Annotated in this window: 49 protein-coding genes and 1 pseudogene; 13 read left to right on the top strand and 37 right to left on the bottom strand. The window is 66.9% G+C overall.

Annotated features, from left to right (window positions below):
- Positions 1-141: 141 nt before the first annotated feature.
- Both pheT and pheS read right to left on the bottom strand, forming a co-directional pair.
- Positions 142-2,685, bottom strand: coding sequence for a phenylalanine--tRNA ligase subunit beta (gene pheT, locus ASG79_RS10855; protein WP_056390878.1), 2,544 nt, complete (start codon positions 2,683-2,685; stop codon positions 142-144).
- 2 nt (positions 2,686-2,687) lie between these two features.
- Positions 2,688-3,749, bottom strand: coding sequence for a phenylalanine--tRNA ligase subunit alpha (gene pheS / locus ASG79_RS10860; protein WP_018771566.1), 1,062 nt, complete (start codon positions 3,747-3,749; stop codon positions 2,688-2,690).
- A 201-nt stretch (positions 3,750-3,950) separates the two neighbouring features.
- On the opposite strand from pheS, the gene ASG79_RS10865 reads away from it, so the two are divergent.
- The 3 genes from ASG79_RS10865 to ASG79_RS10875 all read left to right on the top strand — a co-directional run bounded on the left by ASG79_RS10865 (position 3,951) and on the right by ASG79_RS10875 (position 6,260).
- Positions 3,951-4,403 carry a hypothetical protein gene (locus ASG79_RS10865; RefSeq protein ID WP_056390882.1) on the top strand — a complete coding sequence of 151 codons (453 nt, stop codon included), beginning with the start codon at positions 3,951-3,953 and terminating at the stop codon, positions 4,401-4,403.
- Positions 4,403-5,059 carry an SIMPL domain-containing protein gene (locus tag ASG79_RS10870; protein WP_056390886.1) on the top strand — a complete coding sequence of 219 codons (657 nt, stop codon included), beginning with the start codon at positions 4,403-4,405 and terminating at the stop codon, positions 5,057-5,059. The genes ASG79_RS10865 and ASG79_RS10870 overlap by 1 nt, the downstream gene beginning before the upstream one ends.
- A gap of 94 nt (positions 5,060-5,153) precedes the next feature.
- Complete coding sequence (locus ASG79_RS10875; RefSeq protein ID WP_018771569.1) at positions 5,154-6,260, top strand: Rv2578c family radical SAM protein; 1,107 nt, start codon at positions 5,154-5,156, stop codon at positions 6,258-6,260.
- Here the strand turns inward: ASG79_RS10875 and ASG79_RS10880 are convergent.
- The gene (locus ASG79_RS10880; protein ID WP_056390889.1) at positions 6,257-6,703 is read right to left on the bottom strand and encodes a (deoxy)nucleoside triphosphate pyrophosphohydrolase; all 447 of its coding nucleotides are present in this window, start codon (positions 6,701-6,703) and stop codon (positions 6,257-6,259) included. The two genes, ASG79_RS10875 and ASG79_RS10880, sit on opposite strands and share 4 nt — an antisense overlap.
- Positions 6,704-6,877: 174 nt before the next feature.
- Here ASG79_RS10880 and ASG79_RS10885 point away from each other — a divergent pair, with 174 nt between their 5' ends.
- Positions 6,878-8,086 (top strand): MFS transporter, encoded by a 1,209-nt coding sequence (locus tag ASG79_RS10885; protein WP_056390891.1) that lies wholly within the window; start codon positions 6,878-6,880, stop codon positions 8,084-8,086.
- 148 nt (positions 8,087-8,234) lie between these two features.
- Positions 8,235-8,510, top strand: a complete 276-nt coding sequence (locus ASG79_RS10890; protein WP_018771572.1) for a GlsB/YeaQ/YmgE family stress response membrane protein — start codon at positions 8,235-8,237, stop codon at positions 8,508-8,510.
- Positions 8,511-8,612: 102 nt separating this feature from the next.
- On the opposite strand, the gene ASG79_RS10895 is transcribed toward ASG79_RS10890, so the two are convergent.
- From ASG79_RS10895 to infC, 4 genes are all read right to left on the bottom strand, one after another.
- On the bottom strand, positions 8,613-9,539 hold the full coding sequence (locus tag ASG79_RS10895; RefSeq protein WP_018771573.1) for a TrmH family RNA methyltransferase: 927 nt from the start codon (positions 9,537-9,539) through the stop codon (positions 8,613-8,615).
- Between the two features lie 72 nt (positions 9,540-9,611).
- Complete coding sequence (gene rplT, locus ASG79_RS10900; protein WP_018771574.1) at positions 9,612-10,001, bottom strand: 50S ribosomal protein L20; 390 nt, start codon at positions 9,999-10,001, stop codon at positions 9,612-9,614.
- A 118-nt stretch (positions 10,002-10,119) separates the two neighbouring features.
- Positions 10,120-10,314 (bottom strand): 50S ribosomal protein L35, encoded by a 195-nt coding sequence (gene rpmI, locus ASG79_RS10905; protein ID WP_018771575.1) that lies wholly within the window; start codon positions 10,312-10,314, stop codon positions 10,120-10,122.
- 117 nt (positions 10,315-10,431) lie between these two features.
- Positions 10,432-11,439 (bottom strand): translation initiation factor IF-3, encoded by a 1,008-nt coding sequence (gene infC, locus ASG79_RS10910; RefSeq protein ID WP_056390893.1) that lies wholly within the window; start codon positions 11,437-11,439, stop codon positions 10,432-10,434.
- Between the two features lie 401 nt (positions 11,440-11,840).
- Here infC and ASG79_RS10915 point away from each other — a divergent pair, with 401 nt between their 5' ends.
- Positions 11,841-12,227 carry a DUF1844 domain-containing protein gene (locus tag ASG79_RS10915; protein WP_018771577.1) on the top strand — a complete coding sequence of 129 codons (387 nt, stop codon included), beginning with the start codon at positions 11,841-11,843 and terminating at the stop codon, positions 12,225-12,227.
- A 135-nt stretch (positions 12,228-12,362) separates the two neighbouring features.
- Here ASG79_RS10915 and ASG79_RS10920 read toward each other — a convergent pair whose 3' ends face one another.
- The 8 genes from ASG79_RS10920 to ASG79_RS10950 form a co-directional block, all read right to left on the bottom strand.
- Positions 12,363-13,658 (bottom strand): MFS transporter, encoded by a 1,296-nt coding sequence (locus tag ASG79_RS10920; protein WP_056390940.1) that lies wholly within the window; start codon positions 13,656-13,658, stop codon positions 12,363-12,365.
- 57 nt (positions 13,659-13,715) lie between these two features.
- Complete coding sequence (locus ASG79_RS10925; RefSeq protein ID WP_056390896.1) at positions 13,716-14,597, bottom strand: SseB family protein; 882 nt, start codon at positions 14,595-14,597, stop codon at positions 13,716-13,718.
- 19 nt (positions 14,598-14,616) lie between these two features.
- Positions 14,617-15,363 carry a bifunctional 1-(5-phosphoribosyl)-5-((5-phosphoribosylamino)methylideneamino)imidazole-4-carboxamide isomerase/phosphoribosylanthranilate isomerase PriA gene (gene priA / locus ASG79_RS10930; protein WP_018771580.1) on the bottom strand — a complete coding sequence of 249 codons (747 nt, stop codon included), beginning with the start codon at positions 15,361-15,363 and terminating at the stop codon, positions 14,617-14,619.
- A 96-nt stretch (positions 15,364-15,459) separates the two neighbouring features.
- On the bottom strand, positions 15,460-15,618 hold the full coding sequence (locus ASG79_RS23840; protein ID WP_166673152.1) for a hypothetical protein: 159 nt from the start codon (positions 15,616-15,618) through the stop codon (positions 15,460-15,462).
- Positions 15,619-16,380, bottom strand: a complete 762-nt coding sequence (gene hisH / locus ASG79_RS10935; protein ID WP_018771582.1) for an imidazole glycerol phosphate synthase subunit HisH — start codon at positions 16,378-16,380, stop codon at positions 15,619-15,621.
- A complete protein-coding gene (hisB, locus tag ASG79_RS10940) occupies positions 16,377-17,003 on the bottom strand; it encodes an imidazoleglycerol-phosphate dehydratase HisB (protein ID WP_018771583.1) in 627 nt (208 codons plus the stop codon). The genes hisH and hisB overlap by 4 nt, the downstream gene beginning before the upstream one ends.
- Positions 17,004-17,064: 61 nt before the next feature.
- Complete coding sequence (locus tag ASG79_RS10945) at positions 17,065-18,183, bottom strand: histidinol-phosphate transaminase (protein WP_026266116.1); 1,119 nt, start codon at positions 18,181-18,183, stop codon at positions 17,065-17,067.
- 108 nt (positions 18,184-18,291) lie between these two features.
- Positions 18,292-18,693 (bottom strand): LysM peptidoglycan-binding domain-containing protein, encoded by a 402-nt coding sequence (locus ASG79_RS10950; RefSeq protein ID WP_081620253.1) that lies wholly within the window; start codon positions 18,691-18,693, stop codon positions 18,292-18,294.
- A gap of 353 nt (positions 18,694-19,046) precedes the next feature.
- Here ASG79_RS10950 and lexA point away from each other — a divergent pair, with 353 nt between their 5' ends.
- Complete coding sequence (gene lexA / locus ASG79_RS10955) at positions 19,047-19,781, top strand: transcriptional repressor LexA (RefSeq protein ID WP_018771586.1); 735 nt, start codon at positions 19,047-19,049, stop codon at positions 19,779-19,781.
- A 78-nt stretch (positions 19,782-19,859) separates the two neighbouring features.
- Here the strand turns inward: lexA and ASG79_RS10960 are convergent, their stop codons facing one another.
- Positions 19,860-21,920 carry an ATP-dependent DNA helicase gene (locus tag ASG79_RS10960; protein WP_018771587.1) on the bottom strand — a complete coding sequence of 687 codons (2,061 nt, stop codon included), beginning with the start codon at positions 21,918-21,920 and terminating at the stop codon, positions 19,860-19,862.
- Positions 21,913-23,493 (bottom strand): GTPase HflX, encoded by a 1,581-nt coding sequence (gene hflX, locus ASG79_RS10965; protein WP_056390899.1) that lies wholly within the window; start codon positions 23,491-23,493, stop codon positions 21,913-21,915. Before hflX ends, ASG79_RS10960 begins: the two co-directional genes overlap by 8 nt.
- A gap of 437 nt (positions 23,494-23,930) precedes the next feature.
- Between hflX and ASG79_RS10970 the strand changes: the two genes are divergently transcribed.
- Positions 23,931-24,554, top strand: coding sequence for a class I SAM-dependent methyltransferase (locus tag ASG79_RS10970; RefSeq protein ID WP_056390903.1), 624 nt, complete (start codon positions 23,931-23,933; stop codon positions 24,552-24,554).
- Here ASG79_RS10970 and dapF read toward each other — a convergent pair.
- The 6 genes from dapF to ASG79_RS11000 form a co-directional block, all read right to left on the bottom strand.
- Positions 24,526-25,470 carry a diaminopimelate epimerase gene (gene dapF / locus ASG79_RS10975; RefSeq protein ID WP_056390943.1) on the bottom strand — a complete coding sequence of 315 codons (945 nt, stop codon included), beginning with the start codon at positions 25,468-25,470 and terminating at the stop codon, positions 24,526-24,528. The two genes, ASG79_RS10970 and dapF, sit on opposite strands and share 29 nt — an antisense overlap.
- Positions 25,471-25,514: 44 nt before the next feature.
- Positions 25,515-26,426, bottom strand: a complete 912-nt coding sequence (gene miaA, locus ASG79_RS10980) for a tRNA (adenosine(37)-N6)-dimethylallyltransferase MiaA (protein ID WP_056390906.1) — start codon at positions 26,424-26,426, stop codon at positions 25,515-25,517.
- Positions 26,427-26,428: 2 nt separating this feature from the next.
- On the bottom strand, positions 26,429-28,006 hold the full coding sequence (miaB, locus tag ASG79_RS10985; RefSeq protein ID WP_377204750.1) for a tRNA (N6-isopentenyl adenosine(37)-C2)-methylthiotransferase MiaB: 1,578 nt from the start codon (positions 28,004-28,006) through the stop codon (positions 26,429-26,431).
- A gap of 3 nt (positions 28,007-28,009) precedes the next feature.
- Entirely contained in the window at positions 28,010-28,510 is a 501-nt protein-coding gene (locus ASG79_RS10990) for a regulatory protein RecX (protein ID WP_196804798.1), read from the bottom strand.
- 120 nt (positions 28,511-28,630) lie between these two features.
- Positions 28,631-29,686: a recombinase RecA gene (gene recA / locus ASG79_RS10995; RefSeq protein WP_026266121.1), complete on the bottom strand. Its 1,056-nt coding sequence runs from the start codon at positions 29,684-29,686 to the stop codon at positions 28,631-28,633.
- A 249-nt stretch (positions 29,687-29,935) separates the two neighbouring features.
- Positions 29,936-30,160, bottom strand: coding sequence for a DUF3046 domain-containing protein (locus ASG79_RS11000; protein ID WP_018771595.1), 225 nt, complete (start codon positions 30,158-30,160; stop codon positions 29,936-29,938).
- 41 nt (positions 30,161-30,201) lie between these two features.
- Here ASG79_RS11000 and ASG79_RS11005 point away from each other — a divergent pair, with 41 nt between their 5' ends.
- Positions 30,202-30,732, top strand: a complete 531-nt coding sequence (locus ASG79_RS11005) for a MarR family winged helix-turn-helix transcriptional regulator (protein WP_056390913.1) — start codon at positions 30,202-30,204, stop codon at positions 30,730-30,732.
- A 126-nt stretch (positions 30,733-30,858) separates the two neighbouring features.
- Here the strand turns inward: ASG79_RS11005 and ASG79_RS11010 are convergent, their stop codons facing one another.
- The 7 genes from ASG79_RS11010 to ASG79_RS11040 form a co-directional block, all read right to left on the bottom strand.
- Positions 30,859-31,311 carry a helix-turn-helix domain-containing protein gene (locus ASG79_RS11010; RefSeq protein WP_018771597.1) on the bottom strand — a complete coding sequence of 151 codons (453 nt, stop codon included), beginning with the start codon at positions 31,309-31,311 and terminating at the stop codon, positions 30,859-30,861.
- A 168-nt stretch (positions 31,312-31,479) separates the two neighbouring features.
- Positions 31,480-31,959 carry a CinA family protein gene (locus ASG79_RS11015; RefSeq protein ID WP_056390915.1) on the bottom strand — a complete coding sequence of 160 codons (480 nt, stop codon included), beginning with the start codon at positions 31,957-31,959 and terminating at the stop codon, positions 31,480-31,482.
- Positions 31,956-32,654: a CDP-diacylglycerol--glycerol-3-phosphate 3-phosphatidyltransferase gene (gene pgsA, locus ASG79_RS11020; protein ID WP_056390918.1), complete on the bottom strand. Its 699-nt coding sequence runs from the start codon at positions 32,652-32,654 to the stop codon at positions 31,956-31,958. The genes ASG79_RS11015 and pgsA overlap by 4 nt, the downstream gene beginning before the upstream one ends.
- A gap of 17 nt (positions 32,655-32,671) precedes the next feature.
- Entirely contained in the window at positions 32,672-35,560 is a 2,889-nt protein-coding gene (locus ASG79_RS11025; RefSeq protein ID WP_056390921.1) for an FtsK/SpoIIIE family DNA translocase, read from the bottom strand.
- Positions 35,561-35,742: 182 nt separating this feature from the next.
- Positions 35,743-37,434 carry a ribonuclease J gene (locus tag ASG79_RS11030; RefSeq protein WP_018771601.1) on the bottom strand — a complete coding sequence of 564 codons (1,692 nt, stop codon included), beginning with the start codon at positions 37,432-37,434 and terminating at the stop codon, positions 35,743-35,745.
- Between the two features lie 40 nt (positions 37,435-37,474).
- Complete coding sequence (gene dapA / locus ASG79_RS11035; protein WP_056390923.1) at positions 37,475-38,383, bottom strand: 4-hydroxy-tetrahydrodipicolinate synthase; 909 nt, start codon at positions 38,381-38,383, stop codon at positions 37,475-37,477.
- Between the two features lie 58 nt (positions 38,384-38,441).
- Positions 38,442-38,843: a hypothetical protein gene (locus ASG79_RS11040; protein ID WP_377204893.1), complete on the bottom strand. Its 402-nt coding sequence runs from the start codon at positions 38,841-38,843 to the stop codon at positions 38,442-38,444.
- Positions 38,844-38,944: 101 nt separating this feature from the next.
- On the opposite strand from ASG79_RS11040, the gene ASG79_RS11045 reads away from it, so the two are divergent.
- Entirely contained in the window at positions 38,945-40,180 is a 1,236-nt protein-coding gene (locus ASG79_RS11045) for a heparan-alpha-glucosaminide N-acetyltransferase domain-containing protein (RefSeq protein WP_056390926.1), read from the top strand.
- Positions 40,181-40,199: 19 nt separating this feature from the next.
- Here ASG79_RS11045 and ASG79_RS11050 read toward each other — a convergent pair whose 3' ends face one another.
- From ASG79_RS11050 to ASG79_RS11080, 7 genes are all read right to left on the bottom strand, one after another.
- Positions 40,200-40,673, bottom strand: coding sequence for a hypothetical protein (locus ASG79_RS11050; protein ID WP_056390929.1), 474 nt, complete (start codon positions 40,671-40,673; stop codon positions 40,200-40,202).
- A gap of 3 nt (positions 40,674-40,676) precedes the next feature.
- Entirely contained in the window at positions 40,677-41,447 is a 771-nt protein-coding gene (gene dapB, locus ASG79_RS11055) for a 4-hydroxy-tetrahydrodipicolinate reductase (RefSeq protein ID WP_056390933.1), read from the bottom strand.
- A gap of 129 nt (positions 41,448-41,576) precedes the next feature.
- A complete protein-coding gene (locus ASG79_RS11060; protein WP_018771607.1) occupies positions 41,577-42,068 on the bottom strand; it encodes a molybdenum cofactor biosynthesis protein MoaE in 492 nt (163 codons plus the stop codon).
- Positions 42,058-42,588 carry a MogA/MoaB family molybdenum cofactor biosynthesis protein gene (locus tag ASG79_RS11065; protein ID WP_018771608.1) on the bottom strand — a complete coding sequence of 177 codons (531 nt, stop codon included), beginning with the start codon at positions 42,586-42,588 and terminating at the stop codon, positions 42,058-42,060. Before ASG79_RS11065 ends, ASG79_RS11060 begins: the two co-directional genes overlap by 11 nt.
- Positions 42,585-43,076 carry a cyclic pyranopterin monophosphate synthase MoaC gene (moaC, locus tag ASG79_RS11070; protein ID WP_026266123.1) on the bottom strand — a complete coding sequence of 164 codons (492 nt, stop codon included), beginning with the start codon at positions 43,074-43,076 and terminating at the stop codon, positions 42,585-42,587. Before moaC ends, ASG79_RS11065 begins: the two co-directional genes overlap by 4 nt.
- Positions 43,064-44,371, bottom strand: a complete 1,308-nt coding sequence (glp, locus tag ASG79_RS11075) for a gephyrin-like molybdotransferase Glp (RefSeq protein WP_235509788.1) — start codon at positions 44,369-44,371, stop codon at positions 43,064-43,066. Before glp ends, moaC begins: the two co-directional genes overlap by 13 nt.
- Positions 44,372-44,424: 53 nt before the next feature.
- Entirely contained in the window at positions 44,425-46,008 is a 1,584-nt protein-coding gene (locus ASG79_RS11080; protein ID WP_186447792.1) for a molybdopterin-dependent oxidoreductase, read from the bottom strand.
- A 265-nt stretch (positions 46,009-46,273) separates the two neighbouring features.
- On the opposite strand from ASG79_RS11080, the gene moaA reads away from it, so the two are divergent.
- From moaA to ASG79_RS24100, 3 genes and pseudogenes are all read left to right on the top strand, one after another.
- Complete coding sequence (gene moaA / locus ASG79_RS11085) at positions 46,274-47,401, top strand: GTP 3',8-cyclase MoaA (RefSeq protein ID WP_026266125.1); 1,128 nt, start codon at positions 46,274-46,276, stop codon at positions 47,399-47,401.
- Positions 47,402-47,406: 5 nt separating this feature from the next.
- Positions 47,407-47,673, top strand: coding sequence for a MoaD/ThiS family protein (locus ASG79_RS11090; protein ID WP_056390936.1), 267 nt, complete (start codon positions 47,407-47,409; stop codon positions 47,671-47,673).
- A 58-nt stretch (positions 47,674-47,731) separates the two neighbouring features.
- Positions 47,732-48,318: pseudogene (locus tag ASG79_RS24100) on the top strand (HNH endonuclease); the annotation flags it as partial.

Here is a 48,318-nt window from a genome sequence, read left to right on the forward strand (position 1 = left end):
CACGCTGAACCTCAGACAACGAACTACGTGCATGCATAAAACTGCTCCCCGGAAGTCGGAACTGAATTTCTCAGTCCAACTTCCGGGGAGCAGTTCAATTCAAGGGTGCGGGGACTTCCGTGGTTCAGGAGTTTGTCCTGCTTAGCGCTGGACGGCTCCGAACCGTTCCGCGGCCAGGGCAACTGCCTGCTCACGCGCGGCCGAGGCTTCGTCAGCGGTGAGGGTGCGGTCAGCGGCGCGGAAGCGGAGGCCGAAGGCCAGCGACTTCTTGCCCTCCTCGATGCCCTTGCCTGCGTAGACATCGAACAGCGCGACGTCCTCCAGCAGCTCACCGGCGCCTTCACGCAGCGCACCAAGGACCTCGTCCGCGGGCACGTCGGCGGGAACAACGAGTGCAACGTCCTGCGTCGCCACCGGGAACGTGGAGATGTGGCGGGCCACGATCACATCCGGTGCCGCCTCAAACAGGGCGTCGGCATTGAGTTCAAGTGCCACCGAACGGGCCGGCATGTCCGAGGCCGCCAGCAGCTTGGGGTGCAGTTCGCCCGCGTACCCCACGGTCTCTCCCGTCCGCAGTGCGAGCCGGGCGGTGCGGCCGGGATGGAACGCCTGGTGGCTGCCCTGCGTGACCACAAGGTCGACGCCGAGGACGTCGCCCGCAAGGCGGGCAACATCCAGCGCGTCGGCCCAGTCCCACGTCCGCGGAGTATGGCCGGCAGCAGCCGGGGAATCGTGGCCGGTGAGGATGGCGGCCACATGGAACGGCTGGTCCGGGACGCCGTCGTACAGTGCGTCGAGCACCTCGTCGGCGGGCTTGGCGCCCAGCGGCGGGATGGAGGCAGTGCCCACGGTCCCGGCGGGAAGGAACACCAGGCCCGATTCGAACAGGGCGAGGTCGCGGAAGCCGCGCGAGTGGTTGCGCTTGGCCACCTCGATCAGCCCCGGCAGGATGGACGTGCGCAGGTAGCCCTGTTCCTCGCTGATGGGGTTGGCCAGCTTGACCGCGCTCCGCTGGGCACCCTGCTCGGCGACGCCAAAGGTGTCGTTGGCGGCCTTGGACACGAACGGGTAGGACAGCACCTCGGTCAGGCCGGCGTCGGCCAGCGACTGGATCAGGCGCCGGCGCTGCTGCTGGATCCGGGTGAGTCCGCGCCCCGGAGGGGCCACCGGCAGGGTGGCCGGGATCTTGTCGTAGCCCACCAGCCGTGCGATTTCCTCGGTCAGGTCTTCCTTGGTCTCCAGGTCGCTGCGCCACGTGGGCGGCGTAACGCTCCAGCCGCCGTCGTTCTTCTCCACGACGGCGCCCAGGTCCTCCAGGGAGGTGACGATCTGCTCTTCGGTGAAGTCAATGCCGATGCGGGCGGCGGCGAAGCCGGCGGGCAGCCCGATGGTGATGGTTTCCGGAGCCGTGCCCACGTCGGTTCCGGGTTCGTCGGCGGTGCCGCCGGCCAGTTCCACCAGGAGGTCCACCACGCGCTGGGCGGCGACGCCCGCCACCTGCCAGTCAACCCCGCGCTCGAAGCGCTTGGACGCCTCGGAGGGCAGCTTGTGCCGGCGACGCGACCGCCCAATGGACACCTCGTCGAAGTGCGCTGCTTCGACGAGGACGTTCGACGTCGAGTCACTCACCTCAGTGGCGGCGCCGCCCATGACGCCCGCAATGCCGATGGCGCCCGAATTGTCGGTGATCAGCAGGTCCTCGGCGTCAAGGGTGCGCTCCTTGCCGTCCAGCGTGGTGATCTTCTCGCCTGCGGAGGCACGCCGCACCACGATGTCGCCGGACAGCTTGTCCAGGTCGTAGCAGTGCGTGGGCTGGCCCAGCTCGAGCATGACGTAATTGGAGATGTCCACCGGCAGGGAGATGGAGCGGATGCCTGCCAGCCGGAGCCGGGACACCATCCACGGCGGGGTGGGGCGGGTAGCGTCAACGCCGCGCACGGTGCGTGCCACGAAGCGGTCGCAGCCGGGCTTGCCGTAAATGGGGGCGTCGTCGTTGAGTTTGACGCCGTAACCCCCGGACAGCTCTGCCGGGGCGTCGACCTTCGCGGCAGGGTCCGTGAAGGCGGTGCCGGTGGCGTGGGCGTACTCGCGGGCAACCCCGCGGATGGAGAAGGCGTACCCGCGGTCCGGGGTGACGTTGATTTCCGCGGCCTGGTCATAGAGGCCCAGCAGTTCCATGGCGTCGGTGCCCACTTCCGGGTCCAGCCCGATGCGGGACAGCACCAGGATGCCGTCGTGGTCCTCGCCGATGCCCAGTTCGCGGACTGAGGCGATCATGCCGGCGGACAGGTGGCCGTAGGTCTTGCGGGCCGAAATGTGGAAGTCACCGGGCAGCACGGCACCCGGAAGCGTGACCACCACTTTGTCGCCCTCAACGAAGTTGTGGGCGCCGCAGATGATGCCCTGGACGCCGGAGGGGTCAATGCCGTCCCCCGTGAGGGTCTGCTCCTGCCCCTCGGGGACAACGCGGACCTGGCACCAGTTGATGGTCTTGCCGTTGGTCTGGGGTTCCTTAACCAGGCTCAGGACCTGGCCCACCACGACAGGGCCCCTCAGCGTGTCCGTGGGGCGGTGGACCGCTTCTTCCTCGAAGCCCACCTTGACCAGTTCGGCCATGACGTCTTCGGCCGTTGCATCGGCCGGTACGGCCGCGAATTCACGCAGCCAGGAAAGTGGGATACGCACTGTTAGATCTCCATCCCGAAGTGCTCGCTGAACCGTACATCGCCTTCGATCATGTCGCGCATGTCCCCCACCTCGTTACGGAACATGAGGGTGCGCTCGATGCCCATGCCGAAGGCAAAACCTGAATAGACGTCCGGGTCGATGCCGGCGGCGCGCAGGACGTTGGGGTTGACCATGCCGCAGCCGCCCCACTCGATCCACGCCGGGCCCCCCTTGGCCCCGGGATGGAAGATGTCCAGTTCGGCGGACGGCTCCGTGAACGGGAAGTAGTTGGGGCGCAGCCGGATCTGGGCTTCGTCGCCGAACATCTGCCGGGCGAAGTGCTCAAGGGTGCCGCGCAGGTCCGCCATGCTGAGGTTCCTGTCGATGGCCAGGCCCTCGAACTGGTGGAACACCGGGGTGTGGGTGGCGTCCAGTTCATCCGTGCGGAACACTTTGCCCGGGCACAGCACGTAGATGGGAACCTCGCGTTCCAGCATGGACCGGACCTGCACCGGGGAGGTGTGGGTCCGCATCAGCAGGTGGGCTTCAGGCGGTTCCACGAAGAAGGTGTCCTGCATTTCGCGGGCAGGGTGGTCCGGCTTGAAGTTCAGGGCGTCGAAGTTGAACCACTCGGATTCCACCTCGGGGCCTTCGGCGATTTCCCAGCCCATGCCCACGAAGATGTCCGCCACGCGGTCCTGCAGCGTGGAGAGCGGGTGGCGGGCACCTGCACGACGGCGGCGCGGAGCGGCGGTGACGTCCACAGTTTCCTCGACCAGGATCCTGGCGTCGTTCTCGGCTTCCAGTACCGCCGTGCGGTCGGCGAGCGCCTTGTTGACCCGGCCGCGGGAGGCACCCATCAGCTTCCCGGCGAGCGCCTTCTGGTCCTTGGGCAGGCGGCCAATCTCACGGTTGGCTAGGCTCAGCGGGGACTTCTCGCCGCTGTGGGCAAGGCGCACCGCCTTCAGCTCGTCAAGGGTGGCCGCACCGGCGATGGCGGTGATGGCCTGATCTACAGCGGCGTTGATGGCGGCCTCATCCGTGGGGTTCGGGATGGCGGCGCCCGGCAAAGTTTCAGTCATCTACTGTTCTTAGCTACGAGTCGTGGCTGCCAGCGGCCGGGGCAGCCGTTGGCGGTTTTCCACCCGGCGCGTCCGTCGCTGGCAGGTCATGGATGAATGCGCTGAACGTCAGTGTCATTCAATGACCAGGTCAGGGCTCGCCGGCAGGACCGGCGGCCACTGCCCTCCAGTCTAGTTGAACCCTCCGGCTACCATGGCCTCATGACTTTGCGGCAGCGCGCGGGTACTTTTCACGGCCCGACGACGGCCCAACGGCTCAGGCGGGCAGCGAACCTCCTGAACGGGAGCACCCTGGCCGGGCTCGCCGTCGCGCTCGCCGCCCGGACGCAGATCAGCCGGGGCCCCCGCGGCCTGATCATTGCCGCAGGCTACCGCTGGCGGTTGCCGTTCGCGCACGCCTACACCATCGGGAACGTCGTGCTGTGCCGGAGCACGGCCGGTGGGCTGCTGTCCCGGCCCGCACTCCTGGGACACGAGGAAGGGCACTGCACCCAGTACGCGTGGTGCCTCGGGTTGCCCTTCATCCCCCTGTACCTGGCAGCAGCCGGCTGGTCGGTGCTGCGCACCGGAAATCCGGCAACGGGCAACATCTTTGAGCGCCGGGCCGGGCTGGCGGCCGGCGGCTACCCGCCCGCTGCGTCGAGGCGCGCGTGATGGGCCCGGAGGCCCCCGCGCACGGGGATGCGCGAACAGTCACCGCCACGGGCACGGGATGGGCGGAGGCACCCCCTGACCTGATGCTGGTTTCGGTGGGCGTCGAGTGCCGTGCCGGATCGGTGGAGGAGGCGTATGCGGCGGCCGCGGAAGGCCTGGCCATGACGGGCTCGGTCCTCCGCGGCCACGGTGTTGCACCGGCCGATATCCGCTCGGCGGGGATGAGCGTCCGTGCCGACCTCGCCTGGCGGGACGGCGAGGGCCAGAAGTTCGTGGGGTACGTGGCGGCCAGCAGCGTCACGGTCCGGCTCAGGGACATCGCCACCGCGTCCGCCACCATTTCCGCGGCCGTCGACGCGGCCGGGGATTCCGCCCGGCTGAACAACCTGCAATTGGTCCTTTCGGACGACACCGCCGTCCGGGCTGAGGCCCGGGAAGCCGCCTGGCACGACGCACTCCGCACTGCCGGACAGTACGCAGCGTTGGCCTCCGCCCGCCTGGGACCGGTGTTGTCCGTGACGGACCAGCGCCCGGCGCCGGGTCCGGTTCCACTTGCGGGCATGCAGCGGGTCTCTGCTCCGGAGGGCATGACGGTGGAACCGGGCGCAAACCGGGTGGAGGCAACCGTGACCGCCACGTGGGCCCTGGAGCAGTAGGCCGCCCCTTCCACCGGCCGGTACCTCTGGGCGACCGGCTGGTATCAGCGCGCGGCGCCTTGACTTCCATTCGAACATGTTTTCGAATGGAGCCATGAGATGGGAAGCGCAGGCACTGGTACCCGATACGCCTGACACCGCGGGTGCCGCTGCTCCGGCGCTGCTTCCGCTGGCAGGACTGGTGCGTTCCGTCACCACGCCCGAGTTCGCCGGTATCACGTTCCACGAGGTCACCGCCAAATCGGTGCTCAACAGGGTCCCGGCAGGGTCAAAGATGCCTTTCGAATGGACCGTCAATCCCTACCGCGGCTGCAGCCATGCCTGTGTCTACTGCTTCGCCCGCAAGTCCCACACCTACCTGGATTTCGACGCCGGGATGGACTTTGACAGCCAGGTGGTGGTGAAGGTGAATGCCGCGGAGGTCCTCCGCAAGGAACTGAACAAGGCATCCTGGACACGCCAGCAGGTGGCGCTGGGTACCAATACAGACCCCTACCAGCGGGCCGAGGGCCGGTACCGGCTCATGCCCGGCATCATTGCCGCCTTGGCGGAATCCGGCACTCCCCTGTCCATCCTCACCAAGGGAACGCTGTTGGCACGGGACATCCCGTTGCTCAAAAGGGCTGCCACGCAGGTGCCCGTGGGGCTGGGCATTTCCCTGGCCATGACGGACGAGGCCCTCTCGGAGGCCATCGAACCCGGTACCCCAGGACCCAGGGCCCGGCTGAAACTCGTCTCCCGCTTACGTGAGGCCGGACTGCCATGCGGCGTCATGGCCATGCCCATCCTGCCGTGGTTATCGGACAGCGACGAAGCACTTGATTCCCTCTTCGCTTCCCTGGCCACTGCCGGGGCCACCGGCGTTACGGCCGGCGCCCTCTACCTGAAACCTGGCACCCGGGAGTGGTTCATGCAGTGGATTGCCAAACACCACCCCGAATTGGCCGGCCGCTACCGGCGCCTGTACGGGACGGGTTCCTACGCCTCCAAGGAGTACCGCACCTGGCTGGCCGGCAGGGTCCGCTATTTCAAGGCACGCCATGGGTTTTCGCATTCGTCCGGCTTCAGCCACCGGGACCTGGACGATCCCCGTGCCGAGGAAGCGCAGTACCCGGCAGGAAGCATTCCGGCCGGCACGAATGCCGGGCCCCCGGGCGTCCCTTCTTCGTCCCGGCCTTCGCAGCAGGACGCGCTTTTCTAGCGGCTCCGGCCCAGCGACGATCCCACGGATTCCAGCAGCGCATGGACAATCGGATAGTCGGCGGGGATCCACGGCAAGGTGAGGACAGCTTCCCGGTCCCGCAGGTCCACCCAGCGCAGTTCGTCATGGTCTTCAAGGGGCAATGGTTCGCCGTGGGTCACCTCAGCGAACCACACCCTCATACTGGCCCGGTCATTGAGGGGCCAGCCAGCCGGTGTTTCCGCATGAAGTTCCAGTCCCAGGCGCACGCCGATTCCCAGTTCCTCAGCCAGCTCCCTCACCAGCGCCGTTTCGGGTTCCTCCCCGGGCTCCACCTTGCCGCCGGGGAACTCCCACAGCCCCGCCAGGTGCTCCGGCGCGCTTCGCCGTGCCACCAACAGGGCCGCCGGATTCGCCAGCCGGTCCACCACAGCTCCGCCCACAACCTGAATCAGTCCAGTCACCGGGTCATTCTATGGGCCACAATGGAGTGTCCGGGAACAGCATTCCCGCCTTAGGAACAGTTCCTGCCGGGAATACGTCCTGCCCAGCCGGGGTTTGCCACACTGTCCGGACCGTCCTGCCCCACTGCCGTGGCATCCGTCCCTTGCGAGTCCCACGTTTCAAGAAGCAGGAATATGAGCAGCGTTCTTTCCCCGTCCACGGCAACCCGCAGCACGACCCCCAACATCGGCATGGCGATTTTCGCCCTGGCCATGGGCGGCGTAGGCATCGGCGTCACCGAGTTCACCATGATGGGCCTGCTCAAGGAAGTGGAGCAGGGCCTGGCAATTACCACTCCGCAGGCCGGCAACCTGATCTCCGCCTATGCGCTGGGGGTAGTGGTAGGCGCTCCGCTGCTGGCCGCCGTCGGCGCCAGGCTCCCCCGCAAGAAACTGGCGCTGGGGCTGCTGCTGTTCTTTACCGTGGCCAACCTGGCGTCATTCGTTGCCCCCGACTATGGCTGGATGCTGGTGTCCCGCTTTGCCGCCGGCCTGCCGCACGGAGCGTTCTTCGGCGTTGCAGCCGTCATCGCGGCTTCCCTCGTTCCGCCCACACGGCGCGGTTGGGCCATCTCCATGGTCATGGCCGGGCTCAGCGTCTCCAACGTCGTGGGAGTACCGTTCGCCACCTGGCTGGGACAGACCTTCGGCTGGCGCCTGCTGTTTGTCCTGGTCGGTGCCATCGGCCTGCTGGCACTGGCCATGGTGTGGAAATTCGTCCCCTTCCAGCACGCCCACCCCGACGCGAGCATCCGGCGCGAGCTCGGGGCCCTCAAACGGCTCCAGGTATGGCTGGCACTCCTGGTGGGCATCGTGGGTTTCGGCGGCTTCTTCGCCACCTATACCTACATCGCCCACACCATGACCTCCGTGGCCGGCATCCCCTCCACCCTGATCCCCCTTGTGGTGGCGCTCTACGGTCTTGGCATGGTGGCCGGGAACGTCGTCGGCGGCAGGCTCGCTGACAAATCCGTCATGGGCACCCTGTACCGGGTCCTCCCTGCCATCGCCGTGGCTCTGGTGGTCTATGCGGTGGCGGCGCACTGGCAGTGGAGCGCCATGGTCATGGTGTTTGTGGTGGGAGCTTCCGGTTCCATGCTCATCCCCGCTCTGCAGACCCGGCTGCTGGACGCCTCGCCGGATGCCCCATCGCTGGCATCCTCCCTCAACCATGCCGCGCTGAACGTCGCCAACGCGCTGGGAGCCTTCCTCGGCGGCCTTGTCATCGCCCTCGGGTGGGGCTTTGTTGCCCCGGCGCTGGTCGGCGCCGTCCTCGCCGTCCTTGGTTTCGGCGTCGCGCTCCTCAGCGGCCTGCTCGAACGCAAGAGGCCGCTGGCTGCCTGAGGTTATGCGCACGGAGCCCCGAAAACGGGGGCCCGCGCTGTCCTAACGATGCAGCAACGCCGTCACCCGAGCTACTGACTTTGCAGGGGGCTTATGTTAGCTTGAGCCTCATCGGGACTATTAATCCCGGTCACAATAAGGAGGAGACATGGGTTTTCTTGCTTGGATTATTTTGGGCCTCATAGTCGGGGCCATCGTTAAGGCCGTTATGCCCGGACGGGTCGGCGGCGGCTGGGTCACCAGCCTCATCCTCGGTGTCGTCGGTGCCATTGTTGGCGGCTGGATTGGCAGCCTCCTGTTCAACAAGGGCGATCTTGCCTTCTTCGACCTCGGCACCTGGATTCTCGCTATCGTCGGCGGCCTGCTTGTCGCCGGCATCTACGGAGCAGTCACCGGACGCGGAAAAGCAACCCGCGCACCCTGATCACTCTGTCTACCAACACCCCATCGGCCCCGGACTTCCGGGGCCTTTCTTTTTTTAGAAGGTCCCTGGCCTTTCCCCGAAGTTCCCGGCCGTGGCGCGTCCCTATCCGGCCTGTTCCTGCCCCACTGCAGCTGCCGCACGGCGCTGGGAGCGGGCGCTGGCGTAGAGGCATACCGTGGCCGCCGTCCCAAGGTTGAGGCTCTCGGCGGCGCCGTAGACAGGAACGGCCACCCGGTGGTCGGCCAGTTCCAGCTCCTCCGCGGAGAGTCCCTGCGCCTCGTTCCCAAAGAACCAGGCCGTGGGACCGGCGAGGTCGTACACAGACTCCGGCCCTGTTCCGGTGAGCCGGCGCCGGGCGTTCTCGTCCTGCAGGACATCAAGGTCCAGCTGCCCGTAGCCGTCGGCGGCAAGGATGCCGATGCCGCGGGCCTTGCAGGCTGCAGCGAGTTCCGCGGGATCGGCGGCCAGCACCACCGGAAGGTGGAACAGCGAACCTGCGGTGGACCGGACGGCCTTGGGGTTGTAGATGTCCACGCTGGACGTCGTGAACACCACGGCGTCGGCACCGGCGGAATCGGCCGCACGCAGGACCGTTCCCGCGTTCCCCGGGTCCCGCACCTGGCACAGCACGGCAATCAGGCGGGGCCCGGCGTCGAGCACGTCCGCCAGAGCCACGTCCACAAACCTGCAGACCGCCACTATCCCCTGCGGGTTGACGGTGTCCGCCATGGCTGCCAGGACCTCATCCGTGGCCAGCCGTGCGCTGGTGCCCTCGGAGAGCTCTTCAAATTCGGGAAAACGGTCAAGGCAGCTTTCGCTGGCGAAGACCTCAGTCACTACTCCGGGACCTCCCGCCGCAAGACGCTGCTGGTGGAGCTTGAGTGCTTCACGGACGGCCTGCGGGCCCTCGGCCAGGAACTGCCCGCGCTTTAAACGGACCGGGCGCCCTGCAAGCTTTGCCACATCCCTGACCCGATCAGCTCGGGGGTTGGAAAGTGGAAGGTCTTGCGGGCGCCCGGTTTCGTTCATATAGAAAACTGTAGTAGCTGCTGCCACCAGTTCCTGAACGGGCCCCTCAGGCGAGGGGCGGAAGCTGCTTGCCTAGGCTGCGGCTGCCTTCTTGGCGGAGGTGTCTGCCGGAAGGGAGTCCTTGGCCACCTGGACCAGCGCGGCGAAGGCGTTGGCGTCAGAGACGGCAAGCTCGGCCAGCATACGGCGGTCAACCTCGACCTCGGCGGCCTTCAGGCCCTGGATGAGGCGGTTGTAGGTGAGGCCGTTGGCGCGGGACGCAGCGTTGATGCGCTGGATCCACAGGCGGCGGAAGTCACCCTTCTTCTTCTTGCGGTCGCCGTAGCTGTACACAAACGAGTGCAGCAGCTGCTCCTTGGCCTTGCGGTACAGGCGCGAACGCTGTCCGCGGTAACCCTTTGCGCGTTCAAGAACAACCCGGCGCTTCTTGTGGGCGTTGACCGCCCTCTTCACACGTGCCACGTGCGTACTCCTTCGAAAATCTGATCCCAAGCATCTACTGCCGGTGAACCGGCGGCCTGAGAATGCTGTTTGGCAGGTGACGGACCGCCAGGCGGCGGCCCCTCATAGAACTTGGAAATTAGATGCCGAGCATCTTCCGGATGACCTTGGCGTCGCCCTTGAAGACGATCCGGTCGCCGGCAAGGCGGCGGGTCAGGCGGGAGGACTTGTGCTCCAGGTAGTGGCGGCGGTTGGCCTGCTGGCGGCGCAGCTTGCCGCTGCCGGTCAGCTTGAAGCGCTTCTTAGCACCACTGTGGGTCTTCATCTTCGGCATGGGAACCGATCTCCTTACGTTTCTGCAGGCCCGGGGGCCGCAGTTCTATCGCGCAGCCACCCCTGCGGGCAGCATGCTGGTTGCTGACTGCCGGAGGCGTACCCCGGCAGCTGTGAACTAGTTGGTCTTCTTGCCGGCCGGCTTCGGCGCTGCCTTGGGGGCAGGGCGCGCAGCAGGCTTCGGCGCAGCAGGCCTGGCCACCGGCTTGGGTGGTGCAGGCACAGCGGCCGGTTTCGGTGCCGCCGGCGCGGCGGCTTCCGGCTTGGCGGCAGCTGCAGGCCTGGGAGCCGGAGCGGCCTTCGGCGCAGCAGCCTTGGGGGCTTCCTGCTTCGGAGCTTCCTGCTTCGGCGCAGCAGCCTTGGGGGCTTCCTGCTTCGGAGCTTCCTGCTTCGGCGCAGCAGCCTTGGGGGCTTCCTGCTTCGGAGCTTCCTGCTCAGGTGCCTCAACAGCGGGCGCCTCGGCGGGGGCGTTGTCCTCGGCTACAGCCTCCGGCTCCGTGGAGACGGTGAAACCTTCGGGCAGCAGGTCCGCCAGTGACTGCGTCAAGGGGGCCTGGTCCTCGCCGGACGTGTCAACGCGTCCGGAAGCCTTGGCTTCGTTCTGGGCCTTGGCCTCGGCCCGCTGCGTGGCGCGCCGTGCCTCAGCCTTGGCTTCAGCCTTGTTCTTCAGCGGCCCAACCACCATGACCATGTTGCGGCCGTCAATGCGGGGGCTGGACTCCACCACGCCAACTTCGGCGACGTCGTCCGCGAAGCGCTGGAGCAGGCGGATGCCCATCTCCGGACGCTGCTGCTCACGGCCACGGAACTGGATCATGGCCTTGACCTTGTCCCCGGCACCGAGGAAGCGCAGGGCGTGGCCGCGCTTGGTCTCGTAGTCGTGGGTGTCGATCTTCAACCGGAAACGGATTTCCTTCAGAACAGTGTTCGTCTGGTTCTTCCGGGCCTCACGTGCCTTGACCGCGGCCTCGTACTTGTACTTGCCGAAGTCCATCAGCTTGCACACCGGAGGCTTCGCCTGAGGTGCAACTTCAACGAGATCAAGGTCGGACTCGGCAGCCAGTCGCAGGGCATCCTCAATACGGACGATTCCTACCTGTTCACCTGCAGGGCCGACCAGCCGCACCTCGGGGACGCGGATACGCTCATTGATTCTTGGCTCGCTAATGTTAAAGCTCCTGTGTTTGTTGTTGAGTCCGGCAAATAGAGAAGGCCCCCAATTGCCGGAGCAATCGAAGGCCTCAGATAGGTTGGCTCGGCAACCCCGTCAGGGCTGCACGCACACAGTCCCGGCGTGTGCCGGTCCATGCCCAACCAGATACCCGGCAACCTTACGTCCCCTGCAGGTTCCAAAGGAACGCCTGGGACAGCGGCTGACGCGGGTGGGAGAGAACTCCGCTTGCAAACTGGAAGCCATTCTACAGAAAAAATTCCCGTCAACGCCGCAAAAGCGCTGTTGGGAACCTGATCGTTTGGGACAATCTCTGAAATAACGACATCCAGTCGGTCTGTGTCAAGCTTACCAGTATGAGCACCTCAGACAGTAATTCGTACGTCTTCGAGCCCGGTGACGCAGGCGCAGACGTTTCACAACAGATCCGGGACATCTCGGAAGTCCCCGCCATCGAGGTCATCACCACGGCCGCCGTGCACCTCATGAGCGCAGCCGCGGTAAAGCTTGGCCTGGCCGCAGAAGACAACGCGGCCGAGCTGAAGGACCTGGACGAGGCCCGGAAGCTGATCACCGCCCTGGCCGGTCTGGTGACGGCAGCTGCCCCCGAAATCGGCTCGCAGCACGCCGGACCGTTGCGCGATGGGCTGCGGTCCCTCCAGCTGGCGTTCCGTGAAGAGTCACTGATTCCGGATGCACCGGGCAAGGGCCCGGGCGAAAAGTACACCGGCGCAGTGAACTAAGGAAGAACCCACCCAAGCAGCGTCCGACGGCGGGACGGCCTTTCAAGGTCGTCCCGCCGTCGTCGTTTCCAGGCAAAGCACCCGGGGCTTGACCGGCCACTCCGTACCTGCCGTTCAGCGCGGCGGACGGAAATATCAGGCGGCGGCTTTTCGGCGGCGCTGCTGGAGGGCCAGGCCCACCAGGCACAGCACGACGCCGGCGGCGCCAACCGAAACGAAACCCCCGGACGGTCCCATGAGGTCGATGAAGATGCCGGCCAGCGGCGAGCCGAGGGCAACACCGGCGGTCAGGGCTGAGCCGTACCAGCCCATCGCCTCCCCGCGCCGTTCCTCCGACACCAGGTCCGCGACCTTTTCGGAGGCTGCGGAGAGGACGGGAGCGCAGAGCATGCCGGGCAGGATGGAAACCAGTGCCAGCGTCCAGGTGTCGTGGGCGAAGGCCATGGGCAGCGTCAGCGCCGCCATTCCCAGCAGCAGGATGACAGGCGGGATGGGCCGGTGCATGGCGCCGTAGATGAGTCCGCCCACCACCGAGGCGGCGCACCAGAAGACGAACACGATGCCGATCTCGCTCTGGCGCCCTCCGGTTTCCAGCGCCGCAACGATGCCAACGTCGGTGCCGCTCAGGACCATGCCGGCGCCGGCGGCAACGGCAAAGAGTGCCGCGACCGTTGCGGTGAACCACGCGAAGCCGCCCGCCAGCCTTCCGCGCAGTCCCTCTGCCGCACGGCTGGCCGTCCCGGCCGGTGACAGTTCCGCGGCGGCTTCCTGGACGTGGGCCGGAGCGGTGGCGACCACGGCGGCTTCCGCGGCATGTTGCTCATCCCCGGCGCATTCGACGGTTTGCGCCGGGCTGCGGGTGGGCGGGTTGAACCACATGAGGGACAGCCCTGCCAGGGACGTGGCCACGCCCACCACTGTCAACCCGGCAACGGTGAATCCACTGGTGGCCACCACGGCGCCGGCGGCCGGCCCGATCATGAATACCATTTCGGTGGTGATGGCGTCCAGGGCGAACGCGGTGCGGCGCTGGTCGCCCTCCGCCAGGACGCCCAGGGACTGCCGGACCACGCTGAAAATTGGCAGCGTGAGCAGGCCGCCCACGAAGACCAGTGGGAGGAGCCACTGGTAGGACACGTGCGGCACCACAGACCAGATCAGCGTCTCCGAGATCACGGACGGGATGAGTGCGGTCCGCAACCCTACGGTGTCAACGCGCCTGCCGCGCCACGGGGCGCCCAGGGCAATACCGATGGTCATGACCGCTGCGGCGGCGCCGGCCGCGGCATAGCCCTGGCCAAGGGTGAGGACGATGTGCAGGGTCAGGAGCACCCCGGCCGCTGAGTGCGGGATGCGGGCGATCATGCCAACCAGCAGCAGCCGGCGGATTGGCCGGACGGCGAGCAACTCCCGGTAGAGAGCGAAATTCACGAAACGGTCCTTCAGGGTATGCCGCAGCACTGGCGGGGATCACCCATCCGGCTGCGTCTAGTCGGGAGCGCGCCTCAGTTTGATTTCCAAGGAGTCGACGCGCTCCCCAAACAATACATTCCGCGACCACTCCGCCTGGAGGTTGGCCACCAGTTCCTGGACACCGGCGGCGTCCAGGCCGTCCTCAAGGTACAGCACCACCTGAAGTTCCGGCCCGGCACCCCCGCCAGGGACTACTGCGCCATCGGCAGCACTGGAAGCCACTCCCCTGCCCGGCATAAGCCCAATGCTGCGGATGGCGGCGAACCCGGAGGCTGCGCGCGCCATTTCATCGGCCAGCTGGGGGTCGTTGTAGGAGGGGGTCCAGTCGTGCTGCTTTGCCAGTGCCCAGACCCCCGGACGGCGCACCACGAACGTCACGTCGGCGCCCGGGTCCAGGACCAGGAGCTCGGCGCCTTCGGCGACTGCCGAGAGGGCAGCCCGCGCGGCGTACACGGCGACGGGCCGGGCCTCGGGATGCCAGGCGGCCAGCGCGGCGGCCGAGGTGAAGGCGGGGAGGGCAGTCCTGCCGTCAGCCGCCTTCAGCGTTACCAGCGCCATGTCCGCCTGCTTGTCAGCGTGCAGTCCGTGGGCTGTTTCCGACTCTTCAGCCAGCTGCGCAACAATCGGAATGAAGACCCGGGCCGTTGCCAGGGCGGCCACGACGCCCGCTTCATCGCCTGCCCCTTGCCGGAGCGCGTCCAGGGCGGCGAGGTAGCCGGCGTCGGCCGTTCCGTCGTCCTCGAAGTTGTGGATCCTGCCGTCGTCACCGGCCAGGCTGCGTCCTGCCCATGGCTGGCCCGCCGAATCCGTGGCGCCACCAGCGCCGGACAGGGCTGCCGCGATATGTCCGGGCAGCTGGCGTGCTGGCTGCCGCCCTGGCTCCTCGACGTTAGGCATGGGGTCGATGTCCGCCGGGTCAGCGCCGGCCGGCGACGTCGAGGGCTTCGGGCAGCGTGAAGGCTCCGGCGTACAGGGCCTTGCCCACAATCGCGCCTTCCACGCCCAGCGGGACCAGGGACCGGAGGACCTTCAGGTCGTCCAGGCTGGAGATGCCGCCGGAAGCCACAACCGGCTTGCCGGTCTTTTCCACCATCTGGCGGAGGAGTTCGACGTTGGGGCCCTGCAGAGTGCCGTCCTTGGTCACGTCGGTCACGACGTAGCGGGAGCAGCCGGCCTCTTCGAGACGGCCAAGGACCTCCCAGAGGTCCCCGCCTTCCTTGGTCCAGCCGCGGCCGGCGAGGGTTGTTCCGCGGACGTCGAGGCCCACGGCGATTTTGTCGCCAAAGCGTTCGATGGCCCGGCGGGTCCACTCCGGGTTCTCCAGTGCTGCCGTTCCCAGGTTGACCCGGGCCACGCCCAGGTCAAGGGCGGCTTCCAGTGTTTCGTCGTCGCGGAGGCCTCCGGAGAGCTCCACCTTGATGTCCAGCCGGCCCACGACTTCCCGGAGCAGGTCTGCGTTGGAGCCGCGGCCGAAGGCGGCGTCCAGGTCCACCAGGTGCACCCATTCGGCGCCTTGCTGCTGCCAGTTCAGCGCAGCTTCAAGGGGGGTGCCGTAGCTGGTTTCACTGCCCGCCTCGCCCTGGACCAGCCGGACGGCCTGGCCGTTGACGACGTCGACGGCTGGCAGCAGTTCAAGTACCGGCAGGTCATGTGCGGTGGTCATACTCATCCTCGGTGTCGATTTCGGTGCGGAAAGCAGGTCGCTGGGTCCGCGATGCTGTTGGGGTGAAGTTGGCGGCCCTCGCGCTGTGGGCTGTGGTCAGTTTGCCGGCAGGGTCAGCAGGTAGGCCGCCACCAGTGACATGGCGGCCAGGACGTAGAACGCCACCTGTGTCCAGAGTGGCTTGCGCTGCTGCCGGAATGAGATGCCGCCACCGATGAGGATGCCGGCGAGGCCCATCAGGAGTACCGACCACATCTAGGCGTCACTGCCGGCGTCCGCCGGTGCTGCAGCGGATTGACCGCCGGCCGGTTTCCGCAGGCCTTCCACCCAGTTGCGCAGGAGCCGCGCACCGGCGTCGCCGGACTTTTCGGGGTGGAACTGGGTGGCGCAGAGGGGGCCGTTCTCGACGGCGGCGATGAAGGGGCCGCCGTGTTCGGACCAGGTGACCAGGGGCGGCGCCATCCGTGGCTGGATGACGTCGAAGTTCCATTCCTGCACGCCGTATGAGTGCACGAAGTAGAAGCGTTCGTTTTCGACCCCGGCAAAGAGTTTGGAGCCTTCCGGCACCTTGACCGTGTTCCAGCCCATGTGCGGAACCACCTCCGCGGGGAGGGCCTCTACCTTGCCGGGCCATTCGCCAATGCCTTCGGCTTCGGTGCCGTGTTCCACTCCGGCTTCAAAAAGGACCTGGAGGCCCACGCAGATTCCAAGCACGGGGCGTCCGCCTGCTACCCGCCTGCCGATCAGCCTGATGCCGTCCACGGCCTTGAGTTCGCGCATGACGGTCTCGAACGCACCTACGCCCGGAACCACCAGGCCGTCCGCGTTCAGTACATCCTCGGGCTTGGCGCTCAGGACTACTTCCGCGCCGGCACGTTCCAGTGCCCGGACTGCGGACCTGACGTTCCCGGAACCGTAATCGAGCACGGTGACCGTGGGTTTGCCCTCAGGTGAAGGCAGCTTGCCTGATGCTGACGGATCGATGATCGCGCCGTCTTTGAGGACCTGGCCGCTCACAGCGCCCCCTTGGTGGAGGGGATGCCTTCAACCCGGGGATCGGGTTCGACGGCGGCGCGGAGGGCGCGGGCGAAGGCTTTGAACTGTGCCTCGACGATGTGGTGCGGGTCCCGTCCGGCCAGCACGTTCATGTGCAGGCAGATGCCGGCGTGCAGTGTGATGGCTTCGAAGACGTGGCGGGTCAGGGAACCGGTGAAGTGGCCGCCGATCAGGTGGTACTCCTGCCCGGCCGGCTCGCCCCCGTGCACCAGGTACGGGCGTCCGGACACGTCCACCACAGCGTTCGCAAGCGCTTCGTCCAGCGGAACGGTGGCCTCACCGAACCGGCGGATCCCGGCCTTGTTCCCGAGGGCGGTCCGCAGGACCTCGCCGAAGGTGATGGCCACGTCCTCAACAGTGTGGTGGACGTCGATGTGGGTGTCACCCGTGGCCTTGACCGTCATGTCGATCAGGGAGTGCTTGCACAGGGCCGTGAGCATGTGGTCGTAGAACGGCACGGAGGTATCGATGTCCGATACGCCGGTTCCATCGAGGTTGATCTCCACGAGCACGGAGGACTCGCTGGTGGCACGCTCCATGCGGGCGGTCCGGGCCGCAGCCGTATTCGATCCGGTGGGACTCATGGTGAAGGATCCTTTGTGGGAGAAGAAGTAGTTCAAGGCGCCCAGCGCCGCAGTATCAAGTCTAGGCGGGAAGCGCGGCCTGGCCCGCAAGGATGCGTTCCAGGGAGGTAAGGAAGGCTGTGGTTTCCGCCTCAGTGCCTGCGGTGACCCGAAGGTGGCCGGGGATGCCCACGTCGCGGATGAGCACTCCGGCGTCCAGCAGCTCCTGCCATACCTGGTGCGGATTTTCCAGGCCCCCGAAGAACACGTAGTTGGAGTCCGAGGCGGCAGGCTTGAGGCCCATCCTGGTCAGTTCGGCCACAATGCGGTCCCGCTGCGCCTTGATGTCCTGGACATCGGCCATCAGTGCCTCGCGGTGTTGGAGCGCGGCCAGTGCGGTTGCCTGGGTAATCGCGGACAGGTGGTACGGAAGGCGCACCAGCCGCAGGGCATCGGTGACCTCCGGGGCCGCGGCCATGTAGCCGAGGCGGGCGCCGGCGAGTGCGAAGGCCTTGCTCATGGTGCGGGAAACTATCAGCCGCTCCCGGCCGGGCAGCAGGGTCAGGGCGCTGGGCGTGCCGTCATGCGCGAACTCGTGGTAGGCCTCGTCGACGATCACCACGGTCTGGCTGTCCTCGCCGGCGTCATAGACAGCCTCCACAACGTCAAGCCCCAGGCCGGTCCCCGTGGGGTTGTTGGGCGAGCAGAGGAAGACGATGTTGGGCCGCAGCTCCTCGACCTGCCGGGCGGCGGATTCGGCGCTCAGGTCGTAGCCTTCCGAGCGCACTCCCGTGATGTATTGGGTGTCGGTTCCGCTGGCGAGCAGGGGGTACATGGAGTACGTGGGTGGAAAGCCCAGGGCGGTGCGGCCGGGGCCGCCGAAGGCCTGGAGGATCTGCTGCAGGACCTCGTTGGAGCCGTTGGCTGCCCAGAGGTTTGATTCGTCGAGCCCGTGCCCCAGGTATTCCGCGAGAGCTTTCCGCAGGTCGGTGAATTCCCTGTCCGGGTACCGGTTGAGGCCTGCAGCTGCTTCCGTGACCGCCGCGCTGATGGCGGCGCGCACGTCCGCCGGAACACCATGGGTGTTCTCATTGACGTTCAGCAAAATGGGAACGTCCAGTTGGGGTGCCCCGTAGGGGGTCAGCCCGCGAAGATTGCTGCGGAGGGGAAGTCGGTTCAGACGCTCTAGCTGGTCGTTCACCTGAACAGTTTAGTTGCCGCGGCAACTACCGGAAAATGTGACGGATTCTGTTCGCCACCGGCGTTGCTGTCCCGGTCATCTTTCTCAAAGGCCAACACCAGGTGCCGCTCAGTGCGTGGGGACGAACAGCTGCTGCCCCGGCAGCACAGCGGCGGCCGGAAGGTTGTTGAGCTGGACGATGTCCGCCACCACGTCCCGGGCATCGCGGTCCGGAGCAACAGCGCCTGCGATGCTCCACAACGACTGGCCCGCCTGCACCGTCACGGTGACCGTCGGCGTCACGGCCAAATCCGCAGCTGAATCGGATGCCTTGGCCGGTGCGTTGAAAAGTCCGGACAGGGACAGCAGGAGTACCGCGAGGAGCACAAGCGGAACTCCGATCAGGACGATCCGCCCCCGGCGGGTCAGCCGCAGGGGCGCTGCTGACGGCGTCCGGCGCTGCGAGGGCTTCCGGGTCTGCAGGGAAACGCGGTGCGTAGGTGAAACCTGGTGAAGAGATAAAGCTGACATGAACTAAGCCCTCCTGGACCTGCCGTGCTGCCCGGGTGTCCGCCCGCTGCCGCCCTGCCGTTCACACCGTGTCCGGAGCTCCTCCGGCCATGTTTTCGAACGGGGCAATCGCTGGTTAGAACACATGTTCGAACTTTGCTTGTTAAGTTTTAGCACCTATCAACGAACAATGTCGAGACTCGCTAGAACAAATGTTTGGAAAAGCAATGTGGCTGGCCTAGCTTTGAACCAAAGAACAACCACCACTGAAGTTGAACAGCAGGGTCTGACAATGACAGTGGGAGTCCTTCCGGCGGCGCTGTGGAACAGGCCGCAACGGAAGATCCGGCGGCAAGCGAAAGGCATTGGCGAATATGGCAGCAGCAGCCGCCGGGGGCAGGACCGCCCCGCAACCCAGGAAGACCGCCAAGGGCTTGACCCCCCGGCAGAAGAAGATCCTCGAAACCATCCAGCGCTCGGTCAATGACAACGGCTACCCGCCCTCCATGCGGGAGATCGGCGACACGGTTGGCCTGGCCAGCCTGTCCAGCGTGACCCACCAGCTCTCGCAGCTGGAGAAGCTGGGTTACCTGCGGCGCGACCCCAAACGGCCGCGGGCCATGGAGGTGCTGATGCCCCTCACGCTGGACAGCGGAAGCAATGCCGCCGGCGCCTCCCCCGCGCCGCAGGCCACGGGCGGCGGTGCCACGGTAACGGAGCTGCCCACCGCGCTGGATACGGCCATGGTTCCGCTGGTTGGCCGGATTGCTGCCGGCGGTCCCATCCTCGCTGAGCAGCTCGTGGAGGATGTCATGCCGCTCCCCCGCCAGCTGGTCGGCCAGGGCGAGCTCTTCATGCTTAGGGTGGCCGGCGACTCCATGGTGGATGCCGCCATCTGTGACGGTGACTGGGTGGTGGTGCGGCGCCAGGCGGACGCAGCCAACGGGGACATCGTTGCTGCCCTGCTGGATGACGAGGCAACCGTCAAGACATTCCGCCAGCGCGACGGCCACACCTGGCTGCTGCCCCAAAACACGCAGTACGAACCCATTCTGGGCGACCATGCCACCATCATGGGCAAGGTTGTCTCGGTCCTGCGTTCCCTCTGACCGGGTCTCCCGCGAAGGGACGGCCTGCCGGAAATTGCACGGCGGCTGCCCCCGCTGGCGTCGTTCGCCTGCCGGGCCCTACGTGGCCGCGTCCGCGCCCAGCCTGGCCAATGCCGCCAGCGCCTTGCTGCGGTCCGTGGTAGCCCAGAACGGCGGCAGAGCGCCGCGGAGGAATCCGGCGTAGCGCTCTGTTGCCAGCCGGGAATCCAGAACGGCCACCACGCCCTTGTCTCCCGTGGACCGGATCAGGCGGCCGGCACCCTGGGCCAGCCTGATGGCGGCATGCGTGGCCGAGACGGACATGAAGCCGTTTCCGCCGGCCTGGGCCACGGCACGCGAACGCGCGGTCATCAGCGGATCATCCGGCCTGGGGAACGGGATGCGGTCGATCACCACCAGGCGGCAGGAGCCTCCCGGAACGTCAACCCCCTGCCACAGGGACATAGTCCCGAAGAGGCAGGTGTCCGGTTCGTCGGCGAACTGCTTCACCAAAGCGGTCATGGTCGACTCGCCCTGGCAGAGGACAGTCACATCGAGCTTCGGCCGCAGGGCGTCGGCAGCCTCTTCGGCAGCCCGTCGGGATGAAAACAGGCAGAGGGCACCCCCGCCGGACGCTTTGATGAGCGCTTCCAGTTCCTCCAGCGCCTCCGGCGAAACGCCGCGGCCCGGCTTTGGCAGGTGGCCGGCCACGTAGAGGATGCCCTGTTTCGGGTAGTCGAAGGGCGAGCCGACATCCACACCCGTCCAGCTGGGTGCGCCGTCGCCGATAAGGCCCAGTCCCCCGGCCGCGGGTTCAAATGCCGAGCCAATGGCGAGGGTTGCGGACGTCAGCACGACGGTGTGCCCGGCGAAGAGTCCTTCCCGGAGCCTGCCTGCCACGGACAGCGGCGCGATGTTGACCAGCACCGGGGCATTGTCATCGGGCTGGGAATATCCCTGGCCGGGATCGAACGTGCCGGCCCGGGAAAACCACACGACCTCGCGGTTTTCACGGGCAGCAATAAGCCGCTCACACAATTCCAGGATGAGCATGAGGCGGGACCGGGCCAGCTGGCGGCCGCCGTCGGCCGTGGCGTTGCTGTCCCCCTTGGAATCGGACAACGCGGCCCGGCACGCCTCCCGCAACTGGTCCATGCAGTCCAGCTGTTCGTCGTTCAGCCCGTTGGGAAGCAGGCCGCTGGGCGCACCGGCGAGGGCCAGTTCAAGGTTTGCGGCTGCGGCGTTCAGCGCGTCCACCGTGATGGCGGTATGTTTGCGGGCGCCGGAAGCGGCAGCGTGGACCATGGCCACCGACAGCTGACCGGACACGGCTCCGGTGACCCGGTCCTGCAACTCGTGCGCTTCATCCACCACCACGACGTCGTACTCGGGCAGGACTGCAAGTCCTTCGAAGGCGCTGACGGCCAGCATGGCGTGATTCGTCACCACCACATCTGCCTCGGCTGCGTCCTGCCGGGCCAGCTCGCTGAAGCACTCGGCGGCCATGGGGCACTTTTGGGCCCCCAGGCACTCCATGGAAGTGACGGAGACCTGGCGCCAGGCACGGTCCGTCACACCCGGCAGGAGCTCATCCCGGTCCCCGGTGGCCGTCTTCTCCGCCCACTCGCGGAGCCGCACCACCTCCTTGCCAAGCTGGGACGAGGGTCCGCCCACGGAGGCGGCAAAGTGCGGGACGCTGGTGTCTTCGCCCAAAGAGAAAAGCTGACCCTCGGAAGGCTCCTCGGAGGGGAACCCGCCTTCCAGTTTGTGCCGGCAGACATAGTTTGACCGGCCTTTCACCAAGGCAACCTTGACCGGCCGTTCCAGGGCCGGGGTGATGTTCTTCAGCAGCCGCGGCAGGTCCCTGCCAACAATCTGGGTTTGCAGGGCCAGCGTGGCCGTGGACACCAGAGCGGGCTTGTTGCTCTCCAGGGCGTGGGCGATGAGCGGCACCAGGTAGGCCAGCGACTTGCCCGTGCCCGTGCCCGCCTGGACCAGCAGGTGGTTGCCGGTTTTGATGGCCCGGGCCACCTGCCGGGCCATCTCGTGTTGTCCGGTGCGGCTTTGTCCGCCCATGCCGGCGACGGCGCGGTCGAGCAGTTCGATGACGAACTGCTCGCCGGCCGTCTGCGCGGTTTCGCCGGCGGCGGGGTCACTCATTGACGATGAATGGTTCCAGTTCGGACGCCAGGCCCTCGCGGACCTTCACCGCAGCCCTGGTACCTGCCTCAACGTGGTCAACGCTGAGGATTTCAGCGTCGGACTCATGGAGCTTGCTGACCAGGTCTCCGCGGTCATACGGGATGAGGAGTTCCATCTTGACCGAAGGCCGGGGAATGGCTTCGCTGATGGCCTTCAGCAGTTCCGGGATGCCCTCACCCGTCCGGGCCGAGACCACCACATGCCGCGGTTCGCGCTGCTTCAGGCGCTCCACCACGAACGGGTCAGCTGCATCAGCCTTGTTCAGCACGATGATCTCCGGCACCTTGCGGGCATCAACTTCGCTCAAGACCTTCCGGACGGCGGCGATCTGCCCTTCGGGGTCCGGATGCGACACGTCCACCACGTGCAGGATCAGATCCGAGTCCGCCACTTCCTCGAGGGTCGAACGGAAGGCCTCCACCAGCTGGGTGGGCAGCGAACGGACGAATCCGACGGTGTCGGCCAGGGTGTATCCCAGGCCGTCCGCGGTTTCCGCCTTGCGGACGGTGGGATCCAGGGTGGCGAACAGTGCGTTCTCCACGAGGACTCCGGCGTCCGTAAGCCGGTTCAGCAGTGAGGACTTGCCGGCGTTGGTATACCCGGCAATCGCCACGGAGGGCACTTCATTACGACGGCGGTTGGCCCGCTTGGTCTCGCGTGCCGGCTTCATTGCGGCGATTTCACGCCGCAGCTTCGCCATGCGGGTACGGATCCGGCGCCGGTCCAACTCGATCTTGGTTTCACCAGGACCTCGGGAGCCCATGCCGGCGGCAGCGCCACCCACCTGGCCACCGGCCTGGCGGGACATCGACTCACCCCAGCCGCGGAGGCGCGGAAGCAGGTACTCGAGCTGCGCGAGCTCCACCTGCGCTTTGCCTTCACGGCTCTTGGCATGCTGGGCGAAGATGTCAAGGATCAGCGCCGTGCGGTCGATGACCTTGACCTTGACGATGTCCTCAAGTCCGCGGCGCTGGGAAGGCGCAAGTTCAGCGTCCACCACCACCGTGTCCGCGCCCGTGGACATGACGATGTCCTTGAGCTCCAGTGCCTTGCCTGACCCCAGGAAGGTTCCCGGGTCCGGCTTGTCACGGCGTTGCACCATGCCATCCAGGACCTCCGAACCGGCGGTCTCGGCGAGGGCTGCCAGCTCACGCAGCGAGTTTTCGGCGTCGGCAAGCGTTCCCTCGGACCAAATCCCGGCCAGGACCACGCGCTCCAGGCGCAGCTGGCGGTATTCAACCTCGGTGACGTCTTCGAGCTCGGTGGACAGGCCTGCCCTTCGGCGCAGCGCGCGCCGTTCCTCGAGGTCCTGCTGGTCGCCGTCGTATGTTGAGTGTTCTTCGTCGAGCCGGGAAATGGCCTGCGCCTTGCCGAGCACCGCTTTTCCATTGCCGCTGCTCTCACCGCCGGGCGTGCTGACAGTCTTGGCCGGGACGTCCTTGGCGAGGATCCGGTCGATAACAGCCTGGATTTCCTGCGGACTCATGTCCTGGGCGGCTGGATCGGAACCGGTGTTGGGCTGGCTGGTCATGGTCTCCTTTGAAGATTCGGCAATTCCAGAATAGTGCTGATTGCTTGGAAGTTGGAACGTATTCGCGCTGGGCTGACGGCCTGCGGTCATGCAATTCTCCTGGTTGTCTCGCGGCCGGCTGCGATGCCGGGGCCGGGATGCCGCGTCAGAAGGGCGGCAGGGCTAAAAAGGCCGGAAAAATAGCGGGAAGTGCAGCAGGAGGCTGACTTTCGAGTATCGTCCGGCGGCCGGGCAGAACAGATGCGTCTGGCCGGTGCACAAGCGGAAGGCTGAAAAACCTGCATCGCTGCGGGACGGGCTGTCGCTGGAGGACAGGCTGCGGGGACGGGCGTGGCCCGTGCCGGCTACTCGAAGATCAGGAACATGCCATCCAGCGTAGCAGAGGGGGTTCTGCACGGTTTCCCATTACGCTGCAAGGGGAACTACTCTGGCCAGTTATGGAGTCCGCACACTATTTCAGCACGTCCCCCGCCGGCCCCTTTACCCGTAAGCCACTCACGGTGGAGCTGGCCGGCGAGACCCGCAGGCTCCACACCTCCGCGGGAATCTTCAGCCCGGACGGGATCGACAAGGGCACCGCAGTGCTCCTCGCCGGTGTTCCGGCGCCGCACCCCCAGGGGAACCTGCTGGATATCGGATGCGGCTGGGGGCCCATCGCACTCACCATGGCGCTGCTGGCGCCCGGGTCGACGGTCTACGCCGTGGACGTCAACGAACGCTGCGTCGCCCTGACCAACGAAAACGCGGCCGCGCTGGGGCTGTCCAACGTCGTCGCCAGTACACCCCAGGAGGTGGACGCCGGCGTCAGGTTCGACACCATCTGGTCCAACCCGCCCATCCGGATTGGCAAGGAGGAACTGCACGCCCTGCTGAAGCTGTGGCTTCCGCGCCTCGCGGACGGCGGCACGGCATGGCTGGTGGTACAGAAGAACCTGGGCTCGGATTCGCTCCAGCGCTGGCTGGCCGCCGAACTGGACAGTTCCTATACCGTGACCCGCGAGTCAACGTCCAAGTCCTTCCGGATCCTGAAGGTTACGAAAGCGTCCCGCTCGCCACAATGACGGCGGGGCCGCTGAGTTCCACGTGCTCGTGGCCGGCGGGGCCGGCGAAGAACTTCACGCCCACCACACCTCCGGGAACGTTGACCCGCCAGGCATCAGGGGCTTCCGCGCCGGCCCAGTGCCGGATGGCGACGGCGGCAGCACAGGCCCCCGTTCCGCAGGACTGGGTCTCCCCCACGCCTCGCTCATGCACCCGCATGGTCACGGATCCGACGCCGTCATGGACCAGAGGCTCCGCAGGGACGACGAACTCCACATTGGTCCCATTCACGGGGACCGGATCGACCTTGGGAGCCGTGAAGAGGCGGGTGCCTTCGAGCTCGCTGAGTTCCGCGAGGGCCACTACGGTGTGTGGGTTGCCCATGCTCACGGAGAGGGCCGGCCGGGGAACTTCCAGGCCGTCGGCAGTAACCAGGGAATCCATCGCCTTGGCGCTGGCCTCCCCGGGGAATATGAACTCCCACGGGCCCATGTCCACCGCGTAACCGTTCCCTGTCCGGACCACGGTCTTGACCCCTCCGCGGGTGCCGATGGTGAGTGATCCGCCGTCGGGCAGGTCGATCAGGCCCTCGGACCGCAGGAAGTGGACGAAGACCCGCACGCCGTTGCCGCACATTTCAGACAGTGAGCCGTCGGCATTGCGGTAATCCATGAACCATTCCGCGTCCGGGGCATCGGTGAGCAGTTCCCGGCCTTCCGGCAGGAAACGGGACGGGACAGCCCTGATCAGGCCGTCGGCGCCGATTCCCCGGTGCCGGTCGCAGAGCGCTGCGGCCTGGTCTGCGCCGATGGCGTGCACCCCCTCGGGATCGGCCACCAGGACGAAGTCGTTGCCGGTGCCATGCCCCTTGGAAAAGCGGAGCCCGCTCAGTGCGTGCAAGGCAGTCCCAGTGGCTTCTGCGGGGGTTGCATTCATGGTCACAAGCGTAACGGCGGATGCCGCCGGTGCTGAAACCGCGGCTACCGGCCCGGATCCTGGACGCACACCTCGGCCGCCTTACCCGTCAGCTCCGGGTCCTGCCAGTTCAGCCAGGTGATGCGGGGGTCGGCGCGGAACCACGTCAACTGGCGGCGGGCGAACTGCCGGGTGGCCACGATTGTTTCCTCTGCGGCCTGCTCAACTGTTGACGTGCCGTCGATGACCCGCAGGAACTGTGAATAGCCCAGTGCACGGGATGCTGTTTTGCCCTGCCGAAGGCCCCGCGCGTCCAGCATCCGGACCTCCTCCAGCAGGCCGGACTCCACCATCCGGTGAACCCGTACCGCCAAGCGCTCCCGCAGGACCTCCCGGTCCACGCTCAGGCCCACCTGAACCGCAGGCTGGTAGTACTCGCGGCGCGGCATGAAGGAACTGAAGGGCCGTCCGGTAAGTTCATGGACTTCCAGTGCGCGGATAATCCGCCGGGCGTCCGAGACCCTGTCCGCGGATACGGGGTCCAGGGCCCTCAGCCTGTCCAGCAGCGCCGGGGTCCCCAGCCGTATGTGGTCCGCCTCCAGCCGTGCACGGAGCTTGGGGTCGGTCCCCGGGAACTCCAGGACGTCCAGGGCGGCCCGCACGTACAGTCCGGAGCCGCCCGCCAGGATTGCGCGCTTGCCGCGGGCATGGATATCCCCGATGAGGCTGCGGGCCTGTTGCTGGAAGTCCGAGACGCTGGCTTCCTGGGTCACGTCCAGGATGTCCAGGAGGTGGTGCGGCACTCCCCTGCGCTCGGCCGTCGTGATTTTGGCAGTGCCAATGTCCATGCCGCGGTAGAACTGCATGGCGTCAGCGTTGATGACCTCGCCGTCCAGCGCGAGGGCAAGGTTGACGGCCAGGTCGGATTTGCCGGAGCCGGTGGGACCGACGACGGCGATGACAGGCGGGGCAGTCACCTTCAGCGGGTGCGCAGCGGCAGCGAGGGCATGCCAAGGGAGACAGCCTTGGGTCCTGCGCTGGAGCCGGGGGCAGGCGCACCACAGGAGTCGGCCTGGGACCTGTCCCAGGCGTCCCCCGCCCGGGACCGGCGCAGGCTGTAGTCCTCCGGCGTGGGATCGGCCACCAGGTGGAAGGCCGCCGCCTCCGTAATGGTGACGGTGACGAGGTCTCCGGGCCTGGGTGCCGGGGCCCCTTCGGGGACTGAGAAGTGGACCAGCCGCTGGTCCTGGGAGCGGCCGGACAACCGGTGGGTTTCCTCCGACTTCCGTCCGGACTGGGCGGTGACCATGACTTCCAGCCTCCGGCCCAATTGCTTCCGGTTTTCCTCGGCGGCGATCCTGTCCTGCAGGGCGGTGAGGCGTTCGAAGCGTTCCTGGACCACGGCCTTCGGCAGCTGGTCCGGCAGGTCGGCAGCGGGCGTGCCGGGGCGCTTTGAATACTGGAAGGTGAAGGCAGTGGCAAAGCGTGACTTTTCCACCACGTCCAGCGTCGCCTGGAAGTCCTCTTCAGTTTCGCCCGGGAAGCCGACGATGATGTCGGTGGAGATGGCGGCGTGTGGAATCCTGTCCCGGACCTTGTCCAGGATGCCCAGGAACTTCGTGGAACGGTAGGAACGCTTCATGGCGCGGAGGATGCGGTCCGAACCGGACTGCAGGGGCATGTGCAGCTGCGGCATCACGTTGGGCGTCTCGGCCATGGCATCAATGACGTCATCGGTGAAGGCGGCCGGGTGCGGGCTGGTGAAGCGGACGCGTTCAAGGCCCTCGATTTCGCCGCAGGCGCGAAGGAGTTTGGAGAAGGCCTGGCGGTCGCCGAACTCGACACCGTAGGAGTTGACGTTCTGGCCCAGGAGGGTCACTTCGATGGCGCCGTCGTCCACGAGGGCCTGGATTTCGGCGAGGATGTCTCCGGGCCGGCGGTCCTTTTCCTTGCCGCGAAGGGCCGGCACGATGCAGAACGTGCACGTGTTGTTGCAGCCAACGGAGATGGATACCCAGCCGGAGTAGACGGAGTCGCGTTTGGTGGGGAGCGTGGAGGGGAAGACGTCCAGGGACTCCAGGATTTCCAGCTGGGCCTCGTTGTTGTGCCGTGCACGGTCCAAAAGTGCGGGCAGGGCGCCGACGTTGTGGGTGCCGAAGACAGCATCCACCCATGGTGCCTTCTTGAGAATGGTTTCGCGGTCCTTTTGGGCCAGGCACCCGCCCACGGCGATCTGCATGCCGGGGTTGGCGGCCTTCATGGGCGCCAGGATGCCGAGGTTGCCGTAGAGCTTGTTGTCCGCGTTCTCCCGGACTGCGCAGGTATTGAACACGACCACGTCAGCATGGTCGCCGGCTGCCGGTACGTAGCCCGCATCCTCCAGCATGCCGGCCATGCGTTCGGAGTCGTGCACGTTCATCTGGCAACCGAACGTGCGGACCTGGTAAGTACGCGGCTGCACTGCCCCGGATTGCGGAACAGCACCGGCTTGCGCATCAGCAGCAGGCTCAACGGACGCGGCAGCGCCGGAATGGGGGGAAGGAATGGTCAAACTCACCAGTTAAGGGTACCGGCTTTGGAGCATCCCGCTGTCGGGATCCTGCCGGGAATCCAGGACGTCGTTGACGATCCTGAACGCCTGGGACGGCTGGTAGCCCTTCCTGGCCAGCATGGAGGCGAGCCGCCGGACGGCTTTGTCCCGTTCCGACTGGTCAGGCAAAACCGTCCCGGGCCGGAGCTTGCGCTCCACCAGTGCGCGTGCCGCCGCTTCCTCGTCGGCGTCCGTCAGCTGCTCCAGGGCAGAAGCCGCCGTTTCCTGGTCGATGCCCTTCTCGGCCAGTTCGCGCCGGAGAGCGCCCTTGGCAAGCTTGCGGGACTGGGACCGGCTCCTGACCCACATATCGGCAAACTCGGCGTCATTGATCAGGCGCGCCTCCTGGAACTTGTCCAGCACCGCCTCGGCGACGTGTTCGGGGATATTCCGTTCCGCCAGTTTCCGGGCAAGCTGCAGCCTGCTCTTGGGAGCTGCCGTGAGCTGGCGGTACACGATGGCCTGCGCCACCGAGAACGGATCCGGTTCGGCGTCAACAGCCTGCGGATCCTCAGGGATGGAAAAGCCGTCCGGCGGCCCTGAAGAGGGGCCGCCGGACCGGGCCCGCCGTGAACGTGGTCCGGTCAAGGGCTAGAACCCGTCGACGGCTTTCAGCTTTGGCGCGTCCTTGGACTCGTCCTCGGCGGGCTTGACCCCTACGCCGAGCTTTTCCTTGATCAGGCGTTCCAGTTCAGCCGCGAGCTCGGGGTTGTCGCGCAGGAAGCGGCGCGAGTTCTCCATGCCCTGGCCCAGCTGGTCGCCGTCGTACGTGAACCAGGAACCGGACTTCTTGATGATGCCGTGCTCCACGCCCATGTCGATGATCCCGCCTTCGCGGGAGATGCCCTGGCCGTAGATGATGTCGAACTCAGCAACTTTGAAGGGCGGAGCCATCTTGTTCTTGACGATCTTGGCCTTGGTCCGGTTACCGACGGAATCGGCACCTTCCTTGAGGGTCTGGATCCGCCGGACATCGATGCGGACCGACGCGTAGAACTTCAGGGCCTTACCACCGGTGGTGGTTTCGGGGGAGCCGAAGAAGACACCGATCTTTTCGCGGAGCTGGTTGATGAAGATGGCGGTGGTCTTGGTCTGGCTCAAGCGTCCGGTGATCTTACGCAGGGCCTGGCTCATGAGCCGTGCCTGGAGGCCGACGTGGCTGTCGCCCATGTCACCTTCGATTTCGGCGCGCGGCACCAGGGCGGCGACGGAGTCGATGACGACAACGTCCAGCGATCCCGAGCCGACCAGCATGTCCATGATCTCGAGCGCCTGCTCACCTGTGTCCGGCTGCGACACGAGGAGGGCGTCGGTGTCCACACCCAGCTTGGCGGCGTAGTCGGGGTCCAGGGCGTGTTCTGCGTCGATGAATGCTGCGATGCCGCCGGCGCGCTGGGCATTGGCCACGGCGTGCAGGGCAACGGTGGTCTTACCCGAGGATTCAGGACCATAGATCTCGATGACACGGCCCCGCGGAAGGCCGCCAATCCCCAGAGCGACGTCCAGTGCGATGGAACCGGTGGGGATGACTTCGATCGGGGCGCGTACTTCGTCGCCCAGGCGCATGACCGACCCCTTGCCGAACTGCTTGTCAATCTGGGCAAGCGCTGCTTCCAGCGCTTTTGCACGATCCGGGGCTGCCGCCATGGTTGACACCTCTAATGCTTTCTCGATGGTGGCCTTCGCGGCCGTTTTATTGGTCATCTCTGACGCTACTGGGACCCACTGACATTCCGGCCTGAGGACAACGGCTATGTGGATAAGCCCAATAGAAAAAGCATAGCGTTATCCGAACAGGTATTCGAAGAGTGCCGGTCCTGCGGCGTGTCCGTCCAAGGGCGCTTCGGCTGCGGCAGGCTCACGAAGGACCACCCGGGAAGCCGTTGTTAGGCGCTGCTAGTCGCGGCGAGGGGCGATGTCCCGGCCCAGCCGCCGTTCGGCCGGGACGTCCTGGACATCGCAGACTGCCAGCCAGACTTTGCGCGGTTCGATGCCTGCAGCCAGCGCCTGGTCCGCAGTGCGCCCGCCGACGCCGGTCAGGACCAGGGTACTGCTCAGCACGCGGGAGTACCCCGCACCGAACTCGTCATCCATCAGACGCCAGTACTCGCTGATTCGCATCGGTAAATCCTCTCATGATTGCGGACCCTAGAATTGTTGCCATGAGCAACTCCCCGGATCTCCCGCCGCCGCCGGACGCAGGCGCTGATGCCGCCGATACCGCGCTGCAGAATGTTGAACACCAGATCAGCCTCTTCTGGCGGCGGGCCAGGGCCATCTCCAACCACCTCTCGCGCGAAGTCCACCCGGATATGGAGCCTGCCGCGTACGGGCTGTTAACGGTTATCCGCCGGGAAGGGCCCATCCGCCTGACGGAGCTTGCCATGAACATCGGGGTGGGCAAGCCGTCGGTCAGCCGGCAGATTGCCTTCCTGGAGAGCCTCGGACTGGTATCCAAGGAAGCCGATCCCCTGGACCGCCGGGCACAGTCCATCCGGCTGACGCCCAAGGGCGAAGAGAAGATGCACCAGGTCCAGGACGCCAGGCGCCAGGTTTTCCAGGAACGGCTGCGCGAGTGGCCCGTGCAGGACCTGCAGGAGCTGGCCCGCTACATGGCCAAGCTGAACTCCACCTACGAGCGTGACGGATTCCCCAGGGAAGGCGGAGGCGGCTCCCCCGCAGAAGAGGAATAGCCGCAGCGACGAACGGCCGGCAGGAGTACCACCAGCCGGGCACATCAATCGGGCGCCAACGCAGGAAGCCCCCGGCGCGGCCGGGGGCTTCCTGCGTTCCAAGGCCCACCTGTGGTGGGGCTGGCTTTACCGGGCGCCCGAGAGAAGGCCCGTGGAGAGTTCGTCGTTCAGTTCAGTGTTGAGGTCGCGCTCGAGGTCACGGCCGTAACGCTGGGAGAATTCCTGCGGAACTGTGTCCGGAACTGCGACGCCCTCGGCTACTGCCACACGGTCGCTGACTTCACGGAGCATGCTTGACAACGGAACATCCAGTGCCGAGCAGATTGAGGACAGAAGCTCTGACGAGGCTTCCTTCTGGCCGCGCTCCACTTCGCTGAGATACCCCAGGGAGACGCGGGCGCTGTGCGAAACTTCACGGAGCGTGCGTCCCTGACGCTGGCGGACATCGCGCAGCACATCACCGATTTCGTGACGAAGTACTACCATCTTGCGCTCCTTCTGTTCGCTCTTAGCCTGTTCGGCGAGGCCCACATCCTTCCAGCGGACAACGCCGTTTACGGATACGGGCTGCTTTACCATCTGTATCGCCTTGCTCCCTCATTGGTCAGGTTCACCGTGGGGCGAACCGTCGTGGTCATTTCATCCTAGGCGCCTCCACTATCCGGAAGCGACACAATGTAATAACTAATCGGTACCGGCTTTTGTTCCCGGCAACTTTACGCCCGGTAACTTGGGGTCCGGCAGGCGTCAGGCGGGCAGTGCCTCGAGGAGCCGTTCCAGGGCGGCGGCGCAGGCTGCGGCCCTGATGTCGGGCCTGCTGCCGGTGAAGGAGTATTCGAAAGCCGCCGTTCCGGCCGCTGTGGCAATTCCAATGTAGACGCGCCCCACGGGCTTGCCGTCATGGGCATCGGGACCTGCCACCCCCGTTGTGGAAATCCCGACGTCGGCGCCCAGGACCGTGCGTGCCCCGGCTGCCATGGCACGGGCAACGTCGGGGTCCACGGAGCCGGCACGGGCCAGGAGGTCGGCAGGAACGTGCAGCACCGCCTCCTTCACTGAGTTCTGGTAGGCGACCACACCGCCCTGCAGCATGCCGGAGGCCCCGGGAGTGTCGGCAAGGACAGCGGACACCATCCCCGCCGTCAACGACTCGGCGGTGGCGACGGTCTGCCCGGACTCGAGCGCCTGCTGGACGGCCTGCCCGGCCAAACGGTGGAGGTTGCTCATGCCTGGTCCTGGCCCGTCGCTGATTCCTGCCCGCTGGCTGTGTCCTGCCCCGTCACTGTGTCCTGCCCTGTGACAGTCCCTGCCTGCCGTTTCCCCTTCGCGCGCAGTCGCAGGGCCTCGATGACGTATTCGACGCCGGTCCACAGCGTGATCGCCACGGCAGCCATCATGACGGCAAACGCAACCCAGGACATCCAGGGCGCGAATGCCCCGAACGGCAGGAGATAGAGGAAGATCGCCGCGGTCTGCACCACGGTCTTGAGCTTCCCGCCCCGCGAGGCGGGAATGACCCCGTACCGGATCACGAAGAAGCGCAGGGCGGTGATGCCCCATTCCCGCACCAGGATCACCAGCGTGGCCCACCAGGGCAGCTCACCCAGCAAGGAGAGCATCACCAGCGCGGAGCCGATCAGGAGCTTGTCTGCGATGGGGTCCGCGATCTTGCCGAAGTCCGTGACCAGGTTCCGGCTCCTGGCGATGTCGCCGTCGAGCTTGTCCGTGTAGATGGCGACGGCGAAGGCCGCCACTGCCGCCCAGCGCCATGGTCCGGAAACACTGTGCAGGCCGGGCGCGTCCGCCACGAGGAACCACACAAAAAACGGGACCAGCGCGATGCGGATCATGGTCAGGACGTTGGGAAGGTTCCAGACCCCGGCACGGCCCTGGCCGGCGGCGGTTGCATCGGTGCTAGTCACGTTCCTAGGCTACCGGCCTAGCGCCCGGTGAGGGACCATGCGTCTTCGGAGCCGTCGTCGTCATCGCCGTACCCGCCGGGGGCGGAATCCGAGCCGTCGTAATATTCGACGTTCTGCTTCCGCTGGTCCAGGTCCGCCGCCACCAGGTCTTCGGCGTAGCCGCCCTGGGCGATGTTGGCGTTGGCATTGTCGCTGAGGGCAGCGGTCTGGGAATCGGCGGCGGCCGGCGCCTCCTGGCCCTTCATGGCGGCCAGGACGGCGGCGAGGTCATCAGGTTTGACCAGCACATCGCGCGCCTTGGAGCCCTCGGATGGTCCCACGACGCCGCGGGATTCGAGCAGGTCCATGAGCCGTCCGGCCTTGGCGAACCCGACGCGGAGCTTGCGCTGCAGCATGGAGGTGGAGCCGAACTGCGTGGTGACCACCAGCTCCGTCGCCTGCAGCAGGACCTCGAGGTCATCCCCGATGTCGTCGTCGATCTGCTTCTTGGGCGCTTCGGCAGCAACGTCGTCACGGTAGGAAGCCTGCAGTTGCCCCTTGACGTGTTCCACCACCTTGTGGATCTCCGACTCGGTAACCCAGGCGCCCTGGACGCGCATGGCCTTGGAGGCGCCCATGGGCAGGAAGAGCGCGTCACCCTGGCCAATGAGCTTCTCGGCGCCGGGCTGGTCCAGGACCACGCGGGAGTCGGTGACGGAGGACGTGGCGAAGGCCATGCGCGAGGGCACGTTGGCCTTGATGAGGCCGGTGACAACGTCCACGGACGGCCTCTGGGTGGCCAGCACCAGGTGGATGCCGGCGGCACGGGCAAGCTGGGTGATGCGGACGATCGAGTCCTCCACGTCGCGTGGTGCCACCATCATCAGGTCGGCAAGCTCGTCGACGATCACCAGCAGATACGGGTAGGGCCTGATGACGCGCTTGGAGTCCACCGGCGGCTGAACCTTTCCGGCCCGCACCGCCTTGTTGAAATCGTCGATGTGCTTGAAGCCGTAATTTGCGAGGTCGTCGTAGCGGGCGTCCATTTCGCGGACCACCCACTGCAGCGCCTCGGCGGCTTTTTTGGGGTTGGTGATAATGGGCGTGATCAGGTGCGGGACGCCCTCGTAGGCCGTCAGCTCCACGCGCTTGGGGTCCACCATGACCATGCGCACCTCGTCAGGGGTGGCCCGCATCAGGATGGAGGTGATCATGGAGTTCACGAAGGACGACTTACCGGCGCCGGTGGCCCCTGCCACCAGGAGGTGCGGCATCTTGGCCAGGTTGGCCACCACGTAGCCGCCCTCCACGTCCTTGCCCACACCCATGACCATGGGGTGGTCGGTGCGCCGCGCATTCTGGCTGCGCAGCACGTCGCCCAGTGACACGGTTTCGCGGTCGGTGTTGGGGATTTCGATGCCGATGGCGGACTTGCCGGGGATGGGGCTCAGGATGCGCACGTCGCTGGAGGCCACAGCGTAGGAGATGTTCTTGGACAGCGCGGTGACGCGCTCAACCTTGGTTCCGGGAGCAAGTTCGATTTCGTACCGGGTGACGGTGGGACCACGGCTGAAGCCGGTGACGGTGGCGTCGACGTTGAACTGCTGCAGGGTATCTGTCAGGGCAGCGACGACGGCGTCATTGGCTTCGGTGCGCTCCTTCGGGATCGAGCCGGGTGTCAGGTAGTCCGAGGCAGGGAGGGTGTACGTGACGTCCCCGGCGAGCGAGAGCTGTTCGGTCCGCTGCGGGATGGGAACGGGCGGCGGCGCGGGGGCCACCGGGTTGGAGGGCACGGTGGGCGCGGCGGCGGCTTTGGCGGGAGCGGCGGCACCGGGGATGACCAGGGGGATGGCCTCGGTGGCGTTTTCCGCCGGAGGTGCCTGGGCACCGGAACCCAATCCCTGGGCTGCCTTAATCTTTTCGACGGCGATCTCCGCCTGGGTGGGGCGCCGCACTCCGGGCGCGGGCCGCTCGGGTTCGGGCTCGTCGTCGTCAATGACGGCGTGCTCGAAGGCTTCGTCGCCCACGTAGCCCTCAAGGCCGGCGTCGGACTCCTGGTCCTTGCCGAATAGCTTCCGCTTCTTCTTCTTGGGCGCAGCGGCAGCCGTGCGTTCGAGGTAGCTGCGGTCGTGGGTGTCCTGGTGTTCCTGGTCCATCAGGTCGATGCCCATGAGGTGTTCGTAGGCGCCGCGGATGCGGCGCGGGATCGCCGTGAACGGGGTGGCGGTGATGATCAGTACCGACACAAAGGCCAGCAGGGCATACAGGGCCACAGGCACAGCCGGATGGATGGCGGCCAGCGGCGTGGCGGCCAGGAAGCCGAGCATCCCGCCGGCTTTGCGGAGGCCGTCGAAGCCGTCGGCCACGGTGGGCTGGCCGCCGAGGATATGAGCCAACCCGCACCCGGCGAAGGTCATGATCAGGAAACCGATGCCCACCCGGTTATTGCCCCGGCCGTCCGAGGGCCGGCGGAACAGCCGGAAGGCGCACACGAACAGCATGAGCGGGAGCAGCAGGGAGATCCAGCCGAAGGTGCCGTTCACCACGGCGTAGACGGCGTCCGGGAACCAGCCCGTCAGTCCCCACCATGCGAAGGTGGCGATGAAAATACCAAGGGCCAGGTTGAAGAGGGCGGCACCGTCGCGGCGTTCCTCCGCGGGGAGGCCGCTGACGTCGTGGCCGATGCGGCGCACTCCCCCGCCCACCAGGTGGCCCACTCCAAGCCACGCTCCGCCCACCACGCGCAGCAGCCAGGGCTGGTGGTGCTCGACGGCGGGAAGCTGGCGGGTGCGTGCAGTGCTGGTTGAGCCGCCGCGCCCTGTCCTGCTGGCGGTGGAGCCGGTTCCGCGGCCTGTGGAACTGCCCGCTTTGCTGCCGGAGCTCCCCCTGCCGGTACCTTTGGGCGCGGAAGTAGTACGTGTGGCCATAATAGCCACGGTACCGGAAGCATGCTGTGATTCCGGGGATATCGGGGCCGCCGGGCCACCCGCCGGGCGCCAGGTGCGGACCTGCCCGGACGCGCCCGGGGACCGTCCGGATGCGCCGAAGGGCCCGGTCCATGAAGAACCGGGCCCTTCCGGGTGTGCACCAGCGCGACGCCGGCCTGGTGTCAGGCCTCGAGCACCACCGGAATGATCATGGGCTTGCGGCGCAGCTTGCGGTTGACCCAGGTTCCCACGACGCGGCGTACCACCTGCTGGAGCTGGTGGCTGGTGTGGTCGGCGTGGTTCTGGACCGCTTCCTCCAGGGCTGCGTTGATCTTGGGGATGATGTCGTCGAAGACCGAATCGTCCTCGGCAACGCCGCGGGCGTGGATCTCGGGCCCGGACACCACCTTGCCGGTGGCGCGGTGGACAACGGTGATGATGGAGATGAAGCCTTCATCGCCCAGGATGCGGCGGTCCTTGAGGTCGGCGTCGGTGATCTCGCCCACGCTGGAGCCGTCCACGTAGACGAAGCCCACCTCGACCTGGCCGACGATGTCTGCCTGGTGGTCGCGGAGGTCGATGACCGTGCCGTTGTCAGCAAGGATCACGCTGGCATCCGGGACGCCGGATTCGATGGCGATCTTGCCGTTGGCGATCAGGTGCCGGGTTTCGCCGTGCACGGGCATGGCGTTGAGCGGCTCAAGGATGTTGTAGCAGTAGAGCAGCTCACCGGCGGCGGCGTGGCCGGAGACGTGGACCTTGGCGTTGCCCTTGTGGATCACGTCGGCGCCGAGCTTCAGGAGGCCGTTGATGATGCGGAACACCGCGTTCTCGTTGCCCGGGATGAGGCTGGAGGCCAGGATGACGGTGTCGCCGTCGCCCACCACCACCCGGTGGTCGCCGTTGGCCATCCGGGACAGCGCCGCCATGGGCTCGCCCTGGGAGCCGGTGGACATAAGCACCACGCGGTTGTCCGGAAGGTTGTCGATGTTCTTGATGTCCACGATCAGTCCGGCGGGGACGTCAAGGTAGCCCAGCTTTTCGGCGATGGCCATATTGCGGACCATGGAGCGGCCCACGAAGGCCACCTTGCGGTTGTGCTTGGCCGCTGCATCCAGCACCTGCTGCACGCGGTGGACGTGGGAGGAGAAGGAGGCCACGATGATGCGCTTGGTGGCCTGGCCGAAAAGCCGCTCCAGCGTGGGGCCGATTTCCTTCTCGGCCGTGGTGAATCCGGGGACGTCGGCGTTGGTGGAGTCGGACATGAAGAGGTCCACGCCTTCTTCACCCAGTTTGGCGAAGTGCCGGAGGTCGGTGATGCGTCCGTCCAGCGGCAGCTGGTCCATCTTGAAGTCGCCGGTATGCAGGACAGTGCCGCCCGCCGTGCGGATGAACACCGCCAGGGCATCCGGAATGGAGTGGTTCACGGCCACGAACTCGCATTCGAACGGCCCGAACTTCTCAACCTGGCCCTCTTCCACTGTCAGCGTGTAGGGCCGGATGCGGTGCTCCTGCAGCTTCGCCTCGATCAGCGCGAGGGTCAGCTGAGATCCCACCAGGGGAATGTCGTTGCGCAGGCGCAGCAGGTACGGCACGGCGCCGATGTGGTCCTCGTGGCCGTGCGTGAGGATGACGGCCACGACGTCGTCCAGCCGGTCTTCGATGTAGGAGAAATCCGGCAGGATCAGGTCAACGCCGGGCTGGGTTTCCTCGGGAAAGAGGACGCCGCAGTCCACGATCAGCAGCTTGCCGTCGATTTCGAACACGGCCATATTCCGGCCGATCTCCCCGAGTCCGCCAAGCGGAACGATCCTGAGCGTGCCCTGGGGCAGGCGCGGAGGGGTGACAAGGCCGGTAAGGGCAGTTTGGGTCATAGTGCACTACTTTCCAGGCGGAAGGGTGCCGGTCTTAGCCTCAGGAGAAGACCAGCCCCGCTTCCGCCAAATCCCCGCGGATGGTTTCGATCTCGGTTTCGTCCGGCTCCACGAGGGGCAAACGGACGATCGAGTTGGGCAGGACTCCCTGCCATTTAAGAATCTGTTTGGCCGCCACGGCGCCCTGGACCCGGGTCATGGTGGCGCGTACCACCGGCTGCAGCTCGAAGTTGATCTTGCGCGCGGTGCCGAGGTCGTTGGCGTTGATGGCGTCGATGAGTTCGCGGAAGCGGCGGGTGGCGACGTGGGTGGTAACGCCCACCAGGCCGACGGCGCCCAGCGCCATCCAGGGAAGGGTCAGTCCGTCGTCGCCCGAGTAGAACAGGAGGTCCGTTTCCGCCATGACACGGGTGGCTGCCATGAAGTCGGCCTTGGCGTCTTTGACGGCCACGATGTTGGGGTGCTGCGCCAGCCGGATCATGGTGTCTGGCTCGATGGCGATGGAGGACCGGCCGGGAATGTCGTACAGCATGACGGGTACGTCCACGGCCGAGGCGATGGTCTCGAAGTGGGCGCGGACACCGGCCTGGCTGGGCTTGTTGTAGTAAGGAGTCACCAGGAGGACGCCGTCGACGCCGAGGGCAGCAGCCTGCTGGGAAAGGTGGACCGAGTGCGCGGTGTCGTTGGTGCCGGTGCCGGCGATGATGGCCGCCCGGCCGCCGACGGCCTCCTTCACGGCGCGGAACATGCCGAGGTTCTCTTCGTCCGTCAGCGTGGAGGTTTCACCGGTGGTGCCGGTGACCACCAGGCCGTCACAGCCGTCGTCGACAAGCTTGCTGGCCAGCGCTGCCGCCTGGTCGTAGTCCACTGCGCCGTCCTTGGTGAACGGCGTGACCATGGCGGTCAGGAGGGTACCGAGGGCAGGGATATGCGCGGAAGAGTCAGCCATGGAAAAAACGTTACCCTGTCCCCGGCTGGTTAGGACAATGCCACGGGCGTGACAAGCGTCAAATACGGCTCCGCCCGGACTTCGAAGCACCCGCTCCGGCGTGGCAATAGCGGCCGACGGCGGCCTGCCGGAGGTCCTCAGCCCAAGCGGCGAGCCGCTGCGCCGCCCGAACATAGTGGAACAGCTCCGTGGGCGTCAGGGCGTCGATGTCTGTTTCCGCCAGTCGGCGGGCGAGCTCCGCTCCTTCCGGCTGGGCGGACAGGCTAATACCTTCCCGTTCCCACTGGACGTCCTCGGCCGGACGCCCGGAGACAAGTTGGCGGAACAGGTAGTCCACCACGCCCGGGCTCATCGCCTTCAGCACTCCTGAACCCTGGCTTTCCTGCGGGGCAGGCTCAAATCCCTGCGGGGCAGGCTTAAATCCCTGCGGGGAAGCGGCTCCCAATGATGGCATCTCCATGGCCCCATGCTATTCGAACATATATTCGAATACAAGAGCCCACACCTCCGCGTCTCCCCCTGCGGCAGCCAGCCCACGGACGCATGTGAGACGATCTGGTCATGACGTCCCGCACCCCGGCCACCCGGCCCCGGAAGACCGCAGACCGTCAACAACCGGGGCGTCTTCGGGGCATCGATGCGGCCCGTGGCTTGGCTTTGCTGGGCATGATGGCCACTCACCTGCTGCCGACGTTCGAATCGAACCCAAGCCTCACACCAACCTGGATCGGCCTCACGTTCTCGGGACGGGCCGCCGCCCTCTTCGCAGTGCTGGCGGGCGTCGGGCTTGCCCTGGCCACGGGAAAAAACAGGCCGTTGGAGGGCGCCGAACTCTCCGCGGCCCGCCGCGGGGTGGGGCTGCGCGCCCTGGTGATTGCCGCCGTCGGACTGACCCTCGGCGGCCTGGACGTGAACGTGGCCATCATCCTGGTCCACTACGCCGTGCTGTTCCTGTGCGTCCTGCCCTTCCTGGGGCTGGGCGTGAAGCGCCTGTGTGCGTGGGCCGCCGGCTGGATCCTGGGCTCCCCGGTGCTGGCCTACCTGCTGCGGCCCTGGCTCCTTGCCCCGGAGCCGCCATTGAGGCTGGGCCACAACCCGGCGTGGGAGGACCTCGGAACGCCGTCCCGGCTGCTCGCGGACCTGTTCCTCACGGGCTACTACCCGGTGCTGCAGTGGTTGTCCTACCTGCTGGTGGGGCTGGCCATCGGCCGCCTGGTACTGACCAAGGCGCTGGTCCCCGCGCTGCTGCTGGTGGGCGGAACGGTAGTGGCCGTGGCGGCCAAGAGCCTGGGTGTCGCGGCCATGGAGGACTGGGGCGGCCGCGCAGCGCTGGAGAAGGTCCTCAACTCACCGGGCTACCCGCTGGGCAGCGTGCTGCAGGTGAACCTGGCCGGACTCCCCCAGGAAGGTTCATGGTGGTGGCTGGCATCGGCCGCACCGCATTCGGGTACGCCGTTCGATTTGCTGCATACCTCGGCAGTTGCGGCGGCCGTCATCGGTGCCTGCCTGCTTCTGGGGCGGCTGGCCGAATGGGTGGACCTGGACCTGCTGCTGCCGCTGCGGGGACCCGGCGCCATGACGCTGACGCTGTACACCGTCCATGTCTGGGTGGTCTCCAGCTTCTACCTCAAACCGCTGCCCGCCGGCTGGACCGAGGACGGAATGTACTTTGCCCATGCCGCGGCTGCCATCGCCGTGGGCATCGTGTTTGCGCGGATGTCGTGGCGCGGCCCCCTGGAATGTGTGGGCCATACTGCAAGCCTGGTGGGGCGTGGCGGCTTCAAGGCCCTGTCCTGAACCCCTGCGGCAGCAGGGGCTAGGATGCCGTGGTGAAGAGCTTCACGGCGTCGCGCATGGAAGCCCGCGCGCGTTTGCGGTCCCCGGCGGCGTCATAGGCACAGCTGAGCCGGAACCAGGAACGCCAGTCATCGGGGGCGGCCTCGGCCTCGGCCCGGTATCTTTCGAACTCCGCGTCAGCGGCGGCACGGACAATCCGGCCACCGGGCGTGCGGGGAAGCTCGTCCACCGGCAGCCCGCCTTCGGCTTCCAGGACCTTGGCCATCTGCTCGGTGCGGGCGCCAAACATCAGTTCGCGGATCAGGGCCCACGCGCCAACGATGGGCAGCACCAGGTAGGCGGCCCCGATGGCCTTGGCGGTGAGGTTGCTGTCTGCAAGGAGCAGGAGCGAGCGCTGGAAGGACACCACCAGGTAGAAGACCAGCAGCAGCGTCACCGCTCCCACCCAGATCTTGGTGCGGTTCTTAAGGAAACCGGCTGCGAACCCGTTCACCGCCTAGAGTCCCAGGTCCAGGTAACCGTCCAGGCCCACGGTCAGGCCGGGGTGGGCAGCAACGTTGCGCACGCCCAGAAGCACGCCGGGCATGAACGACGCGCGGTCGAAGGAATCGTGGCGGAAGGTCAGCTGCTCGCCGGGACCGCCCAGCAGGACTTCCTGGTGGGCCACGAGGCCACGGAGCCGGACGCTGTGGACGCGGACGCCGTCCACTTCGCAGCCGCGTGCGCCTGCGCGTTCTGAAGTGGTGGCATCCGGGCTGGGCGGCACCTGGGCAGCCTTGCGTTCAGCGGCGATGAGCTCTGCGGTGCGGACGGCGGTGCCGGAAGGGGCGTCCACCTTGTCCGGATGGTGGAGCTCGATGATTTCCACGGACTCGAAGTACTTTGACGCCTTCGCGGCGAACGCCGAAGCCAGCACAGAGCCCAAGGCAAAGTTGGGCGCGATGAGTACGCCCGTTTCCGGGTGCTCCGCCAAAAGGGATTCAAGCGCGGACAGGCGTCCCGCGTCCCAGCCGGTGGTGCCCACCACGGCGTGGATCCCATGCTCGACGGCGAAGCGGACGTTGGCTTCGGTGCTTTCGGGGACTGTGAGGTCCACCAGGTACTGGGCACCGGAGGCCGTCAGCTGCTCCAGCGAGTCACCCCGACCCAGGGCTGCGACGAGCTTCATGTCGGGCGCGGCATCAATGGCCTTAACGGCCTCGGCGCCCATGCGTCCACTGGCGCCAAGGACGGCCACCAGTTTGGGGGCGGGGTGTTGTTCGGTCATGGGATTAACCCTACCGGCGGGACAGGTTGGGGCAGGAACCGGACGGCGTGCGTTACCTCGCAATTTGCGGAGCAACGCCGGCCGGCCCGGGCAGCGTGGAGGCGCGGCCCGGCGTGCCCCGGCGCGGCATCAGCTGCCGGCGCCGACCCATTCCACGGTGCCGTCCGAAAAGAACTGTTCCTTCCAGATGGGCACCTGGTCCTTGATCCGGTCCACCAGCTCGGAGCAGACGGCAAACGCCTGTCCGCGGTGTGCGGCGGATACCGCGCACACCAGCGCCGGGTCCCCGATCTCCAGCATCCCGATCCGGTGTGCGGCCCAGATCCTGACGGGTTGGGCTGCCTTTCCCGCGGGGGTCTCCCCGGCCGCGTCACCGGCCTCGGCGTCCTGCTCGGCAACCAGGCGCGCGACGACGTCGGCCATCACCTGGTGCGCCGTGGGGTGCGCACTGTAGCTGAGGCGCTCGACGGCCTTGCCGCCGTCGTGGTTGCGCACTACACCGCTGAAGCTGACCACCGCACCCGCAGTGTCGCTTTCCACCGCGGCAATAGCCTGGTCCACGGAGATGGGCTCCGCGCTCAGGACTGCCCGCACTACCTCGAATGCTGCTTCAGTGCCCATGTCCGCCTTCCAACTGGTCGCAAAGATGTCCGATCACCGGGTCCAGGACGCTCAGCCCATCCATGACACCCTTCGGTGACCCGGGCAGGTTCACAATGAACGTCTGCCCGGCAGCGCCCGCATAGCCCCTGCTCAGGGCCGCCAGCGGAGTCTTGGCAGCGCCGGCACGCCTGATCGCCTCCATGATGCCCGGGATTTCCCGGTCCAGCAGGGGCAGGGTGACGTCGGGTGTCCGGTCGTCCGGGCTGAGGCCGGTTCCGCCGCTGGTGATGACGACGGCGGGACGCTGGGTGAGGAGCGCCCGGATGGCAGCGCCCACGGGCTCGCCGTCGGGAACCACCATGGCCGGGAAGACGTCAAAGCCGTGTTCAGTGAGCCAGTCGGTGATCACGGGGCCGGTTTCGTCGTCGTAGATGCCCGCTGCGGCACGGGTGGACGCGATAACGACGCCGGCCTTCCGCCCCTGCACGTCGCCGTGGCGGTGGGGTTCGGAGACGTCCAGGATGTTGGGGTCGGTCACAGTGCCCAGTCTCCGCTCTTGCCGCCGCTCTTGGCCAGCACCTTGATGTCCGTCAGGACGGCATGCTTGTCCACGGCCTTGATCATGTCGTAAACGCTGAGGGCTGCCACGGAGGCAGCCGTCAGGGCCTCCATTTCAACTCCCGTGACGCCCCTGGTCTTCACGGTGGAGCTGATGGTGACGGCGGCCGCGCCGAGGTCGAAGTCAACGGTGACTTTCGAGAGGGGCAACGGATGGCACAGCGGAATCAGGTCCGGCGTCTTCTTGGCCGCCATGATGCCGGCCACCCGGGCAACGGCCAGGGCGTCGCCCTTGGGGAGCCCGCCGGAGCCCAGGAGCTGCATCACCTCGGGGGTGGTCCGGACGGTGGCGGTGGCGGTGGCCTCCCGCGTGGTCTCGGCCTTGGCGGAGACATCAACCATCTGGGCGCTGCCGTCCTGGCGCAGGTGCGTCAGTGCGGGGGTATGTTCTGCGTTCACAGCATCCATACTTCCACCTCGTCGCCGTCAGCGAGTTCCGTTACACCCACAGGGACATGAACCAGGACGTTCGACCCCGCGAGTGCGTGCATCAGGTGCGAACTCTCGCCGCCCTCCAGCTTCACGGTCCCGTCCGGCTGCAGGCTGCCGCGGCGGACCTGGTGCTTGTGCCCGGGAGAGGTGAGCGGACGGCCCGGGCCCCCAAGATCAAGGCGGGCGCGCAACGGCAGCCTCCGGCCCGGTGCCCCCAGCAAGGCTGACAAAGCGGGACGGAGGAACATCTCGAAGGACACCAGGCAGCTGACCGGATTGCCGGGAAACCCAAGGAATGGCACGCCGTCGAACGTTCCCAGTCCTTGGGGGCCGCCCGGCTGCATGGCCACGTGCACGAAGCGGACCGGCTGGTCCGCCATTGCCTGCCGCACTACCTCGTAGGCTCCCTTGCTGACCCCGCCGGTGGTGACGATCAGGTCAGCCCCCGGGCTTTCGGTCCGCAGCAGCGCCTGCAGTTCCGCCGGAGTGTCGGTGGAGATGCCGGTGCGGCGGACTGTGAGTCCCGCCTGCTTCATGGCGGCCTCAAGGAGCGTTCCGTTGGAGTCGTATATTTTGCCGGGAGGAAGCGGCAGGCCGGGTTCCACCACTTCGTCGCCCGTGGTGACGAGCAGGACGGTCACCGCCTTGTACACCGCCACCTCCGGGAGGCCCAAGGCAGCGAGCAGCCCCAACTGGGCCGGCCCCAGGCAGGTCCCCGAGGCCAGCGCCCGCTCCCCCGCTGCGATGTCGCTGCCCGGGAAGCGCACGAACGTTCCCGGCGCGGTGCCGGGCAGCCGCACGGTGGCGCCGCTGCCGTCCCCCGCTGTGTTTCCGGGGTCCAGGAAGTGATCGGGCACCGCCTTTTCAATGGGTACGACGGCGTCGGCCCCCGCCGGGATCATGGCACCGGTCATGATGGGTGCCGCGGTTCCTGGTTCGAGTGGCTCCGGGCTTGACCCGGCCGGAACCGGGGGCATGATGCGGAGGTCCCCGCCGCCGTCGGGAAGGTCGCCGGAACGGACGGCGTATCCGTCCATTTGGGAATTGGCGAAAGGAGGAAGGCTGAGTGGCGCGGCCACATCGTCCACCAGGGCCCGGCCCAGCGCCTGGCTAAGCGGGAGGGTTTCCATCCGGTCCATTGACAGGAGCGGCCGCAGGAGTTCCACGACTGCGGCGGCATGGGCAGCGACCGACCGGGAACCCTCCGCTGCATGGTGGACGTGGCCTTCCGGGGTGTGGTCTGCCAGGGCGTGCGGGGTGTGGCTGGTCATGGATACGCCTTTGGTCTGGGCCGTCAGGGTTTGGGCCGTCAGGGTTTGGGCCGTCAGGACTTCACGTCAACTCTAACCGTGTGGAATCCCGAGGCGCCGTCCGGTGCCGGCGGCCGCGCGGTTTCGTCCTGGGGTTCGCCCGCCAGGTTGGTGGCCCGGACCTGGACCTCGTACTGCCCCGGGGCAAGGTCCATGGCCAGCTTCCACTGGTACCAGGTGTCGGCGGAGATTCCCGTGGCCAGTTCCGCTTCCTGCCACGGTCCCCGGTTGATCCGCAGTTCCACGTTCCGGATGCCGGTGTGCTGGGCCCAGGCAACGCCGGCGAAGACAACTCTTCCCGCGTTGACCGGGCGGCCGCTGCGGGGGACGTCGATGCGGGACGAGGTCTTGATGGGGCCGCGCGCGGACCAGCCGCGCGGGGTCCAATATCCGGCGTCATCGGCGAACCGGGTGACCTTGAGCTCGGTGACCCATTTGGTGGCCGAGACATAGCCGTAGAGGCCGGGAACCACCAACCGGACCGGGAAGCCGTGCTCCAGCGGGAGCGGTTCACCGTTCATGCCCACGGCAAGCAGGGCGTCCCGGTTGTCGGTGAGGACATCCAGGGGCGTCCCGGCGGTCCAGCCGTCGGCACTGCGGGAGAGGACCATGTCTGCGCCCGGCTGGGGAACGGCCAGGGCCAGCAGTTCCCGGACCGGCCAGCCGAGCCAGCGGGCGTTGCCGATCAGGTCGCCGCCCACTCCGTTGGAGACGCAGGCAATGGTGATGTGCCGCTCGGTGAGGGGCTTCGCCATTAGGTCGGCGAAGGAGAGCAGGACTTCCCGGGCCACCATGCCGGTTACCTTGAGGACCCAGGTATCCGGGCTGACCGCCGGGACGGACAGCGCGGTGTCGATCCGGTAGAAATCCCGGTTCGGGGTCACCAGCGGCGGCATTCCGGCAACACCGGCTTCCGCAGCAGGGGGCACAGGTATTGCCGGCGATGCCGCTGCGGGCAGGGTGATGCGTGCCCTGGCCTCATTGACAGCCATGGTGGCCCCGCGCCAGATTCCCGCCAGTACTCCCCCTGCCGCAGCGGCCGCTGCGGTGATGCCCAGGGCCTGGAAGAAGCTGCGGCGCGATGGGGTGGCCGCGGAGTCCGGTGTGGCCTCGCCGGGGGCAGCGGGAAGGCTGTCCTCGGGATGATCTCCGGCTGCTTGGTGGGAGGCCGCTTGGTGGGAGGCCGCTTGGTGGGAGGCTGCTTGGCCGGCAATCGCGGCATCCCATGCCTGCAGCCTGCGCAGCAGGAACCGCAACAGCACGACGGCGGCCACCGCGGCCAGGAGCGGCGGCACGAGGGACAGGGGGGTCATCTGGGAACGCGTCAGGACGGCGGCCGCTCCGGCGAGTCCAAAGATTCCGATCACGGCAGCACCAGTGAACCGGCGGCGGCGCTCGAGTGCTCCGGCCAGTGCGGCCAGGGCGGCGATGACCAACGCCATTCCCACCAGGAGCGCTGCCTTGTCGGCCGTGCCGAAGACAGAGATCGCCCAGTCCTTGACGCCCGGAGGCACGGCATCGATCACGGCACCGCCAACGGCCGTCAACGGCGAAAGGGAGGGGCTGAGAACCCCCGCAGCCAACTCCCCTGCTGCAATACCGCCGCCTGCCGCGGCTATCCCGGCAGCCGCGGCCCAACCACCTCCGGCGCGCGGGACTGCCGGTAGTGGGAAGGGACTGTCCGCCCGCTCCCCAAGGCCGGCGCCGCCGTCGTACGCCGCATGCCCGCGCTGGGAACTCCTCACAACACCAGCATAGGTTTGCCGGTGGTCCCCGGCGCCGGTGCCGCCGGGATTCCTGCCCCGCGTCTCACAGCGGGGTCACGGGTGTGATGGGTGGCTCAACGTGGCGTAGCCTGATTTCATGACTGTCCAGCTAGGCATGCCGCAGCCGCGGGAGGAAGCAGCATCGGCGCTGCCAGGCGTTCCCGCGCGCCGGCCAGCGGATGCACCGGCCGGGCTGGCGGACCGCTACGGCCGCCGCGCCACCGACATGAGGCTGTCCCTGACGGACAAGTGCAACCTCCGCTGCACCTACTGCATGCCGGCGGAGGGCCTGGAATGGCTGGCAAAGCAGGCCGTCATGTCCGCCGAGGAGATCGTGCGGATCGTCAAGGTAGGCGTGGAGCAGCTGGGAGTGCGCGAACTGCGCCTCACGGGCGGTGAGCCGCTGGTGCGGCACGATCTGGTCCAGATCATCTCGGCACTGCGGGCCAACCACCCGGACCTGCCGATCTCCATGACCACCAACGGCGTTGGCCTGGCGAAGAAGGCAGCGGCCCTCAAGGACGCCGGCCTGACGCGCATCAATGTGTCGCTGGATTCCCTGCATGAGGAAACGTTCACCAAGCTGACCCGGCGTCCGTTCCTGGACCAGGTCCTGGCGGGTGTGGACGCCGCCTGGGCTGCCGGCCTGGGCCCTGTGAAACTGAACGCCGTCCTGATGCGCGGCATCAATGACCTCGAGTCGCCGCAGCTGCTCGCGTGGGCCTTGGAGCGCGGGTACGAACTGCGGTTCATCGAACAGATGCCGCTCGATGCGGACCACGGCTGGACGCGCCGCAACATGATCACGGCAGCCGAGATCCGCGGGCTGTTGTCCCGGGACTTTGCCCTCAGTCCGGATCCCCGCGCACGTGACGGCGCTCCTGCGGAGCGGTTTGAAGTACGACGGCGGGCGGCAGGTTCCGCGGACGCGGACGGACCGGTGCTGGGAACCGTGGGAATTATCGCCTCCGTCACCGAGCCGTTTTGCTCCGACTGCCGGCGCACCAGGATCACCGCCGAGGGCAAGATCATGAGCTGCCTGTTCTCCCGCGAGGAGTTCGACCTGCTGGGCCTGCTGCGGGCGGGCGCCACCGATGATGATCTGGCGCAGCGGTGGCAGGACGCCATGTGGATCAAACCGAAAGCCCACGGCATGGACCACGTGGGACTGGATGCTCCGGACTTCGTCCAGCCGGACCGCAGCATGAGTGCTATCGGGGGCTGACCGGGATGCTTGTACGTTATTTTGCTGCCGCACGCGCTGCGGCAGGTTTCGAGGAAGAAAAGTTCCACCTTCCCCAGGGCGCCACCGTGGCGGACCTGCTCGAGGCCGTGCTGGCCGTGGACCGCCCTGAACCCCCTGCCGGGACCCCGCCCCTTTCCCGGCTTCTTTCCCGCAGCAGCTTCCTGCTCAATGAGGTGGCCGTACGGGACCAGGCGGCAGTCCTAGGTCCGGACGACGTGGTGGACGTACTGCCTCCGTTCGCCGGCGGGTAAGTATTCGCGCACGTCCAGGCGAATGGGCAGCAGCCGCCCTGGCCTTGCCAAAGCTGCCGTGGCTTTGAATGTCGGTGCCTCGCTGGATGATGTGGGTATGGGAATCGGCACGGGTGTTGGGGTGGTTTTGGAGGGTGTTTCTGCCTCTATTGCTGCCCTTGGTGCGCTGGACCGTGAGGAACATTTCCTTGCCGCCGGGACCGGTGTTGGTGCTGACGTGGATGTGCTGCAGCGGCGGTATGAGCTCCGGCTGGAACGGCTGGAGGCAGTCTCCCGGGTCGAGGCTCAGCTCGCGGCGGTCAAAGCTCGTGATGCCGTGGAGTGCGTCGGTTTCCAGCAGGCACTGCTTGCCCCCGACGCCCCGGTGGATGAGCGCATGTTTTCGGAGATGTCCGCGGTGGAGGAGATCGCCGGTGTCCTGACAGTGAGTTCTGGGGCGGCGGGTGCTTTGGTGGAACAGTCCCGCCGGGTGTGTTCCCTGCCGCCGCTCCTGGGCGCCCTGTCAGCCGGTGCCGTGTCGTGGCAGCATGCCAGGATTGTCGCCGATGAAACCGAAGGGCTCACCCCGGACGGGGCTGCTGCCTTGGTGGCGCACTTCTTCGACCCCGACGCGCCCAACCCCGCCCGCGGCGCCGCGCCCGGTGA

The sequence above is a fragment of the Arthrobacter sp. Soil761 genome (assembly GCF_001428325.1).
In the GTDB taxonomy this organism is placed as follows: domain Bacteria; phylum Actinomycetota; class Actinomycetes; order Actinomycetales; family Micrococcaceae; genus Arthrobacter.

Coding starts and splice junctions, on each gene's coding strand:
- pheS (WP_018771566.1), bottom strand. CDS start 3,749: ATGACTGAAACTTTGCCGGGCGCCGCCATCCCGAACCCCACGGATGAG.
- ASG79_RS10865 (WP_056390882.1), top strand. CDS start 3,951: ATGACTTTGCGGCAGCGCGCGGGTACTTTTCACGGCCCGACGACGGCC.
- ASG79_RS10870 (WP_056390886.1), top strand. CDS start 4,403: ATGGGCCCGGAGGCCCCCGCGCACGGGGATGCGCGAACAGTCACCGCC.
- ASG79_RS10875 (WP_018771569.1), top strand. CDS start 5,154: ATGAGATGGGAAGCGCAGGCACTGGTACCCGATACGCCTGACACCGCG.
- ASG79_RS10885 (WP_056390891.1), top strand. CDS start 6,878: ATGAGCAGCGTTCTTTCCCCGTCCACGGCAACCCGCAGCACGACCCCC.
- ASG79_RS10890 (WP_018771572.1), top strand. CDS start 8,235: ATGGGTTTTCTTGCTTGGATTATTTTGGGCCTCATAGTCGGGGCCATC.
- ASG79_RS10895 (WP_018771573.1), bottom strand. CDS start 9,539: ATGAACGAAACCGGGCGCCCGCAAGACCTTCCACTTTCCAACCCCCGA.
- rpmI (WP_018771575.1), bottom strand. CDS start 10,314: ATGCCGAAGATGAAGACCCACAGTGGTGCTAAGAAGCGCTTCAAGCTG.
- ASG79_RS10915 (WP_018771577.1), top strand. CDS start 11,841: ATGAGCACCTCAGACAGTAATTCGTACGTCTTCGAGCCCGGTGACGCA.
- ASG79_RS10925 (WP_056390896.1), bottom strand. CDS start 14,597: ATGCCTAACGTCGAGGAGCCAGGGCGGCAGCCAGCACGCCAGCTGCCC.
- priA (WP_018771580.1), bottom strand. CDS start 15,363: ATGACCACCGCACATGACCTGCCGGTACTTGAACTGCTGCCAGCCGTC.
- ASG79_RS23840 (WP_166673152.1), bottom strand. CDS start 15,618: ATGTGGTCGGTACTCCTGATGGGCCTCGCCGGCATCCTCATCGGTGGC.
- hisB (WP_018771583.1), bottom strand. CDS start 17,003: ATGAGTCCCACCGGATCGAATACGGCTGCGGCCCGGACCGCCCGCATG.
- ASG79_RS10950 (WP_081620253.1), bottom strand. CDS start 18,693: ATGTCAGCTTTATCTCTTCACCAGGTTTCACCTACGCACCGCGTTTCC.
- lexA (WP_018771586.1), top strand. CDS start 19,047: ATGGCAGCAGCAGCCGCCGGGGGCAGGACCGCCCCGCAACCCAGGAAG.
- ASG79_RS10960 (WP_018771587.1), bottom strand. CDS start 21,920: ATGAGTGACCCCGCCGCCGGCGAAACCGCGCAGACGGCCGGCGAGCAG.
- hflX (WP_056390899.1), bottom strand. CDS start 23,493: ATGACCAGCCAGCCCAACACCGGTTCCGATCCAGCCGCCCAGGACATG.
- ASG79_RS10970 (WP_056390903.1), top strand. CDS start 23,931: ATGGAGTCCGCACACTATTTCAGCACGTCCCCCGCCGGCCCCTTTACC.
- dapF (WP_056390943.1), bottom strand. CDS start 25,470: ATGAATGCAACCCCCGCAGAAGCCACTGGGACTGCCTTGCACGCACTG.
- recA (WP_026266121.1), bottom strand. CDS start 29,686: ATGGCGGCAGCCCCGGATCGTGCAAAAGCGCTGGAAGCAGCGCTTGCC.
- ASG79_RS11000 (WP_018771595.1), bottom strand. CDS start 30,160: ATGCGAATCAGCGAGTACTGGCGTCTGATGGATGACGAGTTCGGTGCG.
- ASG79_RS11005 (WP_056390913.1), top strand. CDS start 30,202: ATGAGCAACTCCCCGGATCTCCCGCCGCCGCCGGACGCAGGCGCTGAT.
- ASG79_RS11010 (WP_018771597.1), bottom strand. CDS start 31,311: ATGGTAAAGCAGCCCGTATCCGTAAACGGCGTTGTCCGCTGGAAGGAT.
- ASG79_RS11015 (WP_056390915.1), bottom strand. CDS start 31,959: ATGAGCAACCTCCACCGTTTGGCCGGGCAGGCCGTCCAGCAGGCGCTC.
- ASG79_RS11025 (WP_056390921.1), bottom strand. CDS start 35,560: ATGGCCACACGTACTACTTCCGCGCCCAAAGGTACCGGCAGGGGGAGC.
- ASG79_RS11030 (WP_018771601.1), bottom strand. CDS start 37,434: ATGACCCAAACTGCCCTTACCGGCCTTGTCACCCCTCCGCGCCTGCCC.
- dapA (WP_056390923.1), bottom strand. CDS start 38,383: ATGGCTGACTCTTCCGCGCATATCCCTGCCCTCGGTACCCTCCTGACC.
- ASG79_RS11040 (WP_377204893.1), bottom strand. CDS start 38,843: ATGGAGATGCCATCATTGGGAGCCGCTTCCCCGCAGGGATTTAAGCCT.
- ASG79_RS11045 (WP_056390926.1), top strand. CDS start 38,945: ATGACGTCCCGCACCCCGGCCACCCGGCCCCGGAAGACCGCAGACCGT.
- dapB (WP_056390933.1), bottom strand. CDS start 41,447: ATGACCGAACAACACCCCGCCCCCAAACTGGTGGCCGTCCTTGGCGCC.
- ASG79_RS11060 (WP_018771607.1), bottom strand. CDS start 42,068: ATGGGCACTGAAGCAGCATTCGAGGTAGTGCGGGCAGTCCTGAGCGCG.
- moaC (WP_026266123.1), bottom strand. CDS start 43,076: ATGGATGCTGTGAACGCAGAACATACCCCCGCACTGACGCACCTGCGC.
- glp (WP_235509788.1), bottom strand. CDS start 44,371: ATGACCAGCCACACCCCGCACGCCCTGGCAGACCACACCCCGGAAGGC.
- moaA (WP_026266125.1), top strand. CDS start 46,274: ATGACTGTCCAGCTAGGCATGCCGCAGCCGCGGGAGGAAGCAGCATCG.
- ASG79_RS11090 (WP_056390936.1), top strand. CDS start 47,407: ATGCTTGTACGTTATTTTGCTGCCGCACGCGCTGCGGCAGGTTTCGAG.